General features: G+C 63.4%; 43 protein-coding genes. 25 read left to right on the top strand and 18 right to left on the bottom strand.

Annotated features, from left to right (window positions below; genetic code table 11):
• Together AB7F49_RS22685 and AB7F49_RS22680 are read right to left on the bottom strand one after the other, a co-directional pair.
• Positions 1 to 250: DUF3382 domain-containing protein (locus tag AB7F49_RS22685; RefSeq protein WP_428526554.1), on the bottom strand; the 250-nt coding region annotated here is incomplete at its 3' end.
• A 1-nt stretch (position 251) separates the two neighbouring features.
• Positions 252 to 1,169 (bottom strand): ABC transporter permease subunit, encoded by a 918-nt coding sequence (locus tag AB7F49_RS22680; RefSeq protein WP_428526552.1) that lies wholly within the window; start codon positions 1,167 to 1,169, stop codon positions 252 to 254.
• A 305-nt stretch (positions 1,170 to 1,474) separates the two neighbouring features.
• On the opposite strand from AB7F49_RS22680, the gene AB7F49_RS22675 reads away from it, so the two are divergent.
• The 3 genes from AB7F49_RS22675 to AB7F49_RS22665 all read left to right on the top strand — a co-directional run bounded on the left by AB7F49_RS22675 (position 1,475) and on the right by AB7F49_RS22665 (position 3,543).
• On the top strand, positions 1,475 to 1,642 hold the full coding sequence (locus tag AB7F49_RS22675; RefSeq protein ID WP_428526550.1) for a hypothetical protein: 168 nt from the start codon (positions 1,475 to 1,477) through the stop codon (positions 1,640 to 1,642).
• A gap of 120 nt (positions 1,643 to 1,762) precedes the next feature.
• Positions 1,763 to 2,650, top strand: a complete 888-nt coding sequence (locus AB7F49_RS22670; RefSeq protein ID WP_428526548.1) for a helix-turn-helix domain-containing protein — start codon at positions 1,763 to 1,765, stop codon at positions 2,648 to 2,650.
• Between the two features lie 227 nt (positions 2,651 to 2,877).
• Complete coding sequence (locus AB7F49_RS22665; protein WP_428526546.1) at positions 2,878 to 3,543, top strand: hypothetical protein; 666 nt, start codon at positions 2,878 to 2,880, stop codon at positions 3,541 to 3,543.
• A 33-nt stretch (positions 3,544 to 3,576) separates the two neighbouring features.
• On the opposite strand, the gene AB7F49_RS22660 is transcribed toward AB7F49_RS22665, so the two are convergent.
• From AB7F49_RS22660 to AB7F49_RS22650, 3 genes are all read right to left on the bottom strand, one after another.
• Positions 3,577 to 3,963 (bottom strand): carboxymuconolactone decarboxylase family protein, encoded by a 387-nt coding sequence (locus tag AB7F49_RS22660; RefSeq protein WP_428526544.1) that lies wholly within the window; start codon positions 3,961 to 3,963, stop codon positions 3,577 to 3,579.
• A gap of 12 nt (positions 3,964 to 3,975) precedes the next feature.
• The gene (gene pcaD, locus AB7F49_RS22655) at positions 3,976 to 4,761 is read right to left on the bottom strand and encodes a 3-oxoadipate enol-lactonase (protein WP_428526543.1); all 786 of its coding nucleotides are present in this window, start codon (positions 4,759 to 4,761) and stop codon (positions 3,976 to 3,978) included.
• A gap of 190 nt (positions 4,762 to 4,951) precedes the next feature.
• A complete protein-coding gene (locus AB7F49_RS22650; RefSeq protein WP_428526541.1) occupies positions 4,952 to 6,316 on the bottom strand; it encodes a 3-carboxy-cis,cis-muconate cycloisomerase in 1,365 nt (454 codons plus the stop codon).
• Between the two features lie 151 nt (positions 6,317 to 6,467).
• On the opposite strand from AB7F49_RS22650, the gene AB7F49_RS22645 reads away from it, so the two are divergent.
• From AB7F49_RS22645 to AB7F49_RS22635, 3 genes are read left to right on the top strand one after another with little or no spacing between them, the layout of a single operon-like run.
• On the top strand, positions 6,468 to 7,130 hold the full coding sequence (locus AB7F49_RS22645) for a polysaccharide deacetylase family protein (RefSeq protein ID WP_428526539.1): 663 nt from the start codon (positions 6,468 to 6,470) through the stop codon (positions 7,128 to 7,130).
• Positions 7,131 to 7,153: 23 nt separating this feature from the next.
• Positions 7,154 to 7,606 (top strand): SRPBCC family protein, encoded by a 453-nt coding sequence (locus AB7F49_RS22640; RefSeq protein ID WP_428526537.1) that lies wholly within the window; start codon positions 7,154 to 7,156, stop codon positions 7,604 to 7,606.
• A 38-nt stretch (positions 7,607 to 7,644) separates the two neighbouring features.
• A complete protein-coding gene (locus AB7F49_RS22635; RefSeq protein ID WP_428526535.1) occupies positions 7,645 to 8,637 on the top strand; it encodes an NAD(P)-dependent alcohol dehydrogenase in 993 nt (330 codons plus the stop codon).
• 36 nt (positions 8,638 to 8,673) lie between these two features.
• On the opposite strand, the gene AB7F49_RS22630 is transcribed toward AB7F49_RS22635, so the two are convergent.
• Positions 8,674 to 9,315, bottom strand: coding sequence for a hypothetical protein (locus AB7F49_RS22630; RefSeq protein ID WP_428526533.1), 642 nt, complete (start codon positions 9,313 to 9,315; stop codon positions 8,674 to 8,676).
• 430 nt (positions 9,316 to 9,745) lie between these two features.
• Between AB7F49_RS22630 and AB7F49_RS22625 the strand changes: the two genes are divergently transcribed.
• Entirely contained in the window at positions 9,746 to 10,714 is a 969-nt protein-coding gene (locus AB7F49_RS22625; protein WP_428526531.1) for a Bug family tripartite tricarboxylate transporter substrate binding protein, read from the top strand.
• 42 nt (positions 10,715 to 10,756) lie between these two features.
• Positions 10,757 to 11,593 (top strand): alpha/beta hydrolase, encoded by an 837-nt coding sequence (locus AB7F49_RS22620; RefSeq protein ID WP_428526530.1) that lies wholly within the window; start codon positions 10,757 to 10,759, stop codon positions 11,591 to 11,593.
• Positions 11,594 to 11,631: 38 nt separating this feature from the next.
• Here the strand turns inward: AB7F49_RS22620 and AB7F49_RS22615 are convergent, their stop codons facing one another.
• Complete coding sequence (locus tag AB7F49_RS22615; protein ID WP_428526528.1) at positions 11,632 to 12,540, bottom strand: LysR family transcriptional regulator; 909 nt, start codon at positions 12,538 to 12,540, stop codon at positions 11,632 to 11,634.
• Between the two features lie 122 nt (positions 12,541 to 12,662).
• Here AB7F49_RS22615 and AB7F49_RS22610 point away from each other — a divergent pair, with 122 nt between their 5' ends.
• From AB7F49_RS22610 to AB7F49_RS22595, 4 genes are all read left to right on the top strand, one after another.
• The gene (locus AB7F49_RS22610) at positions 12,663 to 13,760 is read left to right on the top strand and encodes a carbon-nitrogen hydrolase family protein (protein ID WP_428526526.1); all 1,098 of its coding nucleotides are present in this window, start codon (positions 12,663 to 12,665) and stop codon (positions 13,758 to 13,760) included.
• 209 nt (positions 13,761 to 13,969) lie between these two features.
• Positions 13,970 to 14,440, top strand: a complete 471-nt coding sequence (locus AB7F49_RS22605) for a (2Fe-2S)-binding protein (protein WP_428526525.1) — start codon at positions 13,970 to 13,972, stop codon at positions 14,438 to 14,440.
• A gap of 54 nt (positions 14,441 to 14,494) precedes the next feature.
• Positions 14,495 to 16,858 (top strand): xanthine dehydrogenase family protein molybdopterin-binding subunit, encoded by a 2,364-nt coding sequence (locus AB7F49_RS22600; RefSeq protein WP_428526523.1) that lies wholly within the window; start codon positions 14,495 to 14,497, stop codon positions 16,856 to 16,858.
• 19 nt (positions 16,859 to 16,877) lie between these two features.
• The gene (locus tag AB7F49_RS22595) at positions 16,878 to 17,693 is read left to right on the top strand and encodes an FAD binding domain-containing protein (protein WP_428526521.1); all 816 of its coding nucleotides are present in this window, start codon (positions 16,878 to 16,880) and stop codon (positions 17,691 to 17,693) included.
• A gap of 198 nt (positions 17,694 to 17,891) precedes the next feature.
• On the opposite strand, the gene AB7F49_RS22590 is transcribed toward AB7F49_RS22595, so the two are convergent.
• Positions 17,892 to 18,428 (bottom strand): VOC family protein, encoded by a 537-nt coding sequence (locus AB7F49_RS22590; RefSeq protein ID WP_428526519.1) that lies wholly within the window; start codon positions 18,426 to 18,428, stop codon positions 17,892 to 17,894.
• A 242-nt stretch (positions 18,429 to 18,670) separates the two neighbouring features.
• Between AB7F49_RS22590 and AB7F49_RS22585 the strand changes: the two genes are divergently transcribed.
• From AB7F49_RS22585 to AB7F49_RS22540, 10 genes are all read left to right on the top strand, one after another.
• A complete protein-coding gene (locus AB7F49_RS22585) occupies positions 18,671 to 19,600 on the top strand; it encodes an AAA family ATPase (RefSeq protein WP_428526517.1) in 930 nt (309 codons plus the stop codon).
• Positions 19,601 to 19,708: 108 nt separating this feature from the next.
• Positions 19,709 to 20,935 carry a vWA domain-containing protein gene (locus tag AB7F49_RS22580; RefSeq protein ID WP_428526515.1) on the top strand — a complete coding sequence of 409 codons (1,227 nt, stop codon included), beginning with the start codon at positions 19,709 to 19,711 and terminating at the stop codon, positions 20,933 to 20,935.
• A gap of 111 nt (positions 20,936 to 21,046) precedes the next feature.
• Complete coding sequence (locus AB7F49_RS22575; protein ID WP_428526513.1) at positions 21,047 to 21,382, top strand: XdhC family protein; 336 nt, start codon at positions 21,047 to 21,049, stop codon at positions 21,380 to 21,382.
• Between the two features lie 148 nt (positions 21,383 to 21,530).
• Positions 21,531 to 22,223, top strand: coding sequence for an XdhC family protein (locus tag AB7F49_RS22570; RefSeq protein ID WP_428526512.1), 693 nt, complete (start codon positions 21,531 to 21,533; stop codon positions 22,221 to 22,223).
• The gene (locus AB7F49_RS22565; protein ID WP_428526510.1) at positions 22,220 to 23,842 is read left to right on the top strand and encodes an NTP transferase domain-containing protein; all 1,623 of its coding nucleotides are present in this window, start codon (positions 22,220 to 22,222) and stop codon (positions 23,840 to 23,842) included. The genes AB7F49_RS22570 and AB7F49_RS22565 overlap by 4 nt, the downstream gene beginning before the upstream one ends.
• Positions 23,843 to 23,966: 124 nt before the next feature.
• Positions 23,967 to 27,866, top strand: coding sequence for a S8 family serine peptidase (locus tag AB7F49_RS22560; protein WP_428526508.1), 3,900 nt, complete (start codon positions 23,967 to 23,969; stop codon positions 27,864 to 27,866).
• A 252-nt stretch (positions 27,867 to 28,118) separates the two neighbouring features.
• Positions 28,119 to 28,826, top strand: a complete 708-nt coding sequence (locus tag AB7F49_RS22555) for a TetR/AcrR family transcriptional regulator (protein WP_428526506.1) — start codon at positions 28,119 to 28,121, stop codon at positions 28,824 to 28,826.
• Positions 28,823 to 29,611, top strand: a complete 789-nt coding sequence (locus tag AB7F49_RS22550) for an HlyD family secretion protein (protein WP_428526504.1) — start codon at positions 28,823 to 28,825, stop codon at positions 29,609 to 29,611. The genes AB7F49_RS22555 and AB7F49_RS22550 overlap by 4 nt, the downstream gene beginning before the upstream one ends.
• Positions 29,608 to 30,540, top strand: a complete 933-nt coding sequence (locus AB7F49_RS22545; RefSeq protein ID WP_428526502.1) for an ABC transporter ATP-binding protein — start codon at positions 29,608 to 29,610, stop codon at positions 30,538 to 30,540. The genes AB7F49_RS22550 and AB7F49_RS22545 overlap by 4 nt, the downstream gene beginning before the upstream one ends.
• Complete coding sequence (locus AB7F49_RS22540; RefSeq protein WP_428526500.1) at positions 30,537 to 31,694, top strand: ABC transporter permease; 1,158 nt, start codon at positions 30,537 to 30,539, stop codon at positions 31,692 to 31,694. The genes AB7F49_RS22545 and AB7F49_RS22540 overlap by 4 nt, the downstream gene beginning before the upstream one ends.
• Here the strand turns inward: AB7F49_RS22540 and bcsS are convergent, their stop codons facing one another.
• Positions 31,695 to 32,429 carry a cellulose biosynthesis protein BcsS gene (gene bcsS, locus AB7F49_RS22535; RefSeq protein ID WP_428526498.1) on the bottom strand — a complete coding sequence of 245 codons (735 nt, stop codon included), beginning with the start codon at positions 32,427 to 32,429 and terminating at the stop codon, positions 31,695 to 31,697. It abuts the gene before it with no gap.
• Positions 32,430 to 32,503: 74 nt separating this feature from the next.
• Positions 32,504 to 33,271 carry an AraC family transcriptional regulator gene (locus AB7F49_RS22530; RefSeq protein ID WP_428526496.1) on the bottom strand — a complete coding sequence of 256 codons (768 nt, stop codon included), beginning with the start codon at positions 33,269 to 33,271 and terminating at the stop codon, positions 32,504 to 32,506.
• 177 nt (positions 33,272 to 33,448) lie between these two features.
• Between AB7F49_RS22530 and AB7F49_RS22525 the strand changes: the two genes are divergently transcribed.
• Positions 33,449 to 34,030 carry a hypothetical protein gene (locus AB7F49_RS22525; protein ID WP_428526494.1) on the top strand — a complete coding sequence of 194 codons (582 nt, stop codon included), beginning with the start codon at positions 33,449 to 33,451 and terminating at the stop codon, positions 34,028 to 34,030.
• On the opposite strand, the gene AB7F49_RS22520 is transcribed toward AB7F49_RS22525, so the two are convergent.
• The 3 genes from AB7F49_RS22520 to AB7F49_RS22510 all read right to left on the bottom strand — a co-directional run bounded on the left by AB7F49_RS22520 (position 34,031) and on the right by AB7F49_RS22510 (position 36,655).
• Positions 34,031 to 34,723: a Crp/Fnr family transcriptional regulator gene (locus AB7F49_RS22520; RefSeq protein ID WP_428526492.1), complete on the bottom strand. Its 693-nt coding sequence runs from the start codon at positions 34,721 to 34,723 to the stop codon at positions 34,031 to 34,033.
• A 384-nt stretch (positions 34,724 to 35,107) separates the two neighbouring features.
• Positions 35,108 to 35,773: a Crp/Fnr family transcriptional regulator gene (locus AB7F49_RS22515; protein ID WP_428526490.1), complete on the bottom strand. Its 666-nt coding sequence runs from the start codon at positions 35,771 to 35,773 to the stop codon at positions 35,108 to 35,110.
• 42 nt (positions 35,774 to 35,815) lie between these two features.
• Positions 35,816 to 36,655, bottom strand: coding sequence for a DUF72 domain-containing protein (locus AB7F49_RS22510; protein WP_428526488.1), 840 nt, complete (start codon positions 36,653 to 36,655; stop codon positions 35,816 to 35,818).
• Between the two features lie 122 nt (positions 36,656 to 36,777).
• Here AB7F49_RS22510 and AB7F49_RS22505 point away from each other — a divergent pair, with 122 nt between their 5' ends.
• Positions 36,778 to 37,248, top strand: coding sequence for a DUF992 domain-containing protein (locus AB7F49_RS22505; protein ID WP_428526486.1), 471 nt, complete (start codon positions 36,778 to 36,780; stop codon positions 37,246 to 37,248).
• A gap of 72 nt (positions 37,249 to 37,320) precedes the next feature.
• Here the strand turns inward: AB7F49_RS22505 and AB7F49_RS22500 are convergent, their stop codons facing one another.
• Both AB7F49_RS22500 and AB7F49_RS22495 read right to left on the bottom strand, forming a co-directional pair.
• Positions 37,321 to 37,782 (bottom strand): cupin domain-containing protein, encoded by a 462-nt coding sequence (locus tag AB7F49_RS22500; protein ID WP_428526484.1) that lies wholly within the window; start codon positions 37,780 to 37,782, stop codon positions 37,321 to 37,323.
• 25 nt (positions 37,783 to 37,807) lie between these two features.
• Entirely contained in the window at positions 37,808 to 39,016 is a 1,209-nt protein-coding gene (locus AB7F49_RS22495) for a styrene monooxygenase/indole monooxygenase family protein (protein ID WP_428526482.1), read from the bottom strand.
• A 200-nt stretch (positions 39,017 to 39,216) separates the two neighbouring features.
• Here AB7F49_RS22495 and AB7F49_RS22490 point away from each other — a divergent pair, with 200 nt between their 5' ends.
• Positions 39,217 to 40,227 (top strand): AraC family transcriptional regulator, encoded by a 1,011-nt coding sequence (locus AB7F49_RS22490; protein ID WP_428526480.1) that lies wholly within the window; start codon positions 39,217 to 39,219, stop codon positions 40,225 to 40,227.
• Between the two features lie 28 nt (positions 40,228 to 40,255).
• Here AB7F49_RS22490 and AB7F49_RS22485 read toward each other — a convergent pair whose 3' ends face one another.
• The 3 genes from AB7F49_RS22485 to groL all read right to left on the bottom strand — a co-directional run.
• Positions 40,256 to 41,746 (bottom strand): AMP nucleosidase, encoded by a 1,491-nt coding sequence (locus AB7F49_RS22485; RefSeq protein WP_428526478.1) that lies wholly within the window; start codon positions 41,744 to 41,746, stop codon positions 40,256 to 40,258.
• A gap of 150 nt (positions 41,747 to 41,896) precedes the next feature.
• The gene (locus AB7F49_RS22480; RefSeq protein WP_428526476.1) at positions 41,897 to 42,406 is read right to left on the bottom strand and encodes an ester cyclase; all 510 of its coding nucleotides are present in this window, start codon (positions 42,404 to 42,406) and stop codon (positions 41,897 to 41,899) included.
• A 398-nt stretch (positions 42,407 to 42,804) separates the two neighbouring features.
• Positions 42,805 to 43,952, bottom strand: a 1,148-nt coding sequence (gene groL / locus AB7F49_RS22475; protein ID WP_428526474.1) for a chaperonin GroEL, incomplete at its 5' end; no start/stop codon positions are given.

Below are 43,952 nucleotides of genomic sequence, written 5' to 3'. Positions count from 1 at the left end.
TGCGCGTCGCGGCGCGCCGCGCGACGAGCGGATGCACCACGAGCGACATCAGCAGGCTGATGGCGATCACGACCGCGACCATCACCGCAAGCAGCAGGGGCCGCGGATTGAGGATCAGCTCGTTGCGGATATTGACCGTGGTCTGCAGGCCGATCAGCGGCAGCAGAATGCCGAACGCCACCAGCCCGGCAATTGCAGCATCGCGGATCGCGCGCTGTACGTCGACGCGCGCCTGCACCGGTTCCGGCATGTCAGACCTTCTCGACCTCGGGCCGGCCGAGCAGGCCCTGCGGCAGGAAGATCAGCACGATGGCGAGGATCGAGAACGCCGCGACATCCTTGTAGTCGATCGAGAAATAGGCCGACCAGAAGGTCTCGATCAGCCCGATCAGGAGGCCGCCGATCACGGCGCCGGGCAGCGAGCCAATGCCGCCGAGAACCGCCGCGGTGAAAGCCTTGATCCCCGGCACGAAGCCATCCGCGAAGCTGACCACGCCATAATACATCAGATACATCGTACCGGCGACCGCCGCGAGCGCGGCGCCGATCACGAAGGTCAGCGAAATGGTGCGGTCGACGTCGACGCCGAGCAGGGCGGCCATTTTCGGATCCTGTTCGGTGGCGCGCTGTGCGCGTCCGAGCGGGGTCTTGGCCACGAGATACCAGAAGGCGGCGAGCAGGATGGCCGTCACGCCCCAGATGATCAATTGCCGGTAGGACAGGGTGACGGTGTAATTGCCGCGATCCATCAGCACGAACACATCGGTGACCATCGGCGGGATCGACTTGTTGCGCGGGCCCTGCGCCACCTGCACGAAATTCATCAGGAAGATCGACATGCCGATCGCCGAGATCAGCGGTGCCAGCCGGAACGAGCCGCGCAAGGGCCGGTAGGCCACGCGCTCGATCGCCCAGCTCAGGAGCGATGTGATCAGCATCGCCACGATCAGTACGATGAACAGCGTCAGAAAGATCGACGAGATGCCGAGGATGGTCGAGAGCACGAGCACGGTGATCAAGGCGACGAAGGCCGACACCATGAAGACATCGCCATGGGCGAAGTTCACCATGCCGATGATGCCGAACACCATCGTGTAACCGATTGCGATCAGCCCGTAGATCGATCCCAGCGTGATGCCGTTGATCAGTTGTTGGACGAAGACTTCCATGTCGACGCGCCCTTCCCCCAGAGTGTCGTACCCGGCCCGCCGATCGGACGAAGCGCGTCGTCCGAATGACTCTTGAACTCTTAGCAGCGAGGGTGAGGCGCGGCAACGCGACGCGCGGGCGCGGCGTGCAGGTTGCGCCGGCGCGGCCGATCCCGGGCGGAGCGGGGCGGGGTGCTGCCATGCCATTGTGGCGAAATCCCCGATTTGCTGGGGAAGTCCGTCAAACCTTCGTGTCGGGGCATGCGGAACGCCGGACATGTGCGCGGCGTTGGGTTGCAGGGCAGGGGTCAACCAGGAGCCTCCAAATGGCTAACGAACGCAACCAGGGCCAGCAGCAGCAGAACAATCCGAATCAGGGCGGCCAGCAGGGCGGCCAGGGCGGGCAGCACAAGCCCGGCCAGCAGACCCAGAATCCGGGTCAGGGCGGTCAGCATGGCGGGCAACAAAAGCCCGGTCAGCAGCAGGGCCGTTAGCGCTCGCTGCATCGCAACACGATCGAAAGCAAGCGAAGGCCCCGCCGCGAGGCGGGGTTTTCGTTTCGATTTGGGCCAGGGGTGGTTGGCGGGCAAATGGAACGGGTCTAATCTTTTCCTATGAGCGCCGGGCTCCCTCTGTTCCATCTCTACGGCGATCCGCCGGACGATCAGGCTTTCGACTTCGTGCATGTCGAAACCATCGCGTCGCGCTCGTCACTGCATGACTGGCTGATCCGCGCCCATCGTCATCGCAATTTGTTTCAAATCCTCATCGTCGAGCGCGGCGGCGGTGAGATGATCTTCGAGGCGTCGATCAAGCCGTTTTCGGCGCCTTGCGCGATCATCGTTGCACCCAATGTGGCCCATGGATTCCGGTTCCATGCGAGTGTGACCGACGGCTACGTGATGAGCTTCAGCGAGGATGTCGCCTCGATGCTCGGGGAGCGTTCCGGCGAGGCGATTGCCAAGCTCAGGGCGATGGCGGCGGAGCCGGTTATCGCACTCAATGCATCGCACGGCGAACGCCGCCTGTCGAAGCTGTGCGAGGACCTGCATCAGGAAATGTTCCTGGCGCGCGACGGTCACCGGCTGGCAATGCGCGCGCTGCTCGCGCTGATTGCCATCGAGGTCGGGCGCCAATCGGTAAGCCGGGCACGAACCGGTGCGGTCACGCTTGCGCCCGCCGATACGACGGTCGATACGCTGAAGCGGCTGGTCGAGGACAATTTCCGGAAGGAGCGCCAGATCGGCTTCTACGCGTCCGCGCTGGCGATGACCGCGGATCGTCTGAACGATCACGTCAAGCGCGCCGCGGGGGTCACCGCGGGTCACCTGATCCGGCAGCGTGTGCTGACAGAAGCGAAGCGCGAGCTGGTCTTTACGGGTCGGCCGATTCACGAAATCGCCTATGAGCTGGGCTTTGCCGACCCGTCGCATTTCGCGCGCTTCTTCCGAAAGCAGACGGCCATGAGCCCGCAGGATTTCCGCGCACAGCAATTGCGCTGACAAGCTGCACGATACCTGCGTCGTCAACACACCTGCGGTTGTTGCGCCGTTCCCGCGAACCCACGCCAAAGGCCGTGCCGGCAGACTGAGTCCGCCGGAGAAGGATGGCAACGCGCTACCGCCGGGCCTTAACCTAAACGAAGCGTTTCGATTGAAGCCGCAAGTTTAACGGGCAGACTGCGGCCTTGCGAAATCCCCCGAGGCCAGAAGGGGCAGGAGGTCCAGATATGCGATGGCTGCCGAAGACCATTCCGGTGCTGAACGCCATTATCGCGCTCGATCTTGCGATGGTGTTCGGCTTCGAGGCATTCCGCGTCCTCACCTCGCCGATCTATGGCCTTGAACGGATTGCCTTCGCCGATGTCGTCTACGGGATTGGCGGCGTTGCGGGATTGAGCGGGGACGGGCTGTTCAATGTCGCGGCCTTTCTTGGCGCGGTCTATCTGACGATTACCGTGATTTTCGCGCTGCATCTGGCAAGCCGGATCGGCGCATGGCGCGGCGGGCGCGTCTCCCATGAAATGCTCGACGCCGGACTGATCCTGGTGGTGATCGCAACCCTCGCGGTGGCGACGCCGGCGGTTCTCAAGGGCGCGCCCGAAATTCTGATACAGGAACGGCTGCCGCTGTGGCTGGTCGGCCTTGCCGCCACCCTTTCCATGATCGAGCGGCTTCCGGAAACCGATTTGCGCCGCGCCGGCTTTTTCGAGCGGCTGTGGTTGCGGTTTGCGGCGCGCAGGCGACGCGCCCGGGCCTGGATCGTCTCACCGGCAATCCGGCACGACGCGGCGCCGGTGCGCTGGCACAGCCTGCGGGATGACGCCGGCATGGTGACGGAAACGGTCCCGGCCGAACGGCCGTCCGGAGACTGGTTTGCCTTGCGTCTGAGATAGCACGCTTGCGATGCGGGCAGCCGCAAATGGCCCTCAGGCCTTGCCGACCTCGGTCATCACCTCGGCGGCTTCCTTGAAGGCATGGTTGGCGGCAGGCACCCCGCAATAGATCGCCTGCTGCATGATGATTTCCTTGATGTCGTCCGGCGTGAAGCCGCCCTCGACCAGAGCCGCGCGGACATGCATGCGAAACTCCGCCCATTTGTCGAGGGCCAGCATGGTGCCGATGACGAGCACGCGGCGCGTGCGCTCGTCGTAATGCGGCCGGGTCCAGACCTCGCCCCAGGCGTAGCGGGTGATGAAATCCTGGAACTCGGAATTGAACGGCGTCTTGCCGGCATTGGCCTTGTCGACCCAGGCATTGCCGAGGACCTGGCGGCGGCGCGCCATGCCCGTGTCGTAGCGGTCTTTGTCGTCCATGGCGGCTTTCCGTTACTTCGAACCGAGGAAATCGAGCACCACGCGCGCATACTCGTCCGGTATCTCGACATTGGCGATATGCGCGGCTTCGACAATCGCGAGCTTCGAACCCGGGATGGCGTCGCGGATCAATTCAGCAGCCGCGATATTGGTCGCGGGGTCCTTGCTGCCGGCGATGATCAGGGTCGGAACCCTGATGTTCTTGAGGATTTCGCGGTGATCCATGTCGCGCACCGCCGCGCAGCAGCCGAGATAGCCATCGACCGGGGTTGCGATCATCATCTCCTTCATCCGTGCGGCCGTGCCCGGCTGCGCGGTCTGGAAATCCTTTGTGAGCCAGGCATTGATCACCATGTCGGCGATCGAAGCGACCGAGCCGGCCTTGCCGACCGCATTCATGCGGGCGTGCCACATGCTTTTGTCGGCATAATGGGCCGAGGTGTTCGACAGGATCAGCTTGTCGATCCGGTTGCCGGCATGGGCGCCGAGCCACATGCCTTCCATGCCGCCCATCGACAGGCCGAGCCAGTTGATCTTGTCGAGCTTGAGCCCGTCCATGATTGCGATTGCATCACGCCCCAGCATCTCCATGTCGTAGGGACCTTTCGGCACGCCCGACTTGCCGTGACCGCGGCGATCATAGCGCACCACGCGATATTTCGCATTGAAGGCGTCCATCTGCGGGTCCCACATGTGCTTGGTGGTGCCGAGCGAGGACGACAGCATCAGCACCGGCGCCTCGGTTGGGCCGGTGATCTCCACGTCGAGGGGGCAGCCGTGAGAGTCGATAACGGGCATTCGGGAATTCCTCCGGTGTTTCTTCGACGCTCTCTCCGACTCCCTCCCCCTGAAAGGGGGAGGGTTGGGGAGGGGGTCTAGCACTGATTGAAAATTGACCTCCACCCGCTCGCCGCAGCTTTCGCTTCGGCGAGCGACCTCCCCCTTTCAGGGGGAGGTGAAGAAGGACATATGCCGGTTTGTGTCGCGTTCACCGTCCCGCCTTGGCGGTCGCCACAAGCCGGTCGATGAATTGCTGCGCGACGCCCTGATAGCTCATCGGGTCAAACAGTCTTGCCAGTTCGCCTGCGGGTATCACCGCCGTGACTTTCGCGTCCGCGGCCAGCGCATCTTTCAGCGAGACATGGTCCGCATGGGCGCGCTTGCTCGCCTCTTCCACGAGCTTGTGCGCGTCCGACTTGCCGATGCGCTCGGCCAGCTTGAAGGCGACCGCCTCGGCCATGATCTGCCCGCCGGTGGCGTCGAGATTCTCGCGCATGCGCTCAACATCGACATCGAGCCCCTCGGCGATGTCCACCACGGCATTGAGAGCGCCTGAGGTGACCAGCGCGAGCGCCGGGAAGGTTGGCCATTCGGCCGCCCATGCGCCCGCGGCGCGCTCATGCTCCTGCACCTGCGCGGCAAGGATGGTGGCGCATAGCTGCGGCGCGATCGCGGCGCAGGCCAGCGCGGCCGCCGATGCGACCGGGTTGCGATTGTGCGGCATGGTGGAGGAGGCGCCGCGGCCTTCGCCGGCAGGTTCGAAGGCCTCGCCCACCTCGGTCTGCATCAGGAGCGCGACGTCGCGCGCAATCTTGCCGCAGGTGCCGGCGAGGATGGCAAGCGCGCTTGCGACTTCGGCGAGCCGATCCCGATGGGTATGCCAGGGGCCGTCCGGCAGCGGCAGGTCAAGCTCCTTGGCGAATGCAATGGATACCTCGAGTCCTCGATCGCCGAGCGCGGCGAGCGTGCCGGTGGCGCCGCCGAATTGCAGCACCAGCGCCTCGTTGCGCACCTGTTTCAGCCGTGCGCGGGCGCGGGTCAGCGCCGCCGCATAGCCGGCGACCTTGAGCCCGAATGGCATCGGCAGCGCCTGCTGCAGCCAGGTGCGGCCCACGGTGGGGGTATGGCGATGCTTCTCGGCGAGGGTGGTGAAGGCCGGGATGGCGCGGCCGAGTTCGGTGACGAGGTCGTCGATCACCGCGCGCAATTCGAGCACCAGCGCGGTGTCGATGATGTCCTGGCTGGTCGCGCCCCAATGCACATAGCGCGCGGCATCACCGTCCTTTTTCGCAACTTCGGCTGTCAGCGCTTTCACCAGCGGGATCGCCAGATTGCCGGCGGAGACCGCGGCAAGGCCCAGCGCGCCGATGTCGTAAAGCTTCGCCTGGCAGGCATCGGCAATCGGCCTTGCTGCGCCCGCCGGGATCACACCGACTGACGCTTCGGCGGTTGCGAGCGCCGCCTCGGCCCGCAGCATGCGGTTGAGCCGCGCATGGTCGGACAGGATTTCGCGCATCGCCGCACTGGAGAACAGCGGTGCCATGAGCGCGGACGGGAGCAGGGGGTTGGACATGCAGCGGCCTCGGTCGGGGCCGCAGACTAGGCGCTGGACGCAGGCACGCCAAGGGCAGGTCGCAGCACTGCGGCCCTCACCATCCCGACACTTGTTGCCACGAGTTCCGACGCACTTGCTTCACCGCATGAAAATCGGCGATACCGCCGGAATGTTCGACCTCACTCTCACCTTCGACAATGGACCGGAGCCGGCGGTGACGCCCGTCGTGCTGGATGAACTCGCCAGCCGCGGCATAAAAAGCGCGTTCTTCGTGATCGGCAGCAAGCTCGTGCAGCCGGAAAGCCGAAGGCTTGCAGAACGGGCGCATGCAGAAGGGCACTGGATCGGCAATCATTCATGGACCCACTCGGTCCCGCTCGGCCGGCAGCAGGGGCCGGACGTCGCCGAACGCGAGATCGGCAGGACGCAAGAGGCGATGGCGGGGCTCATTCATCCGCACCGGTATTTCCGTCCGTTCGGCGGCGGCGGCAATCTCGACCGGCGGCTGATGTCCGGACCGGTCGTCGAATATCTCAAGCGCGGCGGCTATACATGCGTCTTGTGGAATTCGATCCCGCGCGACTGGGCGGATCCTGAGGGCTGGGTCGAGCGTGCGCTGTCGCATTGCCGCGCGCAGCCTTCGACGCCGCAGAACTGGACGCTGATGGTGCTGCACGACTTGCCCACCGGTGCGATGGCGCATCTGCCGCGCTTTCTTGATAGGGTGGCCGACGCGGGCGGGCGCATCCGCCAGGATTTCCCGCCCGACTGCCTGCCGATCGTTGACGGCAAGATCGAGCGTCCGGTCGACGATTACGTGGCCGCAGCCTGAATTCGAAATGGAGATGACCGTCGATGGCAATGACAATGACCGGAGAGATTCCGCTCGAGGCGAAGCGCGAGGTGGTCTGGGCGAAGCTCAACGATCCCAGCGTGCTGAAGGCCTGCATTCCGGGCTGCGAGGAACTGAACGTCATCGGCGAGAACGAATTCGAGGCCGTGGCGGTGAACAAGATCGGACCGGTCAAGGCCAAGTTCAAGGGCAAGGTGCAACTGACCGATATCGATCCGCCGAACGGTTACAAGATATCGGGGCAGGGCGACGGCGGCATTGCCGGCTTCGCCAAGGGCGGCGCCAGTGTGCAACTCTCGGATCATGAGGGCGGCGGTACGCTGCTGAAATACGACGTGGAGGCGCAGATCGGCGGCAAGCTGGCGCAGCTCGGCCAGCGTCTGATCAACGGCGCCGCCAAGAAGATGGCGGACGATTTCTTCGCGCGCTTCGCGGAAGCGGTTAAGGCGGGCTGAGCGCAGGCATCGGCGCGTGACGATCGGAGCGCATCGTCATGGCGATGATGAAAGCAGCCCTGTGCCGGGAATACGGTCCGCCCGAAAACGTGCGGATCGAACAGATCGCCAAGCCTGAGCCGAAGCCCGACGAAGTCCTGATCCGCATCCGGGCGACCACGGTGTCGTCAGGGGATTGGCGCGTGCGAACCCTGACGGTGCCACGTGGCATGGGCATCATGGTCCGGGCGGTGTTCGGCTTCACGCGGCCGCGCAATCCGATCCTTGGCACCGAGCTTGCCGGCGAGATCGAGGCTGTCGGCAAGGACGTGACGAACTTCAGGATCGGCGAGACCGTCATTGGCTATCCGTCGTTTCCGAACGGATGCCACGCTGAGTATCGCACGATGCGCGAGAGCGACCGGATTGTCGCGAAGCCCGCGCGGCTGTCCTACGAGGAAGCGGCGGCGTTGTGCTTCGGCGGGGCGACCGCGCTCGATTTTCTCAGAGACCGGGCGAAGCTGCAGACGGGCGAGCATCTTCTGGTCATCGGCGCGTCGGGGACGCTCGGCAGCGCGGCGGTGCAGTTGGCGAAGCATTTCGGCGCGCATGTGACCGGCATATGCAGCGCCGCCAATGTTGAGCTTGTGCGTTCAATCGGCGCCGACCGGGTGATCGATTATACGTGCGAAGACTATCGCAACGGCGGCGAGACCTACGATGTCATCTTCGATGCCGTTGGTGTGGCATCGTTCAGGACGCACGAGACGTTTCTGAAGCCGAACGGGCGGCTGCTCCTGCTTGCGGCGGGTCTGCATGAAATGCTGGAGGCCATCGGAGCAAAGCGTGACGGCAAGCGGGTCTTTTCCGGACCGGCGAAGGAAAGGCTGGAGCATCTGACCGTGCTGGCGGGCCTTGCCGAATCGGGAGCCTATCGTCCGGTCATTGATCAGGTTTTCCCGTTCGAGCGCATCGCCGACGCGCATGCGCGCGTCGAGACCGGCCGCAAGCGCGGCAGCGTGGTGGTCACCGTTGATCAGGACAAGGACTGATCGGCACAAGGCGGGTGCCCGGTGCCGGAGCAGGCGCTAGTGGACGGTATCCCGCGGCTGGCCGATATTGCGCCGCCAGGCTTCCGCCAGCGAGCGTCCCGCGTTCGGCGGCTCGGGACTATAGGCCGAGACCAGCGTGGTCAGATGCGAGCCGCCGCGCAGGAGGTCGGCGGATTGCTGCAGGATCGCCTTGCGGATATCGCCGTTCAGCGGGACCGTGACATGGGTCACGATCGAGTCGGTGATCTTGCTGGTGCGCAGGTTGTAGGAGCCCGGGATCCGCGGATAGGTCAGGGTGTGGATGTTGATGCAGTTCTCGACCGGGCAGCGATAGACGTCGCCCCAGACGGTTGCCGCATCGAGCGTGATGATGGTCGGGTGGAATTTCGCCTCGTCGACCATCTTCTTGCCGAACATGTAGGCGCGCGCGCCACCGGCTGAATGTCCGACGATCAGCACCGGTTCTTCGCTCCTGGTGAACAATCCGAGATGCGAATCGATGATGACGCGCCAGCCCTGCGCACGCAGGTCGCTCGCGAGCGGCGCGAGCGGCGTGAGGATGCCCGGCTGATATTGCGCGAGCCCGTTGAACAGAAGCGCCGTCGGCTTGACGGGAGACTGGGCGGCGGCGGGAGTTGCGATCAACGCCGCCGCGGCAAAAGCGAGAGCGAATTTCATGTACGCCTTACTCGTTACGCAATACGGTCGGTTTAAGGCGATGCCGTAAACCTGAAATTACCTACGATGGGATGCCTAACATCGCCCTAACGGGTCTCGCAGTGCGCCGATACCGGCGGACCGATCGCACGCTGAAATCTGGAGTTTTCCGCGGACGAATTGCGGCGATCGCGCGGCAGACACCTTGGGTTAACCATGCTGCTGGAGCACGCGCCGGCACGCCCCGTCAGACTCGCTGGCGCGACGGCCGCCGGGCCGTCACCGGCTTCGACGGTCAGCTCAACCCGACAAATGCTCCGCCGCTTGTCCCATTCGTGCAAAGACGTTTGCAAAAATCCCCGAGGCCCGCGGCGTCGCAACGCTTGAATCCGCGATGCGATCCTGCGGTAGTGACCGAGCCTGGGATTTCTCGTGAAGGAACGGTGGTCGCATGTCTAACTCGGTCCATTCGACGATTGGAATCACGCTTTTGGCCTTGCTCGCGCTCGTTATGGGCCGACCCGCCCATGCGTTTCCGGAGCGCCCTGTCACACTGGTGGTGCCCTTCGCCGCCGGCGGACCCGCGGACCTGATCGGACGAAAGCTGGGCGAGACGCTGAGCAAGACCCTGGGTCAGCGCGTCATCATCGAAAACGTCACCGGCGCCGGCGGGACGATCGGATCGGCGCGGGTGATGAACGCGCCGCCGGACGGCTACACCATGTTGCTTGGCCACATCGGGACACATGGCGCCGCTCCGGCCTTGTACAACAACCTGTCCTATGACCCGGCAAAGGACTTCACGCCGGTCGCGATGATCGGATCAACGCCGATGGTGCTGCTGGTCAAGAAGAGCGAAGACAAGAACACGCTGGCGTCGTTTCGCGAATTGGCGAAGAGCAAGGGCGACCGGCTGACCTTCTCCCATGGCGGCGTCGGCTCGATTTCGCACCTGGCATGCACGATGCTGCTGAGCGATCTCGGCATCAAGGCGACCCCGGTCGGATACCGAGGCAATGGGCCGGCGCTGCAGGACCTGATCGCGGGGCAGGTTGACTTCATGTGCGACGCGGTGAGCACCGCACGTCCCCATATCGAAAGTGGCGCCGTGAAGCCGGTCATGATGCTTTCGAACCCGACCTCCGGCACGCTGCCTGCGCCGGCTGCAAAAGACGCCGGTTCGAATATCGACGTCGTGGCCTGGTATGCGCTGTTCCTGCCGAAGAACGTCGATGAAAAAGTCCGAGGTCAGATCGAAAAGGCGCTCAGCGACGCGCTCGACAATCCGGACCTCCGGTCGGCACTGGAGCAGACCGGCACCACGACGTCCGCAAAGGATCAGCGGCAAACGGATTACGTCAGGCAGTTTGTTGGCTCGGAGGTGGACCGCTGGAAGAAAGTTCTTCCGAAGGTTCAATGAACGCGCGCGGGGAAGGGGCGCGAGCCCTCCATGGAGCAGACGATGGAAGAAGAGGTAACATTCGATTCCGACGGCATCCAGCTCGCCGCGACGTTCTACAAGAGTGACACCGCGAAAGGGCGACTGCCCGGAATCGTTCTGGGCCACGGCTTCGCGGGCGCCCGCTATCCCAAAATGGCCCGGCGGCTGGCCGATTTGGGCTATGCGGTCCTGTCGATCGATTTCCGCGGCTATGGGCAAAGTGGGGGCGAACGCGGCCGCGTCATGGCCCGCGAGCAGGTGAGCGACTTCAAGAATTCGGTGACCTATCTGTCGAACCGCCCGGACATCGACGCCGATCGGATCGGGATCATTGGATCCAGTCTTGGCGGCTCGATCGCCATTATGGCGACACCCGAGGATCCGCGAATAAAGTTCTGCGTCGCCGGATGTCCGATTGCGAAAGGCGACACGACCTTTCGCCTTCAGTATGACACCGAGGCCAAGTTCAAGGCGTTTCTCGAACGGGTCGCGCAGGCGAGGGCCAAGGGCGAGAAGCTCGCTCGCTTCGAAATCGTTTTCATTCCGGAAAACCTGCGGTCGAATCTTCCCAAGGGCACGCCGATGGAGTTTTCGCCGGACACCGTCGATGGCTTTCTGTCGTTGAACCCGCTCGAGACGGTATCAAGGATTGCGCCGAGGCCGCTCTTCATCATCCACGCAGAAGACGATCACGTCGTTCCGGTCGAAGATGCGCAAGAGCTTGCGCGGCGCGCGGGCCCCGACTGCAAGCTCGAAATCATCGCCAAAGGCGACCATTTCATTTTCGGCATGGACAGCGTGATCGATTCGATCGCGAACTGGCTCCTGCAGCATCAGCCGCCCGGCAAAGCGGCCTGAACCGCATGCGATATCCGAAATCCGCAGCCTGGCGGGAACTAGAGCCGGCCTGCCGCGATGTCCTCGGCAATCCGGCGTTTGAGGAACGTCACGACCGTTTTGATCCGCGGCACAAACTGCAAGTCTGCGTGGATGCTCAGCCATATCTCCCGGCGTGTCGAGAGGGTATCTCCCATCACTCGCACAAGCGAGGTTTCATCGTTCACGGCAAAACTGGGAAGCATCACAATGCCCATACCGCTGGCGGCAGCCGACATTTGCGAAATCATGCTGTTTGACCGGAAGACCACCGTGCAGTCCCGAATGACGTCATACAGCCAGCGTACGGCGTCCAGTTGAATAAGGTCCTCAATGTAGGTGACGAAGACATGATCGCGCAATTCGCGCTCGGAACGCGGTGTGCCATGCCCGGCCAGATAGTCCGGCGAAGCAAAAAGATATAGCGGGAAATGACCGATCTTTTCCGAAATGAGGCCCTGCCCGGAGGGCTTGAAGAAGCTGAGGAAAATGTCGGCCTCGCGGCGGTTCACATGGATCACCTGCGCAGACGTCACGAGTTCGATCACGAGGTTCGGCGCCGATCGACGGAGATGGGTCAATTGCCTGGCCAGATACAGCGAAGCAATTCCTTCCATCGTGGCGACGCGTACGATGCCGGTTGCAAGCGCATCGGATTTGCTGCCCACCTCGGCGTGGATCGAAATCACGGCGCTCTCGACGGCCTCGGTTCTCGCCAGGAGCCGCTCGCCAAGCTCGTTCAGACGAAAGCCATCGCGCCCCCGCGCGAACAGCGAATGGCCCAGCGAGACTTCCAGTTTCGAGATGCGGCGGCTTACCGTCGAATGATCGAGCCGAAGGCTGCGCGCTGTTTGTGAGATGCTTCCGGTTCTTGCGACGGCGAGGAATATCCGCAAGTCGTCCCAGTCAATCGTGTGGGTCGCTTTCATGGCGTGGAGAATGCGGACATCGGACCTTTCACGGGCATTTGCAGACGTCCTGCAGGTTTGCGAATTCGTCCCGTTGTTGGCTGCATGTGACGAAACCTAACACACATTCTGGAGCATGGTCGATGAGCGCCTTTCCGTCCTTCGTTGCTGCGGCGGTGCATGCTGCGCCGGTTTTCCTCGACAAGGCCGCGACCACCCGGAAGGCCGTCGCCCTGATCAGGGAGGCGGCGACGGCGGGAGCCGAACTGATTGCGTTTCCGGAGAGCTTCATTCCGGCGTTCCCCGTATGGGCTGCCATCTGGGCACCGATCGACAATCATGAGTATTTTGTCCGGATGGCTCAGGAATCCGTCCTGGTCGATGGTCCCGAAATCGAGGCGATCCGGGCCGAGGCAAGGCGGCACGGTGTATTTGTCTCGATCGGATTCAGCGAACGGTCGCCGGTCAGTGTCGGCGGGCTGTGGAATTCGAACATCATCGTCGGGGACGATGGCCGGATTCTCGTGCATCACCGCAAGCTGGTCCCGACCTATTACGAGAAACTTGTCTGGGCATCGGGCGATGGCGAGGGCCTGAAGGTCGCGAGCACCAGGATCGGATCGATCGGCGCGCTGATCTGCGGCGAGAACACCAATCCGCTTGCCCGCTATTCCCTGATGGCACAGGGAGAGCAGATCCATATCTCGACATGGCCAGCCCTATGGCCGACCCGCAGACCGAAGACCGGCGGCAATTTCAACAACCTTGCGGCCAATCGCATCCGCGCCGCCGCGCATTCGTTTGAGGCCAAGGCATTCGGAATCGTCACCGCCGGTTTCATGGACAAGCCGATGCGGGATTTCTTCGTGAGCCGCGACGAGACCGTGGCCGAAATCCTGGACGATACGCCGCGGGCGGCATCGTTCTTTGTCGACCCGACCGGTGAACAGATTTCGGACGCCCTGCAGAACGAGGAGGGCATTGTCTATGCGAAAATCGATCTCAATGCCTGCGTTGAACCCAAACAGTTCCACGACGTCGTCGGTTATTACAACCGCTTTGATATTTTCGACCTCTCGGTCCGCAGGACGCGGCATCGGCCTGCGACGTTCATCGAAGACCATGATGCGTTTCCGGCCGAACAGAACGCGAAGTCCGATGATCGAGGTGCCGTGTCCGCAAGTTCCGACTTGCGCGAAGAGGCAGAGCGCCTCGGGCCCATCCTCGCGGTCGATGGCTGATCGATGACGTGCTTGCGGTCTGCTGCGCGCTGCCGCGGTCCTGCCCAGCTTGTGCCGTCCGCAACCCGCCGCTTGACCGCCGCTTGCGGCCTGTTAAGACTTGTTCCTGTTCCAAGCTGCTGAAAACGGCAAGATTTCGGCTCCGAGGGGAGCCAGCGAGCCGGTTTCGTGCCAAAAACACTGCGATTTCAAGCCGAGGGAGGGACCTCATGGCATCCGTCACGATGACCGTGAATGGCAAGCAGACCAGTGCCGACGTCGATGAACGCACGCTCCTCGTCCAGTTCCTGCGCGAAAATCTGCGCCTGACCGGCACCCATGTCGGCTGCGACACCTCGCAATGCGGGGCCTGCGTAGTCCATGTCGATGGCGTGGCGCGCAAGAGCTGCACCACCTTCGCATGGCAGGTCGACGGGGCGAAAATCACCACCATCGAAGGCGTCGCCAACGGCGCGACCCTGCACCCGATGCAGGAAGCCTTCCGCGAACATCACGGCCTGCAATGCGGCTTCTGCACGCCGGGCATGATCATGGCAGCGATCGATATGGTGAACCGCAAGGGCAACGATCTCGACGACAAGACCATCCGCCATGAACTCGACGGCAATCTCTGCCGCTGCACCGGCTACCACAACATCGTGAAGGCGATCGCGGCCGGCGCCAAGGCCATGGCGAAATAAGGCGATGAAGAAATAAGGATCACGTCTTTTCGGCAATTCGGGAAGGAGTCTGCCATGACTGCCACCGGAATTGGCGCCGCCGTGCGCCGCAAGGAAGACCACCGTTTCATTACCGGCAAGGGCCACTACACCGACGATCACGCGAGACCCGATCAGGTCTTCGCCCATTTCATCCGCTCGCCGCACGCGCATGCAAGGCTGAAGAACATCGACACGTCAGCCGCATCGGCGATGCCGGGCGTGATCGCGATCTGGACCGGCGCGGACTTCGCCAACGACAAGCTTGGGCCGCTGATCTGCGGATGGATGGTCAATTCCAAAGACGGCTCGCCGATGAAGATGGCGCCGCATCCGGCGCTCGCGGCCGGCAAGGTGAGCCATGTCGGCGATGCCTATGCGGTGGTGATTGCCGGGACGCTGGCGCAGGCCAAGGACGCCGCCGAGAAGGTCGTCACCGATTTCGAAGTGCTGCCGGCGGTGATCGATCCGGCGCAGGCGCAAGGCAAGGGCGTGCCGCAGATTCACGAGGTCGCACCCGGCAACACCATCTACAACTGGCATATCGGCGATCCGGCCGCGAACGATGCGGCGATGAAGAAGGCCAGGCACGTGACGCGCCTCGACTTCATCAACAACCGCCTGGTGCCGAACGCGCTCGAGCCGCGCTCGGCGCTCGCCGAATACGATTCCGGCAATGAAAATTTCACGTTGTGGACCACGAGCCAGAATCCGCATGTCGCCCGGCTCGTCATCTCGGCTTTCATCGGGGTCGCGCCCGAGCACAAGCTGCGGGTGATCGCTCCGGATGTGGGCGGCGGCTTCGGCTCGAAAATCTTCATCTATCCGGAAGAGGTCGTGTGCCTGTGGGCCTCGAAGAAGGTCGCGCGTCCGGTGAAGTGGACGGCGGACCGTTCGGAAGCCTTCGTCACCGACGCGCATGGCCGCGATCACGTCACCCATGCCGAACTCGGCTTCGACGAAAACAACAAGATCGTCGGGATGAGGGTGAAGACCATCGCCAATCTCGGCGCGTATATGTCGACCTTCTCGTCGGCGGTGCCGACCTATCTTTACGCCACGCTGCTGTCCGGCCAGTACGACATTCCCTCGATCTATTGCGAGGTGGACTCGGTCTACACCAACACCGTGCCGGTGGATGCCTATCGCGGGGCAGGGCGCCCCGAGGCGACCTTTGTGGTCGAGCGGCTGATGGAAGTCTCCGCGCGCGAGCTCAGTGTCGATCCGGCGGAGCTGCGCAAGAAAAATTTCGTGCGGACCTTCCCCTACCAGACGGTGGTCGCCTCGCTTTATGATGCCGGCGACTACGACGCCTCGCTGGCGAAGGCGATGGAGATCCATGACGCCAAGGGCTTCAAGCAGCGCAAGCGCGACAGCGCAAGGCGCGGCAAGCTGCGCGGCATCGGCTATTCCACCTATATCGAGGCCTGCGGGGTGGCGCCGTCCGCCGTGGTCGGCTCGCTCGGCGCTGGCGTGGGCCTGTGGGAATCCGCCGAGGTGCGGGTGAACCCGACCGGCTCGGTGGAAATCCTCACCGGCAGCCACGCGCATGGGCAGGGCCACGAGACCACCTTCGCGCAGCTCGTCTCGGACCGGCTCGGCATCCCGATCGACAATGTCACGATCGTGCATGGCGACACCGACAAGGTGCAGTTCGGCATGGGCACCTATGGCTCGCGCTCCGGCGCGGTCGGGATGTCGGCGATCGTCAAGGCGCTCGACAAGGTCGAGGCCAAGGCGAAGAAGATCGCCGCGCATCTCCTTGAAGCCGCCGAAGGCGATATCGAGTTCAGGGACGGCAAGTTCAGCGTTGCCGGCACCGACAAGTCGATCGGGTTCGGCGATCTCGCGCTGCAGGCCTATGTCGGGCACAAGTTCCCGACGGCTGAGATCGAGCCGGGGCTGAAGGAAAGCGCGTTCTACGACCCGACCAACTTCACCTTCCCGGCGGGCTGCCACATCTGCGAGCTCGAGGTCGATCCCGATACCGGCGCGGTGACCATCGACAAATGGACCGCGGTCGACGATTTCGGCACCATCATCAATCCGATGATCGTGGAAGGCCAGGTGCATGGCGGCATCGCGCAAGGGGTCGGCCAAGCGCTGCTGGAACACGCCGTCTATGACAGCGACGGGCAGCTCGTGTCAGGTTCGTTCATGGATTACGCCATGCCGCGCGCCGAAAATTTTCCGACCTTCGAGGTCGGCATGACCAAGACTGTCTGCCCGTCCAATCCGCTCGGCATCAAGGGTTGCGGCGAGGCCGGCGCGATTGCCGCTCCCGCCGCGGTCATGAATGCCATCACCAACGCCATCGGCACCGAACAGATCGACATGCCGGCGACGCCGGCCGCGGTCTGGCGCGCGCTGCAGCAAACCGCGCCCGCTCGCGCCGCCTGATATTCAAGGGGAAAAGACGATGTACGCATTCAAGATCGAGCGCCCGACGAGCGTAAAACAGGCGGTGTCGCTGCTCGCCAACGAGGACGCCAAGCTACTCGCCGGCGGCCATTCGCTGATCCCGGTGATGAAGCAGCGGCTGGCCGCGCCGAAGGTGCTGGTCGATCTGTCGAAGATCGAAGGCCTGTCCGGCATCGAGGTGACGCCGCGCACCGTCACCATCAAGGCGATGACGAAGCATCGCGACGTCGCCAATTCGAAAGAGCTGCTCGAGGTCATGCCCGCGCTCGCCAGCGTCCCGGACTCGATCGGCGATCCGCATGTGCGCGGCGCCGGCACCATCGGCGGCTCGGTCGCCAACAACGATCCGAATGCGGATTATCCGGCCGCAGTACTCGGCCTGGGCGCCACCATCGTCACCAACAAGCGCAAGATCGCGGCCGACGATTACTTCAAGGGCATGTTCGAGACCGCGCTGGAGCCCGACGAGATCATCACCGAGATCACGTTCCCGATCGTGAAGAAGGCGGCCTATATGAAGTTCAAGCACCCGGCCTCGGGCTTTGCGCTGGTCGGCGTGTTCGTGTCGAAGCGCTCTTCGGAGATCCGTGTGGCGGCGACGGGGGCAGGCGCGAACGGCGTGTTCCGCGTGCCGCAATTCGAAGAGGCGCTCAAGAAGCGCTTTGCGCCGAAATCTCTGGAAGGCGTCGCGCTGTCTGCCGACGGCATGAATGCCGACATCCACGGCTCGGCGGAATATCGCGCGCATCTGGTCGGCGTGATGGCGCGTAGAGCTGTGGCGGCCGCCAACGAGCGGGGCGGCGAGGAGGAGTAGTTCTTCAGCTTCGTTGTGCGCGAGAAACGTCGCCGCGCATTCAGTGGATTCCCTCCCCCCTTGCGGGGGAGGGTTAGGGAGGGGGGTAAGCCACGAGGTTCGGCGTTGTGGTTTACCCCCCTCCCGACCGCCTTCGCTTTCAGCTGCGGCGGTCGACCTCCCCCGCAAGGGGGGAGGTGAAGAGGAATATGCGGCCCGTTACGACGAAACAGCGAGCGGTTCGCCAGCTAGCTCCGCGTCCGTCTCCAGCTCGCTCAGCAAATCCCGCAAGTTCAGCGGTTCGGTCTTCATTCTGATTCCGCCATCGGCGTCGCGCGGCCATTGCTCGCGCGGGCGGTCCCAGTACAGCTCCACGCCATTGTCGTCGAAGTCGCGAAGATAGAGCGCCTCGCTCACCCCGTGGTCGCTCGCGCCGTCGAGCATGATCCCGGCATCCACGAGCCGACGCAGCGCGTCGGCCAGAAGCCTTCGGGTCGGGTACAGGATCGCGAGGTGATAGAGACCGGTGGCGCCCGGAGCCGGCGGCTGTCCACCGCGGCTTTCCCAAGTGTTGAGCGCGATGTGATGATGATAGCCGCCGGCCGACATGAATACCGCGCCGGGGCGGCGGTAGGTCTCCTCGAAACCGAGCACGTCGCGGTAGAATGGCAGAGCCCGCTCGAGGTCGGCGACCTTCAGATGCACATGGCCGATCCGGACACCCGGATCGATCGGATGGGCGGGCATCTGGGACATGGCTGCTTCCTTGGCTGTGGCGTTCACGACGCGGGGAACCGCGCCTATATGTAGGCTGGACGCTGTGCCGGGCAAGCTGGCATAGCTGGTCATTCCGGGGCGCAGCGAAGCTGCGAGCCCGGAATCCATAGGCGCAGCGAAGCTGCGAGCCCGGAATCCATACGCCCGGTTGTGATTATGGATTCCGGGCTCGTCCGCCTGCGGCGGCCGCCCCGGAATGACGAGATCATTGAGGTTGCCCTTTGACCAATACCGCCCCACGCGCCGTTCCATCCTCCATCGACGACACCCTGAAGCTCCTGACCGCCGGGCATTATGTCGGCGACCGGTCGCTGGCGACCGTGCTGTTCCTCGCGCTGAGAATGGGACGTCCGCTATTCCTCGAAGGCGAGGCCGGCGTCGGCAAGACCGAGATTGCAAAGGTCCTGAGCGAGACGCTCGGCCGAAAGCTGATCCGGTTGCAATGCTACGAGGGGCTCGATGTTTCGGCTGCGGTCTATGAATGGAACTATGCCGCGCAGATGATCGCGATCCGGCTCGGCGAGGCCGAGGGCAATACCGACCGCGGGCGACTGGAGGACGATGTGTTCTCCGAGCGCTTCCTGATCAAGCGGCCGCTCCTGCAGGCGCTGGAGCCCGACACCGCCGGAGCGCCGGTGCTGCTGATCGACGAACTCGATCGCACCGACGAGGCCTTCGAGGCATTTCTGCTCGAAGTGCTCGCCGATTACCAGGTCACGATCCCCGAACTCGGCACGGTCACGGCGCCGCATCCGCCAATCGTCATCATCACCTCGAACCGCACCCGAGAAATCCATGACGCGCTGAAGCGCCGCTGCCTCTATCACTGGGTCGGCTATCCGGACGCCGAGCGCGAACTTGCGATCGTGCGCACCAAGGTGCCGGGCATCGCCGAGAAGCTGTCGGCCGAGATCGTCCATTTCGTGCAAAGACTGCGCAAGATGGAGTTGTTCAAGGCACCGGGCGTTGCCGAAACGCTCGACTTTGCGACCGCGCTCTCGGAACTCGACGTGGTGGCGCTCGATCCGGCGACGGTGTCGGACACGCTCGGTGTGCTGCTCAAGTATCAGGACGACATCGCGCGGCTCGACGGCACCAGGGTCAAGGAATTGCTGGACGACGTGCGCGCGCAGATGAAGGCGGCGGAGTGATCAGGGACATGCGTGAGCCGGTGCCTCACGGTGTCGTCCCCGCGAAAACGGGGACCTATATTCCAGAGTGGTGGTTATGGGTCCCCGCTTTCGCGGGGACGACCAACAATGAATGACGCGCTAGCGACATCCGAAACACCCGGCCGGCTCGCCGAGAACATCGTGTATTTCGCGCGTGCGCTGCGCGCTGCGGGCATTCCGGTTGGGCCCGGCTCGGTGATGGATGCGCTGGAAGCGCTGCGCACGGCCGGGATTACCACGCGCGACGATTTCTACTGGACGCTGCATGCGGTATTCGTGAAGCGACACGAGCACACGATTCTGTTCGATCAGGCTTTCACGGTCTTCTTTCGCAAGCGCGCCTATTTCGATCAGCTGATGGCGATGATGTTGCCGCAGACCGTGCCGCAGCCGGACAATGCGCCGCCGCCACCCGCCGCCAAGCGCGTGCTCGACGCGATGTTCAAGAGCCACCAGAAGCCGCAGGAGGAGAAGAAGAAAGAGGTCGAGATCGACGCGCGCCTCACCGTCTCCGATCGCGAGGTGCTGGAGAAGAAGGACTTCGCGCAGATGTCAGCGGCCGAGATCGCGGAGGCGAAGCAGGCGATCGCGAAGCTCGTGCTGCCGCTCGACGAGGTAAAGACAAGACGGCTCCGGCCGTCGCGCCACGGTCACATGATCGACCTGCGCCGCACGCTGCGCTCCAGCATGAAGGCGGGTGGGGCGGTGATCGACCTGAAATATCTCGGCCCCAAAACCCGACAGCCGCCGATCGTGGCGCTGCTCGACATTTCCGGCTCGATGAGCCAGTACACGCGGCTGTTCCTGCATTTTCTGCATGCAGTCACCGACAACCGCAAGCGAGTCTCCACCTTCCTGTTCGGCACGCGGCTGACCAATGTCACGCGGGCGTTGAAGCAGAAGGACCCCGACGAGGCACTGGCGGCCTGTTCCGGCGGGGTGCTGGACTGGTCCGGCGGTACGCGTATTGCCCCGTCCTTGGCAGCTTTCAACCGGCAATGGAGCCGTCGCGTGCTGGGGCAGGGCGCGGTGGTGCTGCTGATCACCGACGGGCTGGAGCGCGAACCCGGCGACCAGCTCGGCTTCGAGATGGACCGCCTGCACCGCTCCTGCCGCCGGCTGATCTGGCTCAATCCGTTGCTCCGGTTCGAGGGCTTCGAGGCCAAGGCCGGCGGCATCCGGATGATGCTGCCGCATGTTGACGAACTGCGACCGATCCACAATCTCAATGCGATGAAGGACCTGTGCCGGGCGCTGTCGGCCGACGGCGACGGCAAGGCCGAAGCGAAGTACTGGTTGAACAAGGTGGCGTAAGAGCGAATAGAGAGTAGCGAATAGCGAGTAGTGTACGAGAATTTGCCGCGACCGTGTTCTACTATTCGCTACTCCCTATTTCGCTATTCGCCAGGTCAGGAGACAGTGCCCATGACAAAGCAATCATTGGCCACAGACGAGGACATCCTGAAAGCCGCCGAGGACTGGCGGAAGGCCGGCAAGGGCGTTGCGCTCGCCACCGTGGTCGAGACCTGGGGTTCGGCGCCGCGGCCGGTCGGCTCCAATCTGGTGATCGACGAGGAGGGAAATTTCCTTGGGTCGGTCTCGGGAGGCTGTGTCGAGGGCGCGGTGGTGACCGAGGCGATCGATGTGATCGGCAGCGGGAAGCCGAAGACGCTGGAATTCGGCGTCGCCGACGAGACCGCCTGGAAGGTCGGACTGTCCTGCGGCGGCACGATCCGCGTTTATGTGGAGAAGGTGGATTAGTGACTGCGTACACAACTCTCGTGTCCCGGATGCAATGCAGCGCGAAGCGGTGCATTGCTGATCCGGGACCTATGTTAGTAGTTTGTAGGTCCCGGTTCTGCGGCGCATCACTGCGTGCTGCGCCGCCCGGGACACGAGTGATACCGCGATGAAGCTCTCCATCCTCTCCGCCCTCAACACCGAACGCGCCAACCGACGCGCGGCGGTGATCGTGACCGATGTCGCAAGCGGTGAGCAGCGGCTGGTGAAGGGCGCCGATGTCTTCCATGACCCACTGAAGGACCTGATCGAGAAGCATCTCCGCAGCGGCAAGAGCGGCATGGAGGAGACGCCAGCCGGCAGGGTGTTCCTCACCGTCCATGTGCCACCGGCAAGGCTCGTCATCACCGGCGCAGTCCATATCAGCCAGGCGCTGGCGCCGATCGCGAAGCTGCTCGGGTACGACGTGACCATCGTCGATCCGCGCACCGCCTTCGCGACGCCGGAGCGTTTCCCGGACATTCCCGTCATCGCGCAATGGCCGGACCAAGCGCTGCCGCCGCTGAACATCGACAGATTCACCGCCTTCGTCGCGCTCACGCACGATCCGAAGATCGACGATCCGGCGCTCCTGCACGCGCTGTCGAAGGAGTGTTTCTATATCGGCGCGCTGGGGTCGCGGAAGACACACGGGCGAAGGGTCGAACGGCTGAAGGCACAAGGGATCGGCGACAACGAGATCGCGCGCATCCATGCGCCGATCGGGCTCGATATCGGCGCAGTATCTCCGCCCGAGATCGCAGTCTCGATCATGGGCGAGATCACGGCGCGGCTCCGCCAATCACCGGAGAAGGCCGCATGAAATTCGGGCCTTTTTCACCCGACGACGCTTTGGGCGCCACCGCCGTGCACACGATCCGGGAGGGTGCGCTGGTGCTGAAGAAGGGCACGGTGATCACGCCGTCGCATGTCGCGGCGCTGAAGGCGGCGGGCATCGCGAGCATCGTGGTGGCACGCCTCGATCCGGGCGACGTGTCGGAAGACGATGCGGCTGCGGCCATCGCCTCCGCGGTGTCGGGCGAGGGCGTGCGGGCGGACAAGGCCTTTACCGGCCGCTGCAATCTGTTCGCGGATGCAGCCGGCGTGCTGGTGGTCGATCGCGAACGGATCGACGACCTCAACCGGATCGACGAGGCGGTCACGGTCGCGACCCTGCCGGCCTACAAGCCGGTGGTGGAGGGCGAGATGATCGCGACCGTAAAGATCATCCCGTTCGCGGTCCCCGGCGATGTCTACACGCAAGCGATGCGAACGGTTGAGTCGGCAAAGGCGCTGGTGCGGGTGGCGCCCTACAGAATCAGGAAAGTCGGCATTGTGTCGACGCTGCTTCCCGGACTGTCGCCCAAGGTGGTCGAGAAGACGCTGAAGATCACCGAGGAGCGGCTGGCGCCCGCCGGTGCCCGTATCGTCGCAGAGCGCCGTGTGCCGCACGATCAGGCCCAGCTCGCTGCTGCGATCAAGGACGTTCAGCGGGCGGGGGCGGAGCTTGTGATCGTGTTCGGCGCCTCCGCCATCGCCGACAGACGCGATGTCATCCCGGCTGCGATCGAGGCGGTCGGCGGCAAGATCGAGCATTTCGGCATGCCGGTGGATCCCGGCAACCTGATGCTGATCGGCCAGGCCAACGGGCGCCCGGTGCTCGGTGCGCCGGGCTGCGCGCGCTCGCCGAAGGAGAATGGCTTCGACTGGGTGCTGATGCGGCTGCTCGCCGGGTTGCCCGTCACGCGCGCGGATATCACCGGCATGGGTGTCGGCGGCCTGCTGATGGAGATCGTGACGCGTCCGCAACCGCGCGACGAGCCGGTGATCGAGAAGAGCGGTCGCTTCGCCGCCCTCGTGCTCGCGGCCGGACGCTCGACCCGGATGGGAGGACCGAACAAACTCTTGGCGCAGGTGACCGGCAAGCCGCTGGTCCGGATCGCGGCCGAAGCTGCGCTCGCCTCGAAGGCGCGGCCGGTGGTCGTCGTAACCGGCCACCAAAGCGAGACCATCGCAGATGCTCTGCGCGACCTTCCGCTGCAAATCGCCCATAATCGGGATTTCGCCGATGGTCTGTCGACCTCGCTGCGCACTGGTCTTTCCGCTCTGCCGGACGATGTCGACGGCGCGGTGGTGATGCTGGCCGACATGCCGCAGGTCGATAGCGCGCTGATCGACCGGCTGATTTCGGCCTATGATTCGGAGAAGGGCGCACTTATCGCGGTGCCGGTGATCGACGGCAAGCGCGGCAATCCGGTGCTGTGGTCGCGGCGCTTTTTCCCCGAATTGATGTCGCTGTCCGGAGACGTGGGTGCGCGCTATCTCATTGAAAAATATAGCGAGGCAGTCGCAGAAGTGCCGGCTTCCGGCGCCGGCGCGCTCACCGATGTCGATACTCCCGAGGCGCTCGACGCCGTGAAGGCCGAACTCGAACGCGGCTGAGCGGCCTTGGCCGCTGACGAATGCGTGATCGCTCGCCGCGTTCACGCGAAAAAAGCGCTCTCCCTGAACCTCCCGCACAGACGGTCCGACCAACCGGCAGTTGAACGCTGCGAGAGGACCGTACATGCGCACGAGGTCGCACGGGATTCAGCACAACCTGCTCGATAAGACCGGCGACGCCGGCATTGCGGATGCCGATCCGGTGCTGTTCCCGCAGATCGAGGTGATCGGCGGCAACCCGCTCGCAATTCTTCCGGATTTTGAAGTCGTCAACCGGGCAGAGCGCGCTGTGCAAGAGGCGCGCGCAATCGGCCAATGGCATCTCAGCAACACCGGTGCGGGCTTTGACCTGAACATAGTCGAGGCGTGGCGCGACTATAGCGGCCGCGGCGTGACGGTCGCGATCTTCGACGATGGCGTTGAAGCCGGCCATCCCGATCTTGCTCGCAACTACGACGCCAGCCTGGAGATCACGGGAAACAACGCGGCACCGGACGGCACCGGCGCCGATGCAAGCGGAAATCCGCGCGATCCGCATGGGACCGCCGTTGCCGGCATCGTTGCGTCAGCGCTGGACGGCAACGGGACTGTCGGGGTGGCGTTCGGCGCTACGATTGTATCGGTCGACAGGGAGGGCCTGAGCGATGCCGCTGAGTCGCTCTTGATGCAGGAACTGGACCGCTTCGATGTGGTCAATTGCAGCTTTGGCAACTACGAGCCCTTCCGGGAAGGGCCGGACGGTTCATTTGCGGAAGGACTAGCACAAGCGGTCAAGCTCGGTCGCGATGGTCTCGGGACCATCGTCGTCAAATCGGGGGGGAACGCGCGAGCCCTGAGAGAGGACACCGGCGGAACGATCGACGACGTCTATGCGGACGACGGCAACACTTCGCTGTTCGTCAATTCGCGCTACACGCTCGACGTTGCGAACGTCGACCGTGACGGTGACGTGGCCTCGAGCAGCACACCCGGTGCGAATCTTCTGGTGTCGGCGTTTGGCAGCGGCGGAATCGTCACCACCGACCGAGTCGGCATGAACGGCTACAACACCAACCGGAGCGTCGTTCCGGGCGGAGCGTTGAGCGGCGACTATGCCAGCGATTTTGGCGGCACGTCCGCCGCGGCCCCTATGGTGTCCGGCATCGTCGCGCTCATGCTGGAAGCCAATTCCGATCTCGGCTGGCGCGACGTGCAGAGCATCCTCGCGCTGTCCGCACGCCATGTCGGCGATCCGGTCGGTGTCCAGCCGGTGTACGCCCCTATCACACCTCCCGGGACGCCGGCTGAGTTCGCAAAGTACGCTTGGGGTTTCAACCGCGCCGATAACTGGAACGGCGGCGGGATGCATTTCTCGAACGACTACGGCTTCGGTCTCGTCGATGCGCACGCAGCCGTACGCCTCGCCGAGACCTGGGCGGCTTGGTCGACCTCAAGCAACGAGAAGTTGGCTGGGGGGAGTTGGAACAGCAAGAAGGCGGCGACGATCGCCGATGGTTTGCCGGGCCAGCAGCTTGCGAACGAATTCCGCTTCAAAGTCGGCGGGAGCATCGATATTGAAAGCATCCAGCTCACGCTTGCGATCGACCATCCGCGCATGAGCGATCTGCTCATTGAGCTCAGGTCGCCGGAGGGCACCACGAGCATTCTCCTGGACCGTGCCGGCCTCGGCGGGGCCGATGTGATGGCTCCCTATGGCGGCCTGGTGCTGACCAGCAATGCATTCCGCGGCGAGATCAGCAAGGGCGAATGGTTCGTTCGTATCCGCGACGCCAACACGGGCCTGACCGATGACGGGAAAGCCAGCGTTGGCAGTGTCGCGAGCGTGCAATTGACCGCGTTCGGTTCGCAACCGCTGGTCAACGACGTGTATTTCTATACCGACGAGTTTGCGGCGATGAAAGCCATCGATCCCGCGCGGACCGAACTGCGCGACACTGACGGCGGGCTCGACACCATCAATGCCGCGGCAGTGTCACACGATGTCACGCTCGATCTCAACGCCGGAGCGTGGAACTTCATCGGGAGCAGCTACTTCACGATGGCCGCGAAGACTGTCATCGAACACGCAAAGGGCGGGGACGGAAACGACACGATCACGGGTAACAGCGCCACGAACGAACTGCACGGAAATCGCGGAGACGACATCCTGCGCGGCAAGGCCGGAAGCGATTATCTGTTTGGGGGCGAAGGCAATGATATCCTGACCGGCGGCGCCAAGGGGGATTGGCTCAACGGCGGGGACGGATTCGACTTCGCAAGCTATCAGGATGCCACATCCGCGGTGGTGGTCAATCTCGCCGACGTCAAGCGCAATACCGGCGACGCCAAGGGTGACACCTTCATCAGCATCGAGGGCGTGCTCGGATCGTCCTTCGCCGATTCGCTTTACGGCGACGCCGGGAACAACGAGCTGCGCGGCGAGGATGGCAACGACTATCTCGACGGCGGGGTCGGCGCCGACACGATGAAGGGCGGACGCGGCAACGACGGCTACGTCGTCGATCATTCCGGCGATCGCGTGATCGAACTGGCGGGGGAGGGCACCGACGTCGTCTACACGACACTGACGAGCTATGGGCTCACGGATCACGTCGAGAATCTGACCTTCCGCGGCAATGGCAATGTCGCCTTCCACGGCGTCGGCAATGCCGGAGACAACGCGATCAGCTCGGGCTACGGCGACGATCTGCTCGAAGGCGGTGCCGGCAACGATACCCTGACAAGCTACGGCTATCTTCTCGGCGCCTACATGAGCGGCAATGACACCCTCGACGGCGGGGCGGGCGACGACACGATGAGCGGCGGCGACGGGAGTGATATTTTCCTGTTCGCCGACAATTGGGGCAACGATGTCATCACCGACTTCGCGATCGGCACCGACGTTCTGAACATGTTCGCGGTGTCCGGGCTCACGGACTTTGGACAGCTCTTCATCACGGACGTGAGCGGCAGCACCCGGATCGCTTATCTTGGCAACACGATCACCCTCAATGGTGTGAATTCGATCTCTCTCATGGCCTCGAGCTTCCTTTTCGCCGCTCCTCCGGCCGAGCAATCGTTCGACGGCACCGCCTTCTGGGGCGGAACGATTTCCGGCGGTGCGGGGATTGATACGGTATCCTACGCTACGGCCAGTCACGCTATTTATGTCGATTTGCAGCTCGGGATCGCGCGCGGCGGCGCGCATTCGGCGCAACTCGTCTCGATCGAAAACATCACCGGTGCCGCCGATTTCGCGAATGACCTCACCGGCGACGCCGGCGACAATATCCTGGTCGGAGGCAGTCTGGGCGACTGGCTGCGCGGTCGCGACGGCAACAACATGCTCGACGGCAGAGGCGGATACGACGTGGTCGATTATTCCTACGATCACCATCTCGCCGGCGTCAGCGTCGACCTCATGGCCGGCAAGGCTGTGCATTTTACCGGAACCGACACGTTGATCGGTATTGAGCAGGTCCAACTCACGAAATTCGACGATGTCTGCGTCGGTAGCGATCTGTCAGACGCCATCCTCAGCTTTGATGGCAATGACCGCCTGTTCGGAAATGGCGGTATTGATGTGATCGACGCGCGCGACGGAGACGATTTCCTCGATGGCGGCGCCGACATGGACTATCTGTATGCCGGCGCCGGCAACGACACGGTATATGGCGGCGAGGGGGATGACTTCATCGTCGGCGAGGCCGGCATCGACACGCTGATTGGCGGCGCGGGCGCGGACAAGTTCGTGTTCTTCTCCGCGGCTGAAGGCGGTGACGTGATCCAGGACTTCACGAGCGGAGAAGACCAGATATGGCTGTCAGGCTATCACTTCGGTTTCACGCCGGGAACCCTTGCCAATGCAGGCGTCGATTTCGTGACCGGTGCAGCCGCTACGGCGCATCGTGCGACGGTCATATTCGACGCTTCCACCAGCACAGTGCTGTTCGACGCGGATGGCGCGGGTGGGGCGGCGGCCGCTGTCCTGGCGCATCTGCAGGCCGGTGTGAATCTTCAAGCGGCCGATGTCTTTGTCATGTGAAGGGCGGGCATCCCCATCGGAAGCTAATTCCGGAGGCGAGCGGTCGTACTGCACCTTAGCCTCACGGCTTGCAGAGCGCGGCGGCTGCCAAGTTCGGAGCCTTGCCTATGATCGAGCGAAAAACCCTGCCATAATGCTTTGATTTATTTCGTTTTTTAAACTCACCTGCTCGTGTGGCAGATCCCGCTTGCATCCGTTCAGCAGCAGGATTATGACTGACCAGTCAGTCATTCAGTCATTGTGGTGAGCTTGATGGCCACGCGGACCAGCAAAAAGTCGCTACCCTCGCGCGAACGCGCCGGGGTGCCGGCGCCTCGGGCCGAGGGGCAAGCGGCGGCCCAGAGGGAAAAGCCGCGCAGTGCGCGCGAGGTGCGCAGCGCCGCGCGGCGCGAGGCGATCCTCGCCGCGGCGCTGGACGAGTTCTCGGCGCAAGGCTTCGCCGCGGCACGGCTGGACGATGTGGCGAAGCGGGCCGGCGTCGCGAAGGGAACGATCTATCTCTATTTTGCCGACAAGGAGACGCTGTTTCAGGAACTGGTGCGCTCCATGCTGACTCCGGTGATCGGAAAGTTCGAGGCCCTCGCATTGATCGACATTCCGTTCTCCGACCTGGCCGAGCGATTGGTCGATGTGGCGGTCCGCGAGGTTTTCAATTCGCGACGCAAGGACATTATCCGGCTGATCATTTCGGAAGGCCCGCGATTTCCGGCGATTGCGGAGTTCTATTACCGCGAAGTGCTGAGCCGGGTATTCTCTGCGTTGCAACAGATCCTGCAGCGTGCCTTCGATCGCGGCGAAATCCGCCATCGCGGGCTCGTTGCGTTTCCGCAACTTCTGGCCGCGCCAGTGCTGGTCGGAATCGTTTGGACCAGCCTGTTCGACAAGCAGGCACCGCTCGACGCGCGCGCCATGCTGAAAGCCCATGTCGATATTCTTCTGGATCGCGGGAGCGAGTCATGACCAGGTCAACGGTGATCGGCTGGCGACCGCTACGACTGTGCTTGCTGGCAATCTTGATGCTCGTGACCGGCTGCAGCAGCGGGAGCGACACCTTGATGCAGGGCTGGATCGAGGGCGACTTCATATTCGTCAGCCCGGACGAGCAGGGGCGCATCGAGCAGATGCTGGTGCGTCAGGGCGATGCGGTGAAAATGGGTGAGCTCCTGTTCGTACTCGACACCGAATTGCAGGAAGCGGAACTTGGCGTCGCCGAGGCGACGCTCGCGAATGCAAAACAGGCCTTCGACCGCGCCCAGCAGCTTCTGAAGAGCGGCTCGGGCACGCAGAAGGATTTCGACGTCACGCAGGCGCTGTATCGCGAAGCGCAGGCGCGGCTGGCTGCTGCGAAGACAAGACTGACCCGGCGGCGCGGCCTCAGCCCCGTCACGGGCCTGGTGCAGCAGGTTTATTATCGCGCGGGCGAAACGGTGCCGGCCAGCCGTCCGATCGTCTCGCTGCTGCCGCCGGGCAATGTGAAGGTGCGATTCTATGTGTCTGAACCGATGCTGGCGCGGCTAGCCATCGACGACCCGATCAACTTCTCCTGCGACGGCTGCCCGGCCGGAATGACCGGCAAGATCAGCTTCATTTCGCAATATGCCGAATACACCCCGCCGGTGATCTATTCCCAGCAGGAACGCCACAAGCTGGTCTATCTGATCGAGGCGATGCCCAATGATCCGAGCGCGTTGCGTGTCGGGCAGCCGGTCGACGTTACCATCATGCCGCGAGCCGAAAAGAAATGACGAGCGATCCCGGCATCGCCATCGACGTGCGCGGCCTGACCAAGGCGTTCGGCAGCCGCGTGGTGGTGCGCGACCTGTCGATGCAGGTCAAGAAGGGCACGATTTACGGCTTCCTCGGGCCGAACGGATCGGGCAAGACCACGACCATCCGCATGCTCACCGGACTGCTCACGCCCGACAAGGGCGACGGTACCTGTCTCGGCTACGACATCCGCACCCAGGCCGACCAGATCAAGCTGCGCGTCGGTTACATGACGCAGCGCTTCAGCCTGTATCAGGATCTGTCGGTACGAGAGAACCTGGAATTCGTCGCGCGGCTTCATTTGATGAAGGATCCCGCGAGGGCGGCGTGCGACATGATCGCGCGGCTCGGGCTGAAGGGCCGCGAGGAACAGCTTGCCGGCGAATTGTCCGGGGGCTGGAAGCAGCGACTGGCGCTCGGGGCTTGCACGCTGCCGAGCCCGCAGCTTCTGCTGCTCGACGAGCCGACCGCCGGCGTCGATCCGAAAGCGCGGCGCGAATTCTGGGATGAGATTCATGCACTTGCGGCGGAGGGGCTGACCGTGCTGGTCTCGACCCATTACATGGATGAAGCCGAGCGCTGTCACGAGATCGCGTATATCGCCTATGGCGAGCTGCTGACGCATGGCTCCGTGGATGCCGTGGTAAGGCAGGCCGGGCTGACCACCTACGATGTCAGCGGTCCCGACGTGAACGCGCTGCTGCACGAATTGCAGAACAAGCCCGGCGTGGACATGGTCGCGCCGTTCGGCAACAGCCTGCATGTTTCCGGCCGCGATGCCGCGGGTCTGGCGACCGCGATCAAACCCTATCGCGATCGGCCGGGCCTGACCTGGAAGACGTCCGAGCCGACGCTCGAAGATGTATTCATCGACCTGATGAGCCGCGCCAAGGATAATTTCCAATGAGCGCTCCCGTCCCGTCCGGCGCCAGAGTTTCGCGATGGACCGCGTTCTGGCGCCGTACCGGAGCGATGCTGATCAAGGAATTCATCCAGCTGCGGCGCGACCGGGTGTCGTTTGCGATGATCGTGATGATTCCGTTGATGCAGCTCGTCCTGTTCGGGTATGCGATCAACACCACCCCGCGAAACCTGCCGACCGCCGTGTTACTGCAGGAGCACAGCGACTTGGGCCGTTCGGTGCTGAAGGCGCTGCAGAACACCCGTTATTTCAAGGTCACGCATCAGGTTGAGGACGAAGCCGAATTCGACCGGCTGCTCGCCTCTGGAACGGTGCTGTTCGGCGTGGAAATCCCGCGCGGCTTCGAGCGTGCGATCCGGCGCGGCGAAGGTCCGTCGTTGCTGGTTGCAGCCGACGCTACCGACCCGGTCGCGTCCGGCACCGCGCTGGGTGCGCTTGGACAGGTGGTCCGTACGGCGCTGCAGAATGATCGCGGGCTGCCGGTCGGCGGGCAGCCGCTGTTCGAGTTTCGCACCCATGCGCGCTACAATCCGGCCGCGGAGACCGCGCTCAACATCGTGCCGGGCCTCGTCGGTACCATCCTGACCATGACGATGCTGATCTTCACCGCGCTTTCGGTGACGCGCGAGATCGAGCGCGGCACGATGGAAGCGCTGCTGGCGATGCCGACCACGCCGGTGGAGATCATGCTTGGCAAGATCATCCCGTATGTGTTCGTGGGGTTCGTCCAGGCTTCGCTGATCGTGAGCACCGGGGTATTTCTGTTCCATGTGCCGATCTACGGCAGCCTTTTCCTTCTGGCGGCGCTGTCGACGCTGTTTATCGCCGCCAATCTGTCGATCGGCTACACTTTCTCGACGGTGGCACAGAACCAGTTGCAGGCGATGCAGATGTCGATGATGTTCTTCCTTCCGAACATCCTCCTCTCGGGGTTCATGTTTCCGTTCGCCGGCATGCCGTCCTGGGCGCAATGGATCGGAGAAGCGCTGCCGCTGACGCATTACATCCGGATCGTGCGGGCGATCATGTTGAAGGGAGCGACCATCGAGAACCTGCGCTACGACTCGGTCGCGTTGTTCGTGCTGATGCTGATCGCGATGACGATCGCTGTCACGCGGTTCAGGCGCACCCTGGATTAGCTACCGGCGCGCATGCAATCCGATCCTGGCATAGTAGCCATCGCGATCGTCCGAGTCCGTTGCCCAGCCCGCGGCCGCCGACCACTCGACCCAGGCGAAGCGAAGGCCGGTGATGTGCAGTCCGACGCGGAATTGCTGGTAGGTATCGCGGCTTGCAAAGCCGCCGACTTCCGGGCCGAGATAAAAGGCATCGGCGATGCGCCACCCGAAGGCCGCGCGTCCGGCAAAGCTCGGCCCGATCGACGTTACCGTAGCGTCGGCTGCGATCATCGTTGCCGCCGTCGGTTCGTGCCAGAACTCGACCGCCCCGCGGATGCCGGCATGCCCGCCATTGAGGTCGCTGCCCGGGTCATACGGCGACGTCCGGTGATGCTGCAAATCGAGCCCGGCGAAGACAGTCACGAAGGTCTTGTTGTGAACGAAGCGCCAGCCCGGGAGAACAAAGCCGGTAAATTGCGTGCCGGTCACGACTGCGTCGTCAAGGGCGCCGGATCGGTACTGATAGGAGCCTCTCCCGATCAGCGCCTTGAACGTGAATCCGCCGCGGTCGAGTCCGTCCGGCGACCAGAGCATTCCCCCATGCGTGAAGCTTCCGTGGCGCCAGAGATCGGTGCCGGTGAAAAAGAGAAAGGTATCATCGTTGCGCGCGAACTCGTCGGCGTGCGCATCGGAACTCGGCAACCATGCTATCGCCGCGGCGAACAACCCCGCGAGCACGCCACGCACGCTGACCATTTAAAGCAACCCGCAACAGGACTGGGACCTCGGCCCGGTATGATGCTACGCGCGGCAATTCCAGGTTGCAACCTTCAGCCCCGAAACATCTTGCGCGGGGATTCCCCGAAGCTGCGCCGCACCATCGCCGAGAATGCGCTTGGGCTCGCATAACCGACCGCCAAGGCCACCCTCCCGACCGGCTCGCCCGCGGACAGCCGTGCAAGTCCGTCGATTGCGCGCAGGCGTGAGCGCCATTCGTTGAAGCTGAACCCGGTTTCGCTCCGGAACAGCCGTGCGAGAGTACGACGGCTAGCGCCGGCCTTCTGTGCCCATTCGTCGAGATCGCCGGCGGCATCGGGCCGTTCCAGCAGCGCGCGTGCGACGCGGATGGCACGGGCATCCCGCGGCATCGGCAGATGCATCTTGCGCTCCTGCATCCGTGCGAGTTCCGCAAGCATTAGGTTCGCAATCATTCCGCCGCGACCAGCCTCGTCATAGTCCAGCGGTTCATCCAGGACGGCGAGGATGAGCTCGCGCAACAGCCCCCCGATCTCCACCAGCATCGGACCTGCGGGAAGCCTTTTGCAGGCATCCGGATCGATATAGATCGTTCGCATTTCCAGTGTGCTGCGCACGGTCAGACTGTGCGGAAAGGCTGGCGGCATCCAGAGCGCAAGTGCCGGCGGAACGATCCAGGCCGCGTCCGACGTCTCGATTCGCATGGTGCCCGACACGGCATGGAGAAGCTGCCCGCGCTTGTGCAGGTGGAGCGGGACGTGATCTCCTCCGGGATACGTCTTGGCCATGGCTCCGACCACGCGCGGAGCGTCGTCGCGGTTGTTGCGATATTCAGGCGGCATCGCCGTGTTCCAAGTGTGGCCCGATCAAGACGATAATCGACCTAACATCGCCATCGGGCAAGGCTATTTTGGGGTCGGCAGAATCCTTGTGCCGGACCGAACCCTGATGAGCGATCCCAGTCTCGAGTTTCGAAGGACACCCGCATTTCCATCGGCTTCCTGAATTGGGCGCACGCGATGGATCATTATGTTCTGCTGATCTACCCGACGGTGGTCATCGGTCTCGAGGTGAACTATGCGCGCACCTATGGGGAACTGATGGCGCTGTCGACGACGGCCTTCATCGCATTTGGCGTGTTTTCGCTGCCCGCCGGCTGGCTCCCCGACCGTATCGCGCAACTCGCGGTCGGACGTCTGGTTGAGCGGATCGCCCCGCACCTGCTCTTCGTTATCGTGACCTTCATTTTGTTCGTTGGCGCAGCCTGGTCCGTGGTTGCGACCGGTCCGGCGCTGCTTGTCGCGCTCGCGCTGGCCATGGCCGGGGTCTACGGACAAGTGACGGTCAACGATATCGTGCTGGCGCGCTATACCGCCGATGCCTGGCGGGGACGGGTCTATGCGGTGCGCTATTTTCTGGTGTTCACCACTGCGGGCGTCGCCGTTGCCTCGATCGCATTTCTTCATGCACGCGGCGGATTTGATCTGGTGCTGCTCTTCACCGCCGGAACCTGCCTGTTGTTTCTGGCGGCGACGCTTGGTCTCGCCGCCATGGTGTCGGGCGCGGAAAGGCGCAGCCCCATCGCGGTGCCAGCCGAATAATCAGGGCGCCGTTGGCCTGGATTCCTCGCTGCGCAGACCGGAGCGCAATGCTTCGATCTCGGACTGCATGCGCTTCATGTTTTCGAACAGGCGCCGCGCACTGAGCTGCATGAAGTAATAGCCGAACTTCGGATTCTGGAAGAACAGCTGCCGGACCTGATCGTAGGTGATCACCAGAATCTGCCCGGGGTCGACACAGACAGCCGATTGCGTGCGAACCTTGTCGGGCGACAGCATGCCAAGCTCGCCTACTACTTCGCCGGGCGGGATCGCGACGTCCAGCTCCGGAATGCGCAGGCTGCCGGACATGATAAAGACGATCTCGTTCGCAGGGTCGCCCTTGCGAAACAGCACCTCGCCCGGGGTCATCGCGCGGGTCGTGGTGAATGGCCTGATCCAGTTCATGTCGAGATCGCCGTCGTTCGCCGCTTCGGTCTCGCGCACGAGCGACAGCATCTGCCGCAGCCGCCAGAAGTTCAGCGGCAGCAGCAGCAGATGCAGCAGCAGCACGGGATAGGCCGGATGCAGATATCCGTAGGCGATGAACAGCACGTTGCTTGAGATCGCGACCACCCGCAGCGGCACCATCGTCTTCATCGAAAAGGTGGCGAACACGAAAGCGGCGGCAATGTAGCCCAGCCACTCTGTGGGTTGCAGTCCACCGAAATGAGCGAAGATACCGGCAGGGTCCATGGTGATGTCCTGAGCGTCGGGGCCGGTAAACTGACCGCCTTCGCCCGGGCATTCAACGGAAATTTCCGCGGACGATCAGCCGGGTCACGGTTCCGGGACGAGATCGTCGAGCTGGACTTTCGCCCCTTTCAGTGCCCGCAAAACCGCTTCGGGACGGGATTGCTCCTAGCCGATGGCGAATATCTTTCGTGCGGCCATGTGAACCACCCGAAGGCCCGGGGTTACAAAGAAGCAATCCGGGCCCTTGCACTCAAGTCCATGGCCCACCATATGTTGCGGAGCAGCGTTGAGTGTGAGCTCCGCCGCTTAGGGCCACGAATGTCGTGGGTGACGCCGGATGTAAGCGCACCCGCCTCATTTCGTGGCTTTTCGGTTCATGCCGCATCAGTGCCTGGTCATCGGCGACGGAGTGGGAGCCACACGAGGCGGCCGTGTGGCGAGTTCGGCTTCCAGCCGTGCGATGTTCTCGAACAACCGCTTGCTCGTGAGCTTGAGAAATCCGAGGCCGAATTCCGGATTCTGATAATACAGCTCCTCGAATTTTTCGTAGGCGAGCGACAGCACTTCGCCGTCGTCGATCGAAATCAGGGTCGCCGTTCGCAGGCCCTCGGGGGAGAGCAGGCCAAGCTCGCCGACCACGGCGCCGGGCTCCAGTCCGATCCCGATCTCCTGAAGCAGGAATTTTCCGGAAACCACCAGATACATGGCTTCGGCGATGTCGCCCTTGCGGAAAATGACCTGGCCTTTCTTCGTTCTGCGCCGCGTCATGAAGGGCTGAAGCCAGGTCATGTCGAGATCGGAACGCGCGGCGCGCTGCGTGCGCCGGATCAGCTGGCGCATTTCATGCACGCGGTAGAGATTGAGCGGCAGCACGATACAGTTGAGCACGATCGTCGGCCAGATCCCCGCCAGACCGGCATAGATCAGAAACAGTACGTTGGTGACGATGCCCACGACCCTGAGCGGGATCATGGTTTTCATCCAGTATTGCACCACGGTGAGGACGATGCCTGCGGTCGCCGCGGCTTGGGCAATCAGCGGAATTTCCATGTCGTACTCCAGGCCGGCTATCTGCCGGCTTCCCCCGATCGACTATCGCCGCTCGGTACCCTTTCGATCAACTCCCGCCGTGAGCCGTTCGATCAGCGCCATTGCCGCAGCCGGGGCCCGCACTTTCCCTTCGTGAATGAAATAGACAAAGGTATCGCGGGCCTGCTTTTTCGGCTTCGCGGAGGGGTCGATGCAGGGCAGGTCATCCGGCGCGCCGCCAGCCGCCCATTGCCGCAGGCGTCCCGCCCAGGCATCCAGCGCCCCTGGCGGATACCCGGTCCTGATCTTGTCATCGCCCTTCTGCAGGCGGGCGTAGATGAAGTCGGATGTCACATCCGGAATCGCCGGATAGGTTGCGTGCTCCGAGAAGCAGACCGCTATGCCGAAGCGTCGCAACAACGTCACGAAGGCCGGGACCGCAAAGCTGTGATGGCGCACTTCCACGACATGCCGCAGCTTATGGCCGTCGAAATCGCGCGGCAGCAGTTCCAGGAATCTGCCGAAATCGGCCTCGTCGTATTTCTTGGTCGGGGCAAATTGCCACAACAATGGTCCGAGCCGGTCGCCGAGTTCGACCACCCCGGAATTGAGGAAGCGCTTGATCGAGTCGCCGGCTTCCGCGAGCACGCTGCGATTGACCGCGAAGCGCGGCCCCTTGAGCGAGAATACGAAGCCGTCCGGCACCTCGGACGCCCATTTACGGTAGCTCGCCGGACTTTGCGTGCGGTAGAAGGTGCCGTTGATTTCGATCGATGTGAGCTGGCTTGCGGCGTAACGCAATTCCTGCGCATGCGGCAGCCCTTTCGGATAAAACGCGCCGCGCCAGGGCTCGTAGGTCCAGCCCCCGATGCCGGTGTAAATGCGCCCCTGCTTGGATGGCATTTCAGCGCGCTCCCTCGGACGTAACCCGATCATTCTACCGGCCCCGGTACACGACCGGTATTGTGCCGCAGCCACGGACATGGCTTAAGGCGACGATACATATTTCCAGCCGGGGAACATCCATGCGCTTTTCGATCATTGCAACAATCGCCGCCTTCGTGTTGGCCTCAGCCGCCGCCACCTCCGCGCAGGCGCAGAGCAGGGTGCGGGCCGGCGGACTATCGTGCAACCTGTCGCCGACCGTGGGCCTGATTATCGGCTCTCGTCAGCAGATCCAATGCACGTTCACACCCGGGAGCGGTGGGCCGGTGGAATATTACAGCGGTCATATCGGCCGGCTCGGGCTGGACCTCGGCATCACGGCAGGGGGCCGGATGATCTGGGGCGTGTTTGCTCGGACCTCGCGGCTGCCGCCGCGCACGCTCGCCGGCACCTATGTCGGGGCGAGCGGTGACGCATCGCTTGGACTTGGCGGCGGCGCCAATGTGCTGGTCGGCGGCTCCAACCGGACGATCTCGCTGCAGCCGCTGTCGCTGCAGGGGCAGGTCGGCGTCAACCTGGCTCTCGGTGTCGCCAGCATGACGCTCCGGTAACGGGCTGTTCGAAAAGTGCGAAGGGGCCGCGGGCGGCCCCTTCGGTTTTATCGTGTTGCCGCCTGGAGCGAATCAGGCGCCGGGGACGCTGCCGGGCGGCAGAAAATCCACTTCATGGGCTGCGGACACGCGCACGACCTCTTCCGGGTCGGTCATGTTGTGCAGAAGCTCGAACAATTCCTTCAAACGGCGCGAGGGTGACACCCAGAACAGAGCGCGCGTCGGCTTGTCGGTCCTGTTGTAATAGCCGTGCGGAAGACCCATCGGCATGCGAACGAGATCGCCGGCGGACGCTTTCACCCATTGGCCGTCGAGGTAGAGGTCGAACGTTCCCTCGAGCATGTAGATGAATTCATCCTGGGTCGGATGAATGTGCGGCGGCACGAAGGTGCCCGGCGGGTCGAATGTCTCGAACGAGAACGATGTTCCGCAATTGGATTTCTCATAATAGGTGTGGCCGAGAATATTCCAAACCGTCGGTGTCTGGCTCTTGCCGGCGGGAGTAATGCCCGGCGCGAGTTTGATGTCTGACATGCTGTCGTCTCCTGTCGCGATGAGATTAGGCGGCTGCCGCGAGGGCGGGGTCGGCGAAGAGCGGCACGATGGTGGCTGGCTCATCAAAGCCCTGTGCGACCCTGTCGGCAAGCGCCTGTTTGCCTGCGGCGCGAGCCAGCAACTCGACCACATGCGGGGGCGGCGGCATCAGGATCATGTTGCTCCAGTTGGTGGAGGCTTCGACGCGGCGGAACGCGGCTTCGAAGGTTGCGTCCATCCAGGCCGGATCGAACGGCGCATTTCCGCGCTGGATGATGGCGTCGAGATAGATCGCTGCGGCTTTCATCGCGTTGTTTGACCCTTGGCCGACGATCGGATCGTTGAGGATCACCGCGTCCGCGAGTCCCAGCACCGGCTTGCCGGAGGGCAGGTGACCTGTGCCCTTGCGGATCGTGGGGGCAAAGCGTCCGATCAGGCCGGCATTGGCGTCGGTGGGCGCCGCATCCGCGACGCGGTCATATTCCCAGGAGACGAATTTCTTGATCAGGGCCTTTATCGCAGCAAGCTGCGCGTCGGCATCCATCGACGGATCGAACGCATCGAGCGGACCGCCGGGCCCGGCCTCGAAGAACAGAATCTCGCACGGTCCCGACGTGGTCAGCGCCGGAATCATGAACAACTCGCCCGCGCCCGGAATGAGCGTCGCGGTCACGCAGGTCCTGTCGTAAGGCTTTGTGCTTTGTGTGTAGACCAGCGAAAGCGCGCGCATCGGCTTGTCGTAGGGCGAGCGAGCGGCGTCGCGTTCGAACAGCTGCGAGACCGCGCCCTTGCCGGCGGCGACGATCACGAGATCGCTGTCCTTTGCGTAGCGCTCGAGTTCGGGGATGCCGGCCTCGGCAATCTCCAGATCGCCGCCGAGCGTGGCGAACAACTCGATGAAGCGTGGGAATTTCACGCGCTGGTCGACGGATTGCGCAGGCTCGGCAAGATTGCCGACGAAACCGAAGGCCTTGTTGCCTGACCCGTCGGGCGCTGCGACCGCGATCCGCATCCCGACAATCGAGGGCGCCTCCTGGTCCCAGAGGTCAAGTCCGAGCTTGCGCTCCTCGGTGCGCGCCGTTCCGAACACGCACTGGCTCGACAGGACTTTCCCTGCGGCCAGGTCTGCCGCGGAGCGGTTCTGCACCAGCCGGACCTTGTAGCCCGCCTTGAGCAGGCCGATGGCGAGCGGCAGACCGCCCTGGCCGCCGCCGACAATGGTGATATGGCGCATCTGTCGTCTTCTCCGCGAGGAACCCGGGCCTATGGGCAATCTGAAGATACGGACCGGAAATTGGCTATCCGCTGTGCGCAAGCGTTATCCGCCGCGCGCTGAATTTACTGGCAAGCCCACATTCTGCGCAGAGATTGTGCTGGTGTTCCGGGGTCTTCGGCCGGAGAATACCGGCGAGGGGAATTTCTTTGGAGCGCAGCATGATGGGAATGCGCGCGACCAGCGCATCGCCGCTGGCCAGCTTCAATGCCGTCAACACACTGGACCCCGGTGCAGCGGAGGACGAAGTTGCCCGTATTTTCTGTCCGCACCGGCTGACGCCGGTGAAGCGCGGCGCACCGGACTTCCATGCCATCCACAATACCGCAAGGTTCGACGGCTTTTCCGTCAACTACGTCACGTATGGCGCGGAGGTCGAAATCGACCCCGGTAGGCTCGACCGCTTCTTCCTGTTGCAGATTCCGTTGAGCGGCTCCGCGGATGTGACCTGTGGCAGCGTGCATGTCGCGGCATCGCCGGACACGGCGTCTTTGCTGTCGCCTACCTTGCCGACCTTGATGAGATGGCATCGGGGCTGCGCCAAACTGATCGTCCTGGTCGACCGCTCCGTGGTCGAAGGCCATCTTTCAGCTTTGCTTGACCGTCATTTCGACCACGTCGAATTCGACGCCAGTGTCGCGCTTGGCGGCCCCGCAGGTCAGGCGATCCGCGCGCATGCGATGCTGATGCAGGACGCCGCGAATCACTCGGTCACGCTGCCGGCAGGGACGGGCCGTTTGGTGCAGCGCGAATTGCGCAATGGGCTTGTCGGGCTCCTGCTCACCGGGCTCGTACATGATCGCAGCGGATTGCTCGCCATGCCGGTTCCGGCGCCTGCTCCGGCGCATGTGAAGCGGGTAGAGGAATTCCTGCGTGCGCACCCCGATCGCGAGGTGAGCGTCGTCGAACTGGCCATGATCGCCGGTGTGAGCCTGCGCGCGCTCCAAGACGGCTTCAGGCGATTCCGAAACATCACGATGACCGAGGCGATCCGCGACGCACGGCTGGCGTACTGGCGCAAGCTGCTGGAAGCGCCGCCGCAAGGGGCGGGCGTTGGCAGTCTTGCGCTGACGGCAGGACTGAATCACTTGGGCCGCTCCGCCGCTCTCTACTACAAGCGCTACGGCGAAACGCCGTCGGAAACCTTGCGCCGCAACCGGCGCACGAACTGAGGCGCACCCAAGCGCAACGCCCGGCACCTTACTGGAACGCGACCTCGGCGAAGCTGCGAAGCTTGCGCGAATGCAGGCGCTCCCATTCCTGCGATTTCAGCTTTTCGATCGCGGCGAGCCCGATCTCAAGATGCTGGCGGACCCGCTGGCGGTAGAATTCGGCCGCCATGCCTGCAAGCTTGATCTCTCCGTGCAAAGGCTTGTCCGACACGCAGAGCAGCGTACCGTAGGGCACGCGGAATCGAAAGCCGTTGGCGGCAACCGCAGCGGATTCCATGTCGAGCGCGACCGCGCGCGACAGCGATAGCCGGTGGATTACCGCTGCATGATTGCCGAGCTCCCAGTTGCGGTTGTCGACGCTGGCGACCGTGCCGGTCCGCATGATGCGCTTGAGCTCGTAGCCGGAAAGCCCGGTGACCTCGGCAAGCGATTGTTCAAGCGCCACCTGAATCTCGGCCAGGGCAGGGACCGGCACCCAGAGCGGCAATTCTTCGTCCAGCACGTGGTCTTCGCGCACATAGCCGTGTGCCAGCACATAGTCGCCGAGCTTCTGCGAGTTGCGAAGACCGGCACAATGCCCGAGCATCAGCCAGGCATGCGGGCGGAGCACCGCCACGTGATCGGTGATGTTGCGCGCATTCGAAGGTCCGGTGCCGATATTGATCATGGTGATGCCGCGGCCGTCGGGCGCGACCAGATGATAAGCTGGCATTTGCGGCAGCCGCGCCGCCGCGGGCTTGGAGCCGGTCCCGGCCTTGCGCGTGATGACATTGCCGGGCTCGACAAAGACCTCATGGACCGGATCGCCGGCAGCGACGCGTTCGCGGCACATCCTGACGAAAGCGTCGACGTAGAACTGGTAGTTGGTGAAGATCACGAAATTCTGGAAATGCTCCGGATCCGTGCCGGTATAATGCACGAGCCGGTGCAGCGAATAATCGACCCGGGCGGCGCGGAACATCGCGAGCGGAGCAGGAGCGCCGGGCGGCAGCCGCAATGTGCCGTCGGCGATCGAGTCGTCCATGGTTGCGAGATCGGGCACGTCGAACCGGTCGCGCAGCGGCAGCTCCGCCGCCTGAACATTGCCGGACACGAGACTTGCGGCAATTCCGATGTCGGAGGCGTAGGCAAAGTGAACGGGGATCGGCTCGTGAGACTCCCCCACCTCCACCGGCACCCGATGATTGGCGAGCAGCAGTTCAATCTGCTCGGTGAAATATGCGCGGAACAAATCAGGGCGAGTGACGCTGGTCTCGTGCGTGCCCGGTCCCGAGACGAAGCCATAGGACAGCCGTGAATCAACGCGGCCGTAGGTGTCGGTGGTGATGCGGACAAAGGGGTAGGTCGCGCGAACCCGCGCGTCGAGCGGTGCGCCGGCGGCGAAGGCTTCGAAATGCTCGCGCAGGAATTGGGTGTTGCGCCGGTAGATATGCGCAAGACGCGCCACCGCAGCCTTTGCGTCGGTGAAGCGCTCGGTTGGCAGGTGGGGCGGGGTGAGAAGGCGTGCGTCGTCCTGCATGGGCCGGAGAGTCTACGGTGTCCGCGCGAAGTCAAGTTGTCACCCAAGCGGGTGCGAAAAGCAGAGGAGGCTGCCGGTGCGACCCCGTCCGGCGCAATAAAGAGAATCGTGGTGGCGCGCGTGACGCGTGATCGGTCCAAACCGGCGCCGTCACATCGCTCGGGCCGGGAGCATAGGGTTGAGCACCTTGCGGGCGCTTTCGGCGCCGACCACCGGCAATCCTTCGGGATCGAGCAGTCCAATCTGCGCCAGCACGGTGGCCTGGTCCCAATAGATATGTTCGTGGGAAATCTTGCCTTCCTCGAAGCCGACGACGACGACGAAGGCGACTTCGACCCGTTTGCCGGTGGGTGCGACATTCGGCAGCATCCAGTCGATCGGTGTCGTATGCGTGAAAGAGATGACCAGTTCATCGACGATCTGGGTGTCGCCGACGGTCGTTGACACGCCCGTCATCGTGACGTCGGGTGGAAAGAACTTTCCGACCAGATAGTTCTTGTAAAAGCTGCGAACGCCATCCGGGCCCACACCGCCGACCATGCTGGGTATGTTGTGAAGGTGAGGGTCGCCCGTCATCGTGGCCATGGTCGTGTCCAGGTCACCTGCCAGTTCCGCATCGACATGTGCTTTGAATGTGTCGAGCATTGCTTGTTTCGACATCTGTGTTTTCCTTTTGCAGAGGCTGATTAGTCGGGAAGACCGAAGGCAGCCGCGCTCGACAGCGCAAATAGCCAAACGAGCGTCCGATTTTGGCCTCCTCGTCGCCAGCGACTCCACGCCATTGGCGAACGGAAAGTCGACTTAGTGGTCGCGGACACGAGCCGTGTTCGTTTCCTACTTGGCCTCGATGCTCGGCCGAATAGCTTACCGGGTGATGAATCAACTGGCGCCGGCTGCATTCAGTTTCGCGGCACCGCGTCGCCACAACCCCGGTCACCGTCGAAAAACCTGATCGCCGGATGCGCTGCGACAGCTCCGTCAACCGTGCTCAAGCAAAGGCAAAAAGGCCCGGGATCGCTCCCGGGCCTTTCCTAAGATTCAAGGCAAATGGATGTCTCTTAGAAATCCATGCCACCCATGCCGCCCATGCCGCCGCCGCCCGGCATGCCGCCGGCGCCGCCTGCGTTCTTCTTCGGCAGTTCCGCGACCATGGCTTCGGTGGTGATCAGCAGGCCCGCAACCGAGGCTGCATTCTGGATCGCGGCACGCACGACCTTGGTCGGGTCAATGATGCCCTTCGACAGCATGTTGCCGTACTCGGCATTCTGCGCGTCGAAGCCGAAGGAATACTGGTCCTTCTCCAGAATCTTGCCGACGATCACCGAGCCGTCCTCGCCCGCATTGATGGCGATCTGACGGGCCGGGGATTGAAGCGCCTTGCGCACGATCTCGACGCCGGTCTTCTGGTCGTCGTTGTGGGTGCGGATCTTCTTCAGGGCCTCGGTGGCACGCAGCAGCGCGACGCCGCCGCCAGGCAGAATGCCTTCCTCGACCGCGGCGCGGGTGGCGTGCATGGCATCGTCAACGCGATCCTTGCGCTCCTTCACCTCGACCTCGGTCGCGCCGCCGACGCGGATCACTGCGACCCCGCCCGCGAGCTTGGCCAGACGCTCCTGCAGCTTCTCACGGTCATAGTCCGAGGTAGTCTCCTCGATCTGCGCCTTGATCTGCGACACCCGCGCCTCGATGTCGGCCTTCTTGCCAGCGCCGTTGACGATCGTGGTGTTTTCCTTCTCGATCAGCACCTTCTTGGCGCGGCCGAGCATGTTCAGCGTGACGTTTTCCAGCTTGATGCCCAGATCTTCCGAGATCGCCTGGCCGCCGGTCAGGATCGCGATATCCTGCAGCATGGCCTTGCGGCGATCGCCGAAGCCCGGAGCCTTCACCGCCGCGACCTTCAGGCCGCCGCGCAGCTTGTTGACCACGAGGGTCGCGAGCGCTTCGCCTTCCACTTCCTCGGCGATGATGACGAGGGGCTTTGAGGTCTGCACAACGGCTTCGAGCAGCGGGAGCAATTCCTGCAGGCCCGACAGCTTCTTCTCGTAGACGAGGATATACGCATCGTCGAATTCGGTGCGCATCTTGTCGGCATTGGTGACGAAGTAGGGGGAGATGTAGCCGCGGTCGAACTGCATGCCCTCGACGATGTCGAGCTCGGTCTCGAGCGACTTGGCTTCCTCGACGGTGATCACGCCTTCATTGCCGA

Origin of the sequence: Pseudorhodoplanes sp. (genome assembly GCF_050250235.1) — a bacterium.
In the GTDB taxonomy this organism is placed as follows: domain Bacteria; phylum Pseudomonadota; class Alphaproteobacteria; order Rhizobiales; family Xanthobacteraceae; genus Pseudorhodoplanes.
Note: the sequence above shows the minus strand (reverse complement) of the source record. Positions and strands in the feature narration are given on the sequence as shown.

Excerpts from the sequence above, each read along its gene's own strand:
- AB7F49_RS22680 (WP_428526552.1), bottom strand. The coding sequence starts at position 1,169 with ATGGAAGTCTTCGTCCAACAACTGATCAACGGCATCACGCTGGGATCG.
- AB7F49_RS22675 (WP_428526550.1), top strand. The coding sequence starts at position 1,475 with ATGGCTAACGAACGCAACCAGGGCCAGCAGCAGCAGAACAATCCGAAT.
- AB7F49_RS22670 (WP_428526548.1), top strand. The coding sequence starts at position 1,763 with ATGAGCGCCGGGCTCCCTCTGTTCCATCTCTACGGCGATCCGCCGGAC.
- AB7F49_RS22665 (WP_428526546.1), top strand. The coding sequence starts at position 2,878 with ATGCGATGGCTGCCGAAGACCATTCCGGTGCTGAACGCCATTATCGCG.
- AB7F49_RS22660 (WP_428526544.1), bottom strand. The coding sequence starts at position 3,963 with ATGGACGACAAAGACCGCTACGACACGGGCATGGCGCGCCGCCGCCAG.
- pcaD (WP_428526543.1), bottom strand. The coding sequence starts at position 4,761 with ATGCCCGTTATCGACTCTCACGGCTGCCCCCTCGACGTGGAGATCACC.
- AB7F49_RS22650 (WP_428526541.1), bottom strand. The coding sequence starts at position 6,316 with ATGTCCAACCCCCTGCTCCCGTCCGCGCTCATGGCACCGCTGTTCTCC.
- AB7F49_RS22645 (WP_428526539.1), top strand. The coding sequence starts at position 6,468 with ATGTTCGACCTCACTCTCACCTTCGACAATGGACCGGAGCCGGCGGTG.
- AB7F49_RS22640 (WP_428526537.1), top strand. The coding sequence starts at position 7,154 with ATGGCAATGACAATGACCGGAGAGATTCCGCTCGAGGCGAAGCGCGAG.
- AB7F49_RS22635 (WP_428526535.1), top strand. The coding sequence starts at position 7,645 with ATGGCGATGATGAAAGCAGCCCTGTGCCGGGAATACGGTCCGCCCGAA.
- AB7F49_RS22630 (WP_428526533.1), bottom strand. The coding sequence starts at position 9,315 with ATGAAATTCGCTCTCGCTTTTGCCGCGGCGGCGTTGATCGCAACTCCC.
- AB7F49_RS22625 (WP_428526531.1), top strand. The coding sequence starts at position 9,746 with ATGTCTAACTCGGTCCATTCGACGATTGGAATCACGCTTTTGGCCTTG.
- AB7F49_RS22620 (WP_428526530.1), top strand. The coding sequence starts at position 10,757 with ATGGAAGAAGAGGTAACATTCGATTCCGACGGCATCCAGCTCGCCGCG.
- AB7F49_RS22615 (WP_428526528.1), bottom strand. The coding sequence starts at position 12,540 with ATGAAAGCGACCCACACGATTGACTGGGACGACTTGCGGATATTCCTC.
- AB7F49_RS22610 (WP_428526526.1), top strand. The coding sequence starts at position 12,663 with ATGAGCGCCTTTCCGTCCTTCGTTGCTGCGGCGGTGCATGCTGCGCCG.
- AB7F49_RS22605 (WP_428526525.1), top strand. The coding sequence starts at position 13,970 with ATGGCATCCGTCACGATGACCGTGAATGGCAAGCAGACCAGTGCCGAC.
- AB7F49_RS22600 (WP_428526523.1), top strand. The coding sequence starts at position 14,495 with ATGACTGCCACCGGAATTGGCGCCGCCGTGCGCCGCAAGGAAGACCAC.
- AB7F49_RS22595 (WP_428526521.1), top strand. The coding sequence starts at position 16,878 with ATGTACGCATTCAAGATCGAGCGCCCGACGAGCGTAAAACAGGCGGTG.
- AB7F49_RS22590 (WP_428526519.1), bottom strand. The coding sequence starts at position 18,428 with ATGTCCCAGATGCCCGCCCATCCGATCGATCCGGGTGTCCGGATCGGC.
- AB7F49_RS22580 (WP_428526515.1), top strand. The coding sequence starts at position 19,709 with ATGAATGACGCGCTAGCGACATCCGAAACACCCGGCCGGCTCGCCGAG.
- AB7F49_RS22575 (WP_428526513.1), top strand. The coding sequence starts at position 21,047 with ATGACAAAGCAATCATTGGCCACAGACGAGGACATCCTGAAAGCCGCC.
- AB7F49_RS22570 (WP_428526512.1), top strand. The coding sequence starts at position 21,531 with ATGAAGCTCTCCATCCTCTCCGCCCTCAACACCGAACGCGCCAACCGA.
- AB7F49_RS22565 (WP_428526510.1), top strand. The coding sequence starts at position 22,220 with ATGAAATTCGGGCCTTTTTCACCCGACGACGCTTTGGGCGCCACCGCC.
- AB7F49_RS22560 (WP_428526508.1), top strand. The coding sequence starts at position 23,967 with ATGCGCACGAGGTCGCACGGGATTCAGCACAACCTGCTCGATAAGACC.
- AB7F49_RS22555 (WP_428526506.1), top strand. The coding sequence starts at position 28,119 with ATGGCCACGCGGACCAGCAAAAAGTCGCTACCCTCGCGCGAACGCGCC.
- AB7F49_RS22550 (WP_428526504.1), top strand. The coding sequence starts at position 28,823 with ATGACCAGGTCAACGGTGATCGGCTGGCGACCGCTACGACTGTGCTTG.
- AB7F49_RS22545 (WP_428526502.1), top strand. The coding sequence starts at position 29,608 with ATGACGAGCGATCCCGGCATCGCCATCGACGTGCGCGGCCTGACCAAG.
- AB7F49_RS22540 (WP_428526500.1), top strand. The coding sequence starts at position 30,537 with ATGAGCGCTCCCGTCCCGTCCGGCGCCAGAGTTTCGCGATGGACCGCG.
- bcsS (WP_428526498.1), bottom strand. The coding sequence starts at position 32,429 with ATGGTCAGCGTGCGTGGCGTGCTCGCGGGGTTGTTCGCCGCGGCGATA.
- AB7F49_RS22530 (WP_428526496.1), bottom strand. The coding sequence starts at position 33,271 with ATGCCGCCTGAATATCGCAACAACCGCGACGACGCTCCGCGCGTGGTC.
- AB7F49_RS22525 (WP_428526494.1), top strand. The coding sequence starts at position 33,449 with ATGGATCATTATGTTCTGCTGATCTACCCGACGGTGGTCATCGGTCTC.
- AB7F49_RS22520 (WP_428526492.1), bottom strand. The coding sequence starts at position 34,723 with ATGGACCCTGCCGGTATCTTCGCTCATTTCGGTGGACTGCAACCCACA.
- AB7F49_RS22515 (WP_428526490.1), bottom strand. The coding sequence starts at position 35,773 with ATGGAAATTCCGCTGATTGCCCAAGCCGCGGCGACCGCAGGCATCGTC.
- AB7F49_RS22510 (WP_428526488.1), bottom strand. The coding sequence starts at position 36,655 with ATGCCATCCAAGCAGGGGCGCATTTACACCGGCATCGGGGGCTGGACC.
- AB7F49_RS22505 (WP_428526486.1), top strand. The coding sequence starts at position 36,778 with ATGCGCTTTTCGATCATTGCAACAATCGCCGCCTTCGTGTTGGCCTCA.
- AB7F49_RS22500 (WP_428526484.1), bottom strand. The coding sequence starts at position 37,782 with ATGTCAGACATCAAACTCGCGCCGGGCATTACTCCCGCCGGCAAGAGC.
- AB7F49_RS22495 (WP_428526482.1), bottom strand. The coding sequence starts at position 39,016 with ATGCGCCATATCACCATTGTCGGCGGCGGCCAGGGCGGTCTGCCGCTC.
- AB7F49_RS22490 (WP_428526480.1), top strand. The coding sequence starts at position 39,217 with ATGATGGGAATGCGCGCGACCAGCGCATCGCCGCTGGCCAGCTTCAAT.
- AB7F49_RS22485 (WP_428526478.1), bottom strand. The coding sequence starts at position 41,746 with ATGCAGGACGACGCACGCCTTCTCACCCCGCCCCACCTGCCAACCGAG.
- AB7F49_RS22480 (WP_428526476.1), bottom strand. The coding sequence starts at position 42,406 with ATGTCGAAACAAGCAATGCTCGACACATTCAAAGCACATGTCGATGCG.